This is a genomic window from Microcoleus sp. CAWBG27 (assembly GCF_020883145.1).
Lineage (GTDB): Bacteria > Cyanobacteriota > Cyanobacteriia > Cyanobacteriales > Microcoleaceae > Microcoleus.
On record NZ_JAHREU010000014.1, the window covers coordinates 1 to 57671 of the forward strand.

The 57671-nt window shown below is 45.2% G+C and carries 48 protein-coding genes (1 of these 48 running past the window's edge); 33 read left to right on the forward strand and 15 right to left on the reverse strand.

Annotated features, from left to right (window positions below; genetic code table 11):
* Positions 1–330: 330 nt before the first annotated feature.
* Entirely contained in the window at positions 331–1017 is a 687-nt protein-coding gene (gene bchM, locus QZ938_RS10545; protein ID WP_293351384.1) for a magnesium protoporphyrin IX methyltransferase, read from the reverse strand.
* 72 nt (positions 1018–1089) lie between these two features.
* On the opposite strand from bchM, the gene QZ938_RS10550 reads away from it, so the two are divergent.
* Entirely contained in the window at positions 1090–1830 is a 741-nt protein-coding gene (locus QZ938_RS10550; protein WP_293351382.1) for a DUF4058 family protein, read from the forward strand.
* Positions 1831–1970: 140 nt separating this feature from the next.
* On the opposite strand, the gene nagA is transcribed toward QZ938_RS10550, so the two are convergent.
* Positions 1971–3200, reverse strand: coding sequence for an N-acetylglucosamine-6-phosphate deacetylase (gene nagA, locus QZ938_RS10555; RefSeq protein WP_293351380.1), 1230 nt, complete (start codon positions 3198–3200; stop codon positions 1971–1973).
* 357 nt (positions 3201–3557) lie between these two features.
* On the opposite strand from nagA, the gene purE reads away from it, so the two are divergent.
* The 4 genes from purE to QZ938_RS10575 all read left to right on the forward strand — a co-directional run bounded on the left by purE (position 3558) and on the right by QZ938_RS10575 (position 9289).
* Positions 3558–4079, forward strand: coding sequence for a 5-(carboxyamino)imidazole ribonucleotide mutase (gene purE / locus QZ938_RS10560; protein ID WP_293351378.1), 522 nt, complete (start codon positions 3558–3560; stop codon positions 4077–4079).
* Positions 4080–4153: 74 nt separating this feature from the next.
* A complete protein-coding gene (locus QZ938_RS10565; protein WP_293351376.1) occupies positions 4154–5767 on the forward strand; it encodes an ammonium transporter in 1614 nt (537 codons plus the stop codon).
* A 535-nt stretch (positions 5768–6302) separates the two neighbouring features.
* Positions 6303–7220, forward strand: a complete 918-nt coding sequence (locus tag QZ938_RS10570; RefSeq protein ID WP_293351374.1) for an SGNH/GDSL hydrolase family protein — start codon at positions 6303–6305, stop codon at positions 7218–7220.
* Between the two features lie 623 nt (positions 7221–7843).
* Positions 7844–9289 carry an ammonium transporter gene (locus QZ938_RS10575; RefSeq protein ID WP_293144875.1) on the forward strand — a complete coding sequence of 482 codons (1446 nt, stop codon included), beginning with the start codon at positions 7844–7846 and terminating at the stop codon, positions 9287–9289.
* 325 nt (positions 9290–9614) lie between these two features.
* Here the strand turns inward: QZ938_RS10575 and QZ938_RS10580 are convergent, their stop codons facing one another.
* Positions 9615–10124 (reverse strand): GxxExxY protein, encoded by a 510-nt coding sequence (locus QZ938_RS10580; protein ID WP_293144878.1) that lies wholly within the window; start codon positions 10122–10124, stop codon positions 9615–9617.
* A 52-nt stretch (positions 10125–10176) separates the two neighbouring features.
* On the opposite strand from QZ938_RS10580, the gene QZ938_RS10585 reads away from it, so the two are divergent.
* Positions 10177–11382 (forward strand): 4-hydroxy-3-methylbut-2-enyl diphosphate reductase, encoded by a 1206-nt coding sequence (locus QZ938_RS10585; protein ID WP_293351372.1) that lies wholly within the window; start codon positions 10177–10179, stop codon positions 11380–11382.
* 343 nt (positions 11383–11725) lie between these two features.
* On the opposite strand, the gene QZ938_RS10590 is transcribed toward QZ938_RS10585, so the two are convergent.
* Positions 11726–11896 carry a hypothetical protein gene (locus QZ938_RS10590; protein WP_293363264.1) on the reverse strand — a complete coding sequence of 57 codons (171 nt, stop codon included), beginning with the start codon at positions 11894–11896 and terminating at the stop codon, positions 11726–11728.
* Between the two features lie 539 nt (positions 11897–12435).
* Between QZ938_RS10590 and QZ938_RS10595 the strand changes: the two genes are divergently transcribed.
* From QZ938_RS10595 to QZ938_RS10610, 4 genes are all read left to right on the forward strand, one after another.
* The gene (locus QZ938_RS10595) at positions 12436–14379 is read left to right on the forward strand and encodes a CHASE3 domain-containing protein (RefSeq protein WP_293351370.1); all 1944 of its coding nucleotides are present in this window, start codon (positions 12436–12438) and stop codon (positions 14377–14379) included.
* The gene (locus tag QZ938_RS10600) at positions 14376–14840 is read left to right on the forward strand and encodes a response regulator (RefSeq protein ID WP_293351368.1); all 465 of its coding nucleotides are present in this window, start codon (positions 14376–14378) and stop codon (positions 14838–14840) included. Before QZ938_RS10595 ends, QZ938_RS10600 begins: the two co-directional genes overlap by 4 nt.
* A 746-nt stretch (positions 14841–15586) precedes the next feature.
* Complete coding sequence (locus tag QZ938_RS10605; protein WP_293351364.1) at positions 15587–18514, forward strand: PAS domain-containing protein; 2928 nt, start codon at positions 15587–15589, stop codon at positions 18512–18514.
* A gap of 363 nt (positions 18515–18877) precedes the next feature.
* Positions 18878–19375 (forward strand): hypothetical protein, encoded by a 498-nt coding sequence (locus QZ938_RS10610; protein WP_293206948.1) that lies wholly within the window; start codon positions 18878–18880, stop codon positions 19373–19375.
* A gap of 64 nt (positions 19376–19439) precedes the next feature.
* On the opposite strand, the gene QZ938_RS10615 is transcribed toward QZ938_RS10610, so the two are convergent.
* The 3 genes from QZ938_RS10615 to QZ938_RS10625 all read right to left on the reverse strand — a co-directional run bounded on the left by QZ938_RS10615 (position 19440) and on the right by QZ938_RS10625 (position 24444).
* Positions 19440–19805, reverse strand: a complete 366-nt coding sequence (locus QZ938_RS10615) for a response regulator (RefSeq protein WP_039886668.1) — start codon at positions 19803–19805, stop codon at positions 19440–19442.
* A gap of 678 nt (positions 19806–20483) precedes the next feature.
* The gene (locus QZ938_RS10620; protein ID WP_293351362.1) at positions 20484–22829 is read right to left on the reverse strand and encodes a tyrosine-protein kinase family protein; all 2346 of its coding nucleotides are present in this window, start codon (positions 22827–22829) and stop codon (positions 20484–20486) included.
* 136 nt (positions 22830–22965) lie between these two features.
* Positions 22966–24444, reverse strand: coding sequence for a polysaccharide biosynthesis/export family protein (locus tag QZ938_RS10625; RefSeq protein ID WP_293144908.1), 1479 nt, complete (start codon positions 24442–24444; stop codon positions 22966–22968).
* Positions 24445–24756: 312 nt separating this feature from the next.
* Between QZ938_RS10625 and QZ938_RS10630 the strand changes: the two genes are divergently transcribed.
* From QZ938_RS10630 to QZ938_RS10680, 11 genes are all read left to right on the forward strand, one after another.
* Entirely contained in the window at positions 24757–26175 is a 1419-nt protein-coding gene (locus QZ938_RS10630) for an O-antigen ligase (RefSeq protein ID WP_293351360.1), read from the forward strand.
* A 119-nt stretch (positions 26176–26294) separates the two neighbouring features.
* Complete coding sequence (locus tag QZ938_RS10635; protein WP_293351358.1) at positions 26295–27629, forward strand: flippase; 1335 nt, start codon at positions 26295–26297, stop codon at positions 27627–27629.
* Positions 27626–28843, forward strand: a complete 1218-nt coding sequence (locus QZ938_RS10640; RefSeq protein WP_293351356.1) for a hypothetical protein — start codon at positions 27626–27628, stop codon at positions 28841–28843. The genes QZ938_RS10635 and QZ938_RS10640 overlap by 4 nt, the downstream gene beginning before the upstream one ends.
* A gap of 38 nt (positions 28844–28881) precedes the next feature.
* Positions 28882–29943 carry a hypothetical protein gene (locus QZ938_RS10645; RefSeq protein WP_293351354.1) on the forward strand — a complete coding sequence of 354 codons (1062 nt, stop codon included), beginning with the start codon at positions 28882–28884 and terminating at the stop codon, positions 29941–29943.
* A gap of 18 nt (positions 29944–29961) precedes the next feature.
* Entirely contained in the window at positions 29962–30888 is a 927-nt protein-coding gene (locus QZ938_RS10650) for a glycosyltransferase family 2 protein (RefSeq protein ID WP_293351352.1), read from the forward strand.
* Between the two features lie 150 nt (positions 30889–31038).
* Entirely contained in the window at positions 31039–32289 is a 1251-nt protein-coding gene (locus QZ938_RS10655) for a glycosyltransferase family 4 protein (RefSeq protein ID WP_293351350.1), read from the forward strand.
* 315 nt (positions 32290–32604) lie between these two features.
* Entirely contained in the window at positions 32605–33486 is an 882-nt protein-coding gene (locus QZ938_RS10660; RefSeq protein WP_363318819.1) for a glycosyltransferase family 2 protein, read from the forward strand.
* A gap of 1 nt (position 33487) precedes the next feature.
* Positions 33488–34654: a glycosyltransferase family 4 protein gene (locus tag QZ938_RS10665; RefSeq protein ID WP_293351346.1), complete on the forward strand. Its 1167-nt coding sequence runs from the start codon at positions 33488–33490 to the stop codon at positions 34652–34654.
* A 185-nt stretch (positions 34655–34839) separates the two neighbouring features.
* Complete coding sequence (locus QZ938_RS10670) at positions 34840–36093, forward strand: glycosyltransferase (RefSeq protein ID WP_293351344.1); 1254 nt, start codon at positions 34840–34842, stop codon at positions 36091–36093.
* Between the two features lie 58 nt (positions 36094–36151).
* Complete coding sequence (locus tag QZ938_RS10675; RefSeq protein WP_293144939.1) at positions 36152–37225, forward strand: NAD-dependent epimerase/dehydratase family protein; 1074 nt, start codon at positions 36152–36154, stop codon at positions 37223–37225.
* A 120-nt stretch (positions 37226–37345) separates the two neighbouring features.
* Positions 37346–38152: a WecB/TagA/CpsF family glycosyltransferase gene (locus QZ938_RS10680; RefSeq protein ID WP_293144942.1), complete on the forward strand. Its 807-nt coding sequence runs from the start codon at positions 37346–37348 to the stop codon at positions 38150–38152.
* A 200-nt stretch (positions 38153–38352) separates the two neighbouring features.
* Here QZ938_RS10680 and QZ938_RS10685 read toward each other — a convergent pair whose 3' ends face one another.
* Entirely contained in the window at positions 38353–38628 is a 276-nt protein-coding gene (locus QZ938_RS10685) for a hypothetical protein (RefSeq protein WP_293144945.1), read from the reverse strand.
* Between the two features lie 141 nt (positions 38629–38769).
* On the opposite strand from QZ938_RS10685, the gene QZ938_RS10690 reads away from it, so the two are divergent.
* Both QZ938_RS10690 and QZ938_RS10695 read left to right on the forward strand, forming a co-directional pair.
* Entirely contained in the window at positions 38770–40233 is a 1464-nt protein-coding gene (locus QZ938_RS10690; RefSeq protein WP_293144948.1) for an Ig-like domain-containing protein, read from the forward strand.
* A 444-nt stretch (positions 40234–40677) separates the two neighbouring features.
* Positions 40678–41817: an RNA-guided endonuclease TnpB family protein gene (locus tag QZ938_RS10695; protein ID WP_293351342.1), complete on the forward strand. Its 1140-nt coding sequence runs from the start codon at positions 40678–40680 to the stop codon at positions 41815–41817.
* Positions 41818–42053: 236 nt separating this feature from the next.
* On the opposite strand, the gene QZ938_RS10700 is transcribed toward QZ938_RS10695, so the two are convergent.
* Together QZ938_RS10700 and QZ938_RS10705 are read right to left on the reverse strand one after the other, a co-directional pair.
* Positions 42054–42992 (reverse strand): class I SAM-dependent methyltransferase, encoded by a 939-nt coding sequence (locus tag QZ938_RS10700; protein ID WP_293144954.1) that lies wholly within the window; start codon positions 42990–42992, stop codon positions 42054–42056.
* Positions 42993–43386: 394 nt separating this feature from the next.
* Positions 43387–44355, reverse strand: coding sequence for a DUF362 domain-containing protein (locus QZ938_RS10705; RefSeq protein ID WP_293351340.1), 969 nt, complete (start codon positions 44353–44355; stop codon positions 43387–43389).
* 81 nt (positions 44356–44436) lie between these two features.
* Here QZ938_RS10705 and QZ938_RS10710 point away from each other — a divergent pair, with 81 nt between their 5' ends.
* Positions 44437–44640: a hypothetical protein gene (locus tag QZ938_RS10710; RefSeq protein WP_293144960.1), complete on the forward strand. Its 204-nt coding sequence runs from the start codon at positions 44437–44439 to the stop codon at positions 44638–44640.
* On the opposite strand, the gene QZ938_RS10715 is transcribed toward QZ938_RS10710, so the two are convergent.
* Positions 44637–44963: a hypothetical protein gene (locus QZ938_RS10715; protein ID WP_293144963.1), complete on the reverse strand. Its 327-nt coding sequence runs from the start codon at positions 44961–44963 to the stop codon at positions 44637–44639. The two genes, QZ938_RS10710 and QZ938_RS10715, sit on opposite strands and share 4 nt — an antisense overlap.
* 38 nt (positions 44964–45001) lie before the next feature.
* Here QZ938_RS10715 and QZ938_RS10720 point away from each other — a divergent pair, with 38 nt between their 5' ends.
* Positions 45002–45217: a hypothetical protein gene (locus tag QZ938_RS10720; RefSeq protein ID WP_293144966.1), complete on the forward strand. Its 216-nt coding sequence runs from the start codon at positions 45002–45004 to the stop codon at positions 45215–45217.
* 67 nt (positions 45218–45284) lie between these two features.
* Here QZ938_RS10720 and QZ938_RS10725 read toward each other — a convergent pair whose 3' ends face one another.
* A complete protein-coding gene (locus QZ938_RS10725; RefSeq protein ID WP_293351336.1) occupies positions 45285–46709 on the reverse strand; it encodes an aspartate ammonia-lyase in 1425 nt (474 codons plus the stop codon).
* A 526-nt stretch (positions 46710–47235) separates the two neighbouring features.
* Here QZ938_RS10725 and QZ938_RS10730 point away from each other — a divergent pair.
* The 7 genes from QZ938_RS10730 (at position 47236) to QZ938_RS10760 (ending at position 54266) form a co-directional block, all read left to right on the forward strand.
* Complete coding sequence (locus QZ938_RS10730; protein WP_293365488.1) at positions 47236–47619, forward strand: hypothetical protein; 384 nt, start codon at positions 47236–47238, stop codon at positions 47617–47619.
* A gap of 364 nt (positions 47620–47983) precedes the next feature.
* The gene (locus QZ938_RS10735; RefSeq protein ID WP_293365490.1) at positions 47984–48331 is read left to right on the forward strand and encodes a hypothetical protein; all 348 of its coding nucleotides are present in this window, start codon (positions 47984–47986) and stop codon (positions 48329–48331) included.
* 307 nt (positions 48332–48638) lie between these two features.
* Positions 48639–48923 carry a peptidase gene (locus QZ938_RS10740; RefSeq protein WP_293365492.1) on the forward strand — a complete coding sequence of 95 codons (285 nt, stop codon included), beginning with the start codon at positions 48639–48641 and terminating at the stop codon, positions 48921–48923.
* A gap of 243 nt (positions 48924–49166) precedes the next feature.
* Positions 49167–51047, forward strand: coding sequence for a hypothetical protein (locus QZ938_RS10745; RefSeq protein WP_293365494.1), 1881 nt, complete (start codon positions 49167–49169; stop codon positions 51045–51047).
* A gap of 456 nt (positions 51048–51503) precedes the next feature.
* Positions 51504–53192, forward strand: coding sequence for a DNA repair helicase XPB (locus tag QZ938_RS10750; protein ID WP_293365497.1), 1689 nt, complete (start codon positions 51504–51506; stop codon positions 53190–53192).
* Between the two features lie 350 nt (positions 53193–53542).
* The gene (locus QZ938_RS10755) at positions 53543–53950 is read left to right on the forward strand and encodes a DUF2281 domain-containing protein (protein WP_293365499.1); all 408 of its coding nucleotides are present in this window, start codon (positions 53543–53545) and stop codon (positions 53948–53950) included.
* Positions 53937–54266: a type II toxin-antitoxin system PemK/MazF family toxin gene (locus tag QZ938_RS10760; protein WP_293144994.1), complete on the forward strand. Its 330-nt coding sequence runs from the start codon at positions 53937–53939 to the stop codon at positions 54264–54266. The genes QZ938_RS10755 and QZ938_RS10760 overlap by 14 nt, the downstream gene beginning before the upstream one ends.
* Before the next feature lie 280 nt (positions 54267–54546).
* Here QZ938_RS10760 and QZ938_RS10765 read toward each other — a convergent pair whose 3' ends face one another.
* The 3 genes from QZ938_RS10765 to QZ938_RS10775 form a co-directional block, all read right to left on the reverse strand.
* Positions 54547–55287, reverse strand: a complete 741-nt coding sequence (locus QZ938_RS10765; RefSeq protein ID WP_293365501.1) for a hypothetical protein — start codon at positions 55285–55287, stop codon at positions 54547–54549.
* An 88-nt stretch (positions 55288–55375) separates the two neighbouring features.
* Positions 55376–56137: an SGNH/GDSL hydrolase family protein gene (locus QZ938_RS10770; RefSeq protein WP_293365503.1), complete on the reverse strand. Its 762-nt coding sequence runs from the start codon at positions 56135–56137 to the stop codon at positions 55376–55378.
* A 440-nt stretch (positions 56138–56577) separates the two neighbouring features.
* Positions 56578–56913 carry a DUF4437 domain-containing protein gene (locus tag QZ938_RS10775; RefSeq protein ID WP_293145002.1) on the reverse strand — a complete coding sequence of 112 codons (336 nt, stop codon included), beginning with the start codon at positions 56911–56913 and terminating at the stop codon, positions 56578–56580.
* A 193-nt stretch (positions 56914–57106) separates the two neighbouring features.
* On the opposite strand from QZ938_RS10775, the gene QZ938_RS10780 reads away from it, so the two are divergent.
* Positions 57107–57671, forward strand: partial view of an iron-containing alcohol dehydrogenase family protein gene (locus QZ938_RS10780; protein WP_293145005.1) — the 5' end (the start) only. Its footprint extends 581 nt past the window's final position; 565 of the gene's 1146 nt are visible here — the first part of the coding sequence; its start codon is at positions 57107–57109; the stop codon falls past the right edge of the window.

Sequence of the window (57671 nt, forward strand, 5' to 3'; positions counted from 1 at the left end):
TAACACCCGTTTTGAATTTGTGTCCTTAACAAAGGATGAAGATATCAAGGAGCCGGATGAGGCGAAAGTTTCACGTCCGGTTTTGAAGGAGAGGTAGGGGTAGTAATGCCCCTATCGACTCTAACATTCACAAACTATATTGAAATCATCTGCGTTATCTGCGGTTTCCCTATCAAGGAAAAATTAGCAAATCAATCCCAGAAAATGGATCGCTCCTGTAGGTAAGTTGTTGCGCTTGGGCGCTCTTTCATTAAAAAGCGCCCAAGCGCAACAACCTACTGCAAACCCTACGTTTATGCTAAATTAGCTTTTTAGCCGATTTTTTTTAACCTATTTCCGAACAGCTTCCAGCAAACGAGAATAGTAAAAGCTGGTGCTATTCATGGCTGTTCTGTTAATCGCAAAACCGTTGCTTTCGAGGATTTTGATAATATCAGCTTCTCGGTGCTGGTAGGCGCGGGTAGTTTTGCTCGGCCCGGGGAAAAGTTCGCCAAATTTTTTGAGCGCGGTAAGTGCTAAAGTTTTGGGGGCAAAACTGAGAATTAGTCGCGATTGGGCGATCGAACTTAGGTGAGCGATCATTTCCGCAGCCTTACTTTGAGGATAGTGGATCAGCACGTCCAGACAAATTACAGTGTGAAATTTGCCCGTCAAAGCTTCCAAATCTTGGGCTGCGAAGGAGATGTTGTACTGCTTGCCGGGAACGGCTGTCGATCGATCGTAGGCTTCTGCTACCATCTTGTCAGAGATATCGCTAGCGCAAACAATCGCCCCAGCCTCAGCTAGGGGAATGCTCAGAGATCCCACACCGCAGCCGGCATCGCAGACTGAGAGCCCGCGCAAATTACCGTCAGCTTGCAGCCAGCCGAGCACTGTATCTACAGTTTTCTGGTGCCCGGTGCGGATGTCTAGCTGAACTTTATTGACTTTACCGTCGCCGTAAATTCGTTGCCAGCGATCGAAGCCCGTGGAGTTAAAATACTGTTTGACAATATCCTTGTCATTTACCAAATTCATCTTTCTGCCTGCTGCTGAGTTATTGCCAACGATTAGACATTATAATTTTAATTAGCGCTAACTTTAAAAAATATGGTGCTACAAGATCATTTCCGCCCGCCGCTGTCAGCGCGCCGTCACTGGCACGCCTTTTACAATGCTTGGGCGACTTATATTGCATCTGACTTGAATGCCAAATTACCCGAAGGTTACTTTGCCGAACCCAACGTGCAGTTTGAAATTGAAATTGATGTAGCAGCTTTTGAGGAACATCTACCGGACTTTGATTGTCCAGAGACGGTAATTAATTTGCCAATAGATTTACCAAACAATTGGATGTCGCCCCCAGCACAAAGCATACCTTTTATACCTGTGGCGGAATCTGTACAAGTCAATATTTTTAACACAGAAGGTGGCCCGGTTTTAGCAGGTGCAATTGAATTAGTAAGTCCTGCTAACAAAGATCGTTCTAGTCATCGCTGTGCTTTTGTGTCTAAGTGCGAGACGTATTTGCGACAGGGAATTGGGTTGGTAATAGTTGATGTCGTGACTGTTAGGAAGGCAAATCTTCACAATGAATTGTTAGCCCGTCTGGTGGGAGGAATTGCTTCGCCCTTCGACGCCGAGCTCTATGCTACAGCTTATCGCCCGATCGAGCGAGACGGCAACCAATGTCTAGATATTTGGCAGGAAAACTTAGCTGTGGGTTCCACGCTTCCAGTTGTACCGCTATGGCTGCGGGGTGAGATTTGCTTGGCTGTGGAATTAAATAATATTTACGATCGAACTTGCCGAGAACACCGAATTATATCAAGTCCAGTTAATTGCTTATAAATCCTTTACTGTCATAGGGCATAGGGCATAGGGCATAGGGCATAGGGCATAGGGCATAGGGCATAGGGCATAGGGCATAGGTAACTTAAAAAAGTTGCATTATTTTTCCTCCTTCTTCCTTCTTCCTTCTTCCTTCTTCCTTAAAAAAACCGATGCCAAATCAATTCTTTTGTCGCTGCATTGAAATTCCAGCGCAACAATTGAGTTGCCGGTTTGCCGATAATTCCCGAAAGCCCGATCGCCTTTCTGGGAGAATCAGTAGCAAGGGCGATCGCACTTTCTGCGTCGCAAATCCCCCACCTTACCAAATTCTGCACTCCCGCCAACAGCGGCAGAGTTGTACCTGCCAAAGTAGCAGATTCCAGCGGCGAATGGTAATCCAATCTTACCCATGCTGTACCTTTTCTGACTTCCATTTGTCGGGAATCCCAAGGATAAACACCGTCAGGCAAACCCAAAGGAGCCAAAGCATCGCTTACCAAAAAAACGCCTGTGTCGTATCTGCCAGCACGCAGCAAAAAATCAATCATTGTCGGAGAAACGTGCTTGCCGTCAGCAATTAAACCGCATTTTACGCCCGGATAAACGATCGCCGCCCCTAACAAACCCGGTTCTCGATGATGCAAACTCGGCATCGCATTAAAAGCGTGAGTTACCATTGAAGCTCCTTGGGCAAATGCTTGCTCTGCTTGCTCTGCCGTCGCTTGGGAGTGTCCCAGACTGACGGCAATTCCCAAACTTTGCAAATAGGGAATGACTTCACCAGTGCTGTCTAACTCCGGCGCTAAAGTAATTATTTTGACAATATCGGCACAATCTCCTAAAACTAACTTGACATTTTCTATCGTTAGTGGTAGTAAAAACTCAACTGGGTGAGCTCCTCGCTTCTGGGGGTTGAGAAAAGGGCCTTCGAGGTGAACGCCGATTATTTCGGCACTTTGGGATTTATTGGTGGCGGGAGCAGCGGTTTTTGCAGTCCGCATATAATCAGCTATCGTGGAGAGCGATCGCCTAAACTTATCGAGGGAAGTTGTCACCAAAGTCGGCAAAAAAGCATCAACTCCCTGATACCATAAAAATTGACAAATTTTAGATAAAACTTCAACATCCTTGCTTTCTAAATCTGGGAAAGCTAAACCGAGTGCTCCGTTAATCTGCAAGTCAACACCGCCCAGAGAAACCCAATCACCCGCAGCGTCGATCACTTGCAAATTGGGAGGAGCAATTCGTTTAAATACTTTGTCCATCGAACAAACTTCTTGAATGATGCCCGTGTTGTCAACAGCAAGCATCTGCAAATCCTTGCAACCGGGCAGGCGAGCATTGAGAATATCTGTAGGGGCGGCAGTTGGGGTTGTGGCTTCAGTCATCCGATTTTAGATTTTAGATTTTAGATTTTAGATTTTAGATTTGCTCGCCTCGATAAATCTGCGGGCTCGTGATGAGGATGTGGAGATTTTTGCTTTCTGCACTCTTGGCTTGTCACCAAATTGCTTTCGAGCATGAGTTGGGCTACAAAATATCTAAATTTTAGAACTCTTGCTCTCGTCAAATTTACCCCCCGCAAGTCCCCCCTTATTAAGGGGGGAAACAAGAATAATCTTACCCCCTCCCCTTACTCGCTCTGAGGGTTGGGGTGGGGTGCGTTGTATTTCTGCAAGAGATCTTTTAGTTAACGCCATAACTTAAAATTACCATTAATCTGAAATCTCACATCTGAAAATTGCATGAGTCAACCGACAGTTGGAATTATCATGGGCAGCGATTCTGATTTGCCTACCATGTCTGAAGCGATCGCAGTTTGCGAAGAATTCCACGTACCTTGCTCCGTAGCAATTGTCTCCGCCCACCGTACCCCCGAACGGATGGTGGAATATGCTCAAACCGCGCACCAACGAGGTTTGAAAGTAATTATCGCAGGTGCTGGGGGAGCGGCGCACCTTCCGGGTATGGTAGCATCTTTAACACCATTGCCGGTAATTGGTGTACCAGTAGCGAGCCGCCACCTCCAAGGCCTAGATTCGCTGTACTCGATCGTCCAAATGCCAGCCGGCATACCCGTAGCAACAGTGGCGATCGGCAATGCTAAAAATGCTGGCTTGCTGGCAGTTCAAATATTAGCAGTTTCCCAGCCTCAATTGCTCGAGCGAATCCTGGATTACCGCAAAACTTTGTCCGAATCTGTAATGAAAAAACAAACTCAGCTAGAAGAGCTAGGCTATCAGAAATACCTCACTATGAACAAATAATCTCTAAACTGTTGTAGTACAATTGGAAAATTTTCGGAATCTTGCTGAGCTGATTAATTGTAAAGAGGGTGAAAATGATTAAAATCACTGTCGGAAAGAAAAAATCGAAACAATTCAGGCGGGAGTCTTTGAATTTGCCATCTGCTAACTTTTTGACAAAAGTCAGCAGGTTCAAGAAATTACAAAGGACGATCGCCCGCCTCAATCCGAGTTGGCAAGCCTGTATACCTTTAGCAGCCATCATTGTCTGCATCTGGGGATATGCAGCCGTAGCCCAAACCCCTGCGCCCGCACCAACCACCGAGGAACAATTAGCCAGCCTCAAAGTGGGCATGGATACCATGTGGGTTATGGTGGCTGGGATGCTAGTGTTCTTTATGAACGCAGGTTTCGGGATGTTGGAAACCGGTTTTTGCCGCCAAAAAAATGCCGTTAACGTGCTGGCAAAAAACTTGATCGTGTTTGCGTTGTCTACAATTGCTTATTGGGCGATCGGCTTTGCCTTAATGTTCAGCGACGGCAACGGTTTTGTCGGTACAAGCGGCGGATTTTTCCTGTGGAATGTAGCCGACAATAGCCCTGCGACAGGAGAGGCCTATCAAGGCATTTTCGACTCGCTTAACTGGGCGGGAGTACCTCTCAACGCCAAATTCTTTTTCCAATTAGTTTTTGCTGGAACTGCGGCCACGATCGTTTCTGGAGCCGTTGCAGAGCGAATTAAATTCCTGGACTTCTTAATTTTCAGCTTGCTGTTAGTAGGCATTGCTTACCCAATTACCGGACACTGGATTTGGGGCGGTGGCTGGCTACAAAAAGCAGGTTTCTGGGATTTTTCAGGTTCGACAGCGATTCACTCTGTAGGGGGTTGGGCTGCTTTGATGGGAGCGGCATTTTTGGGGCCGCGGATTGGCAAGTACCGCGACGGCGATACTGTGGCGATGCCCGGACACAATATGAGTATTGCCACTCTGGGCTGCTTGATTCTCTGGTTGGGTTGGTTCGGATTCAATCCTGGTTCGACAATGGCTGTAGATCCAAATGCGATCGCCCATATTGCGCTCACTACCAACACCGCAGCAGCCTTCGGGGGAGTTGCCGCCACCATCACCGCTTGGTTGTATCTGGGCAAACCAGACTTGTCGATGATTATCAACGGCATCTTGGCTGGCTTGGTCGGAATTACGGCTGGCTGCGCTTTCATCAACATACCCAACTCTGCCATTATCGGCACGATCGCCGGCATCGTGGTAGTTTTTGCCGTCACTTTCTTTGACAACTTGAAAATTGACGACCCTGTAGGCGCAACTTCAGTTCACTTAGTCTGCGGCATCTGGGGAACTCTAGCCGTTGGCTTGTTTTCTGACGGCCCTGGAACTGGAATTTATACCGCAGGCCCGAAAGCGGGATTGTTTGTGGGCGGAGGTTTCGATCAGCTAATACCGCAGTTAATTGGCATTATCTCTGTAGGGGGCATGACTGTCCTGCTGAGTACAATTTTTTGGGCCGCACTCAAAGCTTTGTTAGGTATCCGGGTTTCTGCTGTTGAGGAAGCTGAAGGTTTGGATATCGGCGAACACGGGATGGAAGCTTATACCGGGTTTGTCAAGGAAACTAGCTCTGGGAACAGAACAGAGAGCAGCTACGGCAGTTATTCTGGGGGGGGTGCGGACAGGACTACCAAACTTTAGAGCCAAACTCTCAAGCGTGGGACGATCGACTTTCTTCAGCTTTCTGGCCCTAGATGGGCGATTTGTACGTCCATCTAGGGCTTGATTGTGAAAAACCACAATCTGAAATCCCCCGCCCGCAGATACAGTGCCGATCGCACTCTTGAACCTTTTAAAACCGGTTTATCGTTCTGGGTTGCTTGCTAAAATCGCCCAATTTACGTTAACAAACCGAGTTGGTGCATACAGGCTAGGAAAGAAAAAATGTAACTGTATAAAAGCTCTAAATCGTGATGCAGTAAATCATTCCCCAATTTAAAATCTAAAATCGAAAAATGGAAAATCTCAAATCGCCTGATTTCTGCGCCAGAAAGTTTGGCAGGCAGATTTTTTATGGTAGAGTAGTGCCAAAAAGCAAAGTTCTGCATCGCCGTCACGCCCAACACATCACAGTGCTTGATTCTTACAAGAATTGAGGCGAAAATTGAACGGTAAAAATTGATGCAGCAATCAGTGCCAATTATTTCAGTATGGTGCCTGCAAATCGCTTGAGTTTATGGAGAAGTTTGGAGTAGTTAGCAGAAGTAGAACTCATAAATCCCTCTTGGGGATGGAAGTTAGCCGATCGAAAACTGTTCCGGTTTGGGCTTTGCTATCTCTGCTCACCAACGCGGTACTAATTGTCACAGTCGCTCAACTAATCGGTAGGGGAAACAACTTGACTGAAAGCTTCCCTGCTAGCGCTGCACTAACGCCAGAAAGCACGGAAGAACTAATTCGCTCTCCGACGGCGACAAACTCTGCAAAGGCAGTGGCAGACTTGCCCCCCGCAGGCCCCCGACACAAATGGTCTTACCAGCAGTGGGTGACGCAGTTGGGGCGGGAAGCTGAGGCTGCCGCGACAAATCGTCCCCCAAAACTGAGTGTTTTGGCTGGGGATTCTTTGAGTATGTGGTTTCCCACGAAGCTCTTACCGCCCGATCGCATTTGGCTGAATCAAGGGATTTCGGGGGAGACTTCCGTAGGTTTGCTGAAGCGATTGCAGTTGTTCGATCGAACTCTGCCCGATACGGTGTTTGTGATGATCGGGATTAACGATTTATTGCGGGGGGCCAGCGACGAAGGGATTTTGAACAACCAGCGACAGATAATCCGCGATTTGCGGTGGGCGCACCCGAAAGCACAAGTGGTGGTGCAGTCAATTTTGCCCCACAGCGGGGAAGAGTCTACCTGGGAAAATCGCGATCGACTATTAGCGATTCCCAACAGTCGGATTCGCGCAATCAATCGGCGACTGAAAGAAATTGCTAGTTCCGAAAATGCTTCCTATCTGGATTTGCAACCACTGTTTGCGGATGCTGACGGCAATTTACCAACCCAACTCAGTACAGACGGCTTACACCTTAACGAGCGAGGTTATCTGGTTTGGCGATCGGCCTTGCAAATGTTCAGTCAAATGCAGTTGAAAAATTAGTCAGTTGTCATTAGTCAGTTGTCATTAGTCAGTTGTCATTAGTCATTAGTCATTAGTCAGATATTGAAGCAAGGAGGAAGATTTTCCCCATCTCCCCCTCCTGGCAGGTACAGGTTTTTGCGTAGCAAAAACCCGCAAATCCAGACAGTGCAAGAGTCGTAGGCTTTTGCCTTGCGAAAATCTCAAACTCTTATGCGATCGGGCTTTTACCAAAAAACCTACATCTCCCCCTCTCCCCCATCTCCCCCTCTCCCCCATCTCCCCCTCTCCCCTCCCCAACTCTCCTCGCAATACTCTGCTCCCACGGGTGATGTCAAGTACCTTTGGATAGATTAAGGAAATATGATGTTTGGTATTTAGTATAATACGATACAGAATAACAGTTGTTACAAATGGTGGAATCCAAAAGGCGGAAAGTATTGGATTGATACTTGACGAATTTAGATGAGTCCGGCTATATCAAGTCCGAGGCTTGAGGATTGGGGAATTATCTATTAAAGATTTGTTCCGCTACAACAGGGACTTAAAACGAAATTAACTATTGCATCTAAAATCCTCGCATCTAAAATCGGCTTGGTCTTCCAGAAAATTGCTAATTATATTTGAGAGAAGGTGAAAGTAACGTGATCAAAAAAAGTTTCACGATCGGAATCCTAGCACTTTGGCTGTTAAGCTGGCCGCTGATGAACAATGCTTTAGCTCAAAATGCTACTGATGCTGCTCCTGCGGCTGCTGCGGTGGCGGCAAATCCGATCGACAGTGGCGATACAGCCTGGATGTTGATCTCATCAGCACTGGTGTTGCTAATGACACCCGGGCTAGCGTTTTTCTACGGAGGGCTGGTGCGATCGCGCAACGTCCTCAACACCATGATGATGAGCTTAGTCATGATGGGACTCATCGGCGTCACATGGACGCTGTGGGGTTACAGTTTGGCCTTTGACGTTTCCACTCCAGTTTCCGAAGGCTTTGGGAAAGGATTTGAAACCTTCATCGGCGGCTTCGACTGGATGTTCTTGAACAACGTCGCAGCCGACAAACCAGATCCGATCGGCTACGCACCGACAATACCGCACCAAGTATTCATGGTTTACCAGATGATGTTCGCCATCATCACTCCCGCCTTGATTTCCGGGGCGATCGTCGAACGGGTAACATTTAAAACCTATTTCTGGTTCGTGCTGCTGTGGTCAACATTCATCTACTCTCCTCTAGCCCACTGGGTTTGGGGTAGAGGCTGGCTGGGAGCGATGGGAGCATTAGACTTTGCAGGCGGCACAGTCGTACACATCAGTTCCGGCGTATCAGCGGTTGTCGCAGCTTGGGTAATCGGCCCCCGCAAAGACCACTTGAACAAGCCCCACACCCCCCACAACGTACCCTACGTCTTGCTGGGAATTGGGCTGCTGTGGTTCGGCTGGTTTGGCTTCAACGGCGGTAGCGCTTTGGGTTCAGGTTCCTTAGCAACAGTGGCTTTTGTCACCACAATGATTTCAACCGCAGCCGGCGGTTTAACTTGGACAATCATCGAATGGGTACTCAGAGGCAAACCTACAGCAGTCGGAATTGCCAGTGGCTTCCTAGCAGGATTGGTAGGAATCACACCTGCTGCGGGATACGTACTGCCAGTGGGAGCGCTGTTAATCGGCTCGATAACTTCCGTTTGCTGCTTCTTTGGCGTTAGCTTGCGAGCTAAGCTAGGATTTGACGACTCCTTGGATACCTTCCCGGTTCACGGCCTCGGCGGAACCGTAGGTGCTCTTCTGACAGGTGTGTTTGCGACTAAAGCGGTTAACGCTGCCGGAAATGACGGGCTGTTTGCCGGAAATCCGGGGCTACTTGTGACACAGTTTATAGGCGTTGTAGCCACTTACGTGTTTGCGGCTGTCGGTACTTTTGTGATTTTGAAACTTTTGGGACAGTTTATGGAACTGCGAGTGCCATCATCTGCTGAAGATCAAGGTTTGGATATCGGCCAGCACGGGGAAGAAGCTTACGGTGAGGATTTTGCCGGCGGTTTCAGTTCCTTTGAATCGGATTCTCCTTTTGCGCCGAAAAAGGTGGGCTAATTTTATCGATATCTATCGCGTAGAGATGCACTTATCTGCGTCTCTACGCTTTTTTTTAACGAACCGCGAAGGCGCGAAGAGCGCGAAGCAAGAGGAGGAAGAAGAGTTAAGATGAGAGAAGGATGCGTTTGATATCAATCGTGACCCCAATCAATCTATAACCCAACTTTCTCATTCTTCTTTCTCTTCCTTCGTGTCCTTCGCGTCTTCGCGGTTAATTCCTTCTTGGTTCGGACTGCGATCGGGATTTTGCTGGCGCTTTTTTTAATTTTTTTTAACGAACCGCGAAGGCGCAAAGAGCGCGAAGGAAGAAGAGGAAGAAGGGTTAAGATGAGAGAATTATTCGTTTGATGCCTTCTTTGAGGATGGGAACGTTGAAGTTGATGAGCAGGCCTAGGGTTTTTTTTGTCATTTTTAGATAGGAGATAACTTGCGCGTCGTGGATAGGGGCTAGCTTTTCGACAGCTTTTAGTTCGACAATTAGGATATCGCCTACTAGAAAGTCTAATTGACCTTCGCCGACGCGATGACCTTTGTAGTTGATTGCTACTGGCTTTCTAGGCTCACAAGGTATCCCCCGCAGGCCAAATTCCACTTCTAAGGATTCCTGATACACTGATTCTAAAAATCCTGGGCCCAATAACCGATGTACCTCGATCGCAGCCCCAATCACTCTATAGGCTAACTGTTCTACCTGCTCGCCCAATAGTCTCATTCTTCTTTCTTCTTCCTTGGCGTCCTTTGCGTCTTCGCGGTTCATTTCTTCTTCCCTTTCATCGATCGTACAAACAGCATATCCGCTGTTCCCTACTGAAGCAAATAATCCCGATCGCACCCAGGCCTTCTAAAATCAAAGGTAATTAACCTAGATTTGAACTCGGTACCGCATGGATACTAAAGCTTTTAAACGATCGCTCCAACAGTCTGAAAACTACCACCGCAAGGGTTTCGGACACGAAGCTGAGGTAGCTGATGTAATGGAGACAGCTTATCAAAGCAGCCTGATCCAGCAAATTCGCGACAACAATTACAGGCTGCAACGCGGCGCTGTCACCATCCGGCTGGCTGAGGCTTTTGGCTTTTGCTGGGGAGTTGAACGCGCTGTGGCTATTGCTTACGAGACTCGCCAGCACTTCCCCTCGGAACGGATTTGGATTACTAATGAGATTATTCACAATCCCTCTGTGAACCAGCATTTGCGCGATATGGAAGTTGGTTTTATTGCTGTGGAAAAGGGGCAGAAAGATTTTTCTGTGGTGGATAGCGGCGATGTGGTAATCTTACCTGCTTTTGGAGCGAGCGTGCAAGAAATGCAGTTGCTGAACGATAGGGGTTGCAAGATTGTTGATACTACTTGTCCTTGGGTTTCTAAGGTTTGGAATACTGTTGAAAAACACAAGAAAAGGGATTATACTTCGATTATTCACGGTCAGTACAAGCACGAAGAAACTGTGGCAACGAGTTCTTTTGCTGATAAGTATTTGATTGTGCTGAATTTGCAGGAAGCTGAATATGTCAGCAATTATATCTTGCACGGAGGCGATCGTGCTGAGTTTCTTGCTAAGTTTAGCAAGGCTTGTTCTGCTGGTTTTGACCCGGATGTGGATTTGGTAAGTGTCGGGATTGCTAACCAAACTACTATGCTCAAAACTGAGACTGAGAATATTGGCAAGTTGTTTGAAAAGACGATGATGCGGAAGTTTGGGCCGTCCAATCTTAACGAACATTTTCTGAGTTTTAATACTATCTGCGATGCGACTCAGGAACGGCAAGATGCTATGTTGGGTTTGGTTGAGGAAAAGTTGGATTTGATGTTGGTGATTGGGGGTTTTAATTCTTCTAATACTACTCACTTGCAGGAAATTGCGATCGACAAAACTCTTCCTTCTTATCACATTGATTCTGCGGAGCGGATTTTACCGGGAAATCGCATCGAACACAAGCCTTTGGGCGGAGATTTGGTTGTAACTGAAAATTGGCTGCCTGAAGGTAATATTGTTGTCGGCGTGACTTCGGGTGCTTCGACTCCTGATAAGGTTGTTGAGGATGCGATCGATCGCATTTTGGCGATGAAAGCCGCTGTTATTGCCTAATTCTCTGCTTCGCCACTGCACTCGGAATCCTATTTTTCGGCGTGCAGTGCGATCGTCTCCCTCGCAAACAGACTGTAGACTCCAATTGCTCTTCATTCCATCTCGATGCTGAAAATTATCTGTGTTAATCTGCGTTTATCTGCGGTTGGTTTCCCTAGCAATTTCTCCCATGCCTCCCCAAATTATTTTTTTCACAAATAATGAAAAAATCGCCTTTTTTTTGGGTAAAAAGCTTGACGCCTGGTGCTTGACAAGGTATCATTTAATAATGGGAATAGTGGCAATTTTTAAATTAAAGTTACCACTTCCATTATCTAAAATATACCCCATAAATCAGCCAAAATCAATAGGTAAAAACTCCTTTTTTTGTGCCGCGATTTGAAATATTTTGGCGATGAAAGCCGCTGTTATTGCCTAATTCTCTGCTTCGCCACTGCACTCGGAATCCTATTTTTCGGCGTGCAGTGCGATCGTCTCCCTCGCAAACAGACTGTAGACTCCAATTGCTCTTCATTCCATCTCGATGCTGAAAATTATCTGTGTTAATCTGCGTTTATCTGCGGTTGGTTTCCCTAGCAATTTCTCCCATGCCTCCCCAAATTATTTTTTTCACAAATAATGAAAAAATCGCCTTTTTTTTTGGGTAAAAAGCTTGACGCCTGGTGCTTGATAAGGTATCATTTAATAATGGGAATACTGGCAATTTTCAAATTAAAGTTACCACTTCCATTATCTAAAATATACCCTATAAATCAACCGAAATCAATAGGTAAAAACTCCTTTTTTTGTGCCGCGATTTGAAATAGTCAAAGCAGCAAAAGTGATGCCACAGAAAATGACGAATTAAGCTTAGCGAGAGAGCGAGAGATTGTATGTTCGCGGTTTCTTACTTAAGGAGGATGCCAGGAGCACCAAGACTAAAGTAGAAACAAGATGATCGCAGATTTCAGGCTTAAATTTATCTGCTTTGGGCGCCGTGTCTGCCCGAGCAGAAAATTCATCGCCCGCAGCGAGCTAAACCAAAAAAAGCGGGACTCGCGCGCCGACTATTTCATGAACAAATCGCTGACTCGCCAAATCACCGCAGGCATCGGCATCGCCTTGGGAATGCTAATTTTTAATGCGGCAACTTCCTACCGCAATACTCTGAAGTTAGTCGAAAATGAAGCCTGGGTGAGTCACACTCACCGAGTGTTAACTGAACTCGAAGTCACACTTTCGACGGTAAAAGATGCTGAAATTGGACAGCGCGGCTATTTGCTCACGGGAGAAGAACGGTATTTGGAACCATATTACAGCGCGATCGCTGGTGTCAACGTACAAGTAGTCGGATTGCAGGAGCTAATAGTTGACAAGCAGCAGCAACAGCGAACTCGTCAATTAAAAATTGCGATCGACTCTAAATTAGCCGAACTTGAGGAAACCATCAATCTGCGGCGCAAAAAAAACTTAGCAGCAGCCATGCAGCAAGTAAAAACCGATCGGGGAAAGCAAATCATGGATGGGATTCGACAGCAGGTAGCTGTGATGATTGTGGCAGAAAATCAGCTATTGCAACAGCGCGCCCGAGAATCCCAAGCCAGCGCTAATCTGACAATCCTGACTTTTACCGTTGCTGCTGTAGTAGATTGGCTGTTGCTGGTGTTGGTTTACTATTTGGTGCAGCGCGATCGCATTTTGCGCGACAATGCCCAAATCAAGCAAAATCAACTTTTAGAACAACTAGAACACGATCGCAATTCCCTGCAATTAACCGAAGAACGTTTCCGCCTCGCCATTGTTAACGCTCCACTGCCAATTATGCTGCACGCTGAAAACGGAGAAGTTTTGCAAATTAACTCCGCTTGGACAGAATTTTCAGGCTACAAATCCTCAGAAATTCCTACAATTGAAGATTGGACAGAAAAAGCTTACGGCAGCCGCAAATCCCTAGTGCAAGCAAATATTAATTGGCTGCACAAATTAAACTCGCGCCTTTCTGAAGGTGAATATATAATTACCACAGCCAGGGGTGACAAACGAATTTGGGACTTTTATTCTGCACCTTTAGGCAAGCTTTCCGACGGCAGAAGTTTAGTAATTAGTACCGCCATTGATATCACTGCACGCAAACAAGCAGAAGCGGAAATTCGGATGCTTAACGCTACGTTAGAACAGCGAGTCGAACTCCGCACCAATCAACTGCAAGGAGCTAACGAAGAATTAGAAGCTTTCACCTATACCGTCGCCCACGATTTGCGCGCGCCCTTGCGGGGAATGCAGGGATTGGCTGAAGCTTTGTTAGAAGATTACGGCGAAATCCTTGACGAACTCGGTCAAGAATATGCCCAGCAAATTGTAAATTCTGGGCAACAATTAGAAGATTTGATCCAAGATTTGCTAGCATACAGCCACCTGAGCCGCACTGATTTATCGCTGCAAGTTGTAGAGTTAGAATCTGCTGTCGCTGAGGCAATTGCTATGGTACAAGCCGATGCTAAGTCCAACGGTGCTCGCATCAGCGTGCGATCGCCCTTATTGCGGGTAATTGCCCATCGCGTTACTTTAGTTCAAGTCATCGCAAATTTGCTCGCCAATGCTATAAAATTTGTGGCAGGCGCATCGCCGCAAGTGCAGATATGGGCTGAGGAAATTCAACTGCCTCCAGAAGGAGAGACAGACAGACAGACTGCGGGAGAATGGAAAAGGGGGACAGTGGAAAAGTGGGAGCATTCGCAGTTATTGATTAGCACTGGCCAATTGCCTGTTATCAAAGCCAACGAAGACGATCGCATCATTCGTCTGTGGGTAGAAGACAATGGCATCGGTATTGCTCCTGAACATCAAAAACGGATTTTTCGCGTCTTTGAACGGCTTCACGGTATCGAGTCCTATCCCGGAACTGGTATAGGATTAGCTATTGTACAAAAAGCAGTCGATCGCATGGGGGGTCAAGTTGGTGTGGAATCTCAATTAGGACAAGGCAGTCGATTTTGGATACAACTGAGGAAAGGATGAGCCAAAGGCAGACGATTTTGCTGGTGGAAGATAGCCCCGTTGATATTCTGTTGATGCAGCGGGCGTTTCGCGATCGGATTTTTACTAATACTTCGCTGCAAATTGTCCGAGATGGAGATGCAGCGGTTTTTTATTTAAATGGTGATGGAGAATACAGCGATCGCGAGCGCTATCCTTTACCTGCGATAATTTTACTAGATTTGAAGTTGCCCAGGCGATCGGGTCACGAGGTTCTGAGTTGGCTCAAACAGCAGCCACAACTAAAACGTTTACCTGTGGTTGTTCTTACATCTTCGAGGCAAACATTAGATGTCAATCAAGCTTACGATCTAGGAGTTAATTCTTATTTGGTTAAACCTGTCGGGTTTGCTTCTTTATCGGACATGATGCAGAGTTTTGGCGAGTATTGGCTCAACCAGACCGAACTGCCGGAACCTATAGAATTTTCTGGTTTATCGTAGCGCTATCCCAATTTTTAGGGTTTATTTCCTCGTTGTCAGGCTTTTCCTCGTAACGAGAGATTTGAGATACTTCGACTTGGCTGTACAAGTTTGAGATTTACTTGTAGCGCCGTGAATCTGGGAGTTTGAACTTTGGTCTAAGATTTTGTAATCTCCACTTCTGCTGTCGTGGGCTTGTATCCATTTTTGGGTGGTCATCAGTCATTCCCAATTCTTTAATCTCAAATATAATCAAATCAAAACTGGTAGAAGTTGGTTTTGAGGTGGCGAGTCCTGTATCATCTGTTCCTGTGCGATGAATCCAAGATTGACGGGAGGCTAATCAACCTCGAAAATCGTAAGGCTGGGATTTTTACCAGAAAGAATTGGTTGAAAGCCCGCCCGCGTTTGACGGAGAAATTAAAATTAGACTATTCATTACTCCAATCCTCGGACTTAAGGGTAGAGGTTGCCCTCAAAAGTCAAAAGTCAAAAGTCAACTGTCAACTGTCAACTGTTGAAGCAAGGCATTGACTAATATAATACCCACAAGGTTCGAGAGAAGACATTAGGTTATGTATCTGTTAGCAAATACTGGGAAAAAACTACCGACAGCATAATCTGTGAGATATAATAAAATACAAGCAAATACAATGAAAAAAATCCGAGGATAGTTAATTAGCACTAAATATTGAAATAACGGGATTCCTCAATAACATATTCTTAGATTCAAGAATGTTTGTGCCAATACAAAAAGCCCAAAAACCATGCTGTCTATTCTGTTGATCGACGACAACCCGAACGATCGCCTGATGATCGAGCGAGAACTGAGAAAAACTTTGCCCGATTTAGAAGTTAAGTCGGCGATAGATGCCCCAAGTCTCGAACAAATCCTGGTCGTCGGGGGTTTTGACATGGTAATTACCGATTACCAAGTGCGCTGGAGCGACGGATTAACTATTCTGAAAAAAGTTCAAAGCCAGTACCCAAATTGTCCGGTAATTATGTGTACCGACAGCGGCAGCGAACAAGTGGCAGTCGAAGCGATGAAAGCGGGTTTGAGCGATTACGTGTTCAAAGGGCGGCACTTCAATCGGCTGGCGTCCGCCGTGCGCGAAAGTTTGGAAAAACAGCAGTTGCGGGAGAATTACGCGAGAACTTCGGCGCAGTTGGCAATTTCTGAGGAAAGGCTGAGGGTGGCTATCTGCGCCTCGCAAATGGGAACTTGGGATTGGAATATATTAACTGGCGAGGTGGTTTGGTCGGAGGGACACGAACTGTTATTCGGGTTGGAAAAAGGCAGTTTTTCGGGAAGTTATGAAGCATTTTTTGCCTGCGTTCACCCAGACGATCGCGATTCTATTGCTCGCGCGATCGCCTTTTCTTTAGATAACAAGATAGAATACCAGCACGAATTTAGAGTGATTTGGCCCGACGGCAGCTTGCACTGGATCGCGGCTAGGGGCAAGTATTTTTATGATGGTACTGGTAAATCGGTGCGATCGATCGGCGTGGTTTGGGATATTACCGATCGCAAGTTATCCGAAGCCAGAATACAGGAAAGCGAGGAAAATTTGCGCTTTGCCCTGGAAGCAGCTAACACGGTTGCTTTTTCTTGGGATTTTGTTTCCGCTGAAATCCGCGGTTTTTCCAATGCCCAAACACAGATAGGTTCGCACCCGGAGAGCGCCGTTGGTACTTTTGAAGAAAAAAAGAATGCGGTGCATCCAGACGACTGCGACAGCTTTTTGGCAGATTTGGATGCCGCACTCAGCGGCGCGGGAGTCTACGACTCGGAACACCGCCACGTGCGCCCCGACGGTTCGGTGATTTGGCTTCACGACAAAGGGCGGATGGTTTTTGACGCATCCGGTAAACCTGTTCGGCTGTTCGGCGTAGCGATCGACATTACCGCTCGCAAACAGTTAGAATACGATCGCTCCCAAGCTTTGGCGCGCGAGCGATCGTATTTGCACCGCCTGCAAAAGTTAACCTCCGCCTCAGTTGCGCTCCACTCCATGCTTTCGGTGGCAGACATCGTTCAGTTAGCAGCAGATAGCGCCCGCTCCATTATGGAAGTCCACCAAGCAGCCGTCAACCTCAGCCCTTCCGCCCAGTGGGATGTTGGAATTAGCAAGTTTTCCCTATCCGAAAAATACGCCCAGTGGCAAGATTACTGCGAAGAGCCAGACGGTACGGGCATTTATCAGGAAGTTTGCCGGCACCAACAGGCGATGCGGATGACTCAAAGCGAGTTAGAGGCTCACCAGGCGTGGCGGAAGTTCGGCAAGGCTGCCGACAAGCACCCGCCGATGCGGGGCTGGCTGGCGGTACCGCTGACGGCTCGCGATGGCAAAAATATGGGATTGATTCAGTTGTCGGACAAGTATGAGGGGGAGTTTGGGGAAGATGACGAAAATATTTTAATGCAGTTGGCTCAGGCAGTTTCGGCAAGCATCGAAAACGCGCGGCTTTATGAGGAATCTCAGCAAGCAAATCGCATGAAAGACGAGTTTTTAGCAACTCTTTCTCACGAGTTGCGATCGCCCTTAAACGCGATTTTGGGCTGGGCGCAACTGCTGCGACACCGCAGTTTTAGTCCGGCTGCTACTGCTCGGGCTTTGGAAACAATCGAGCGCAATGCTAAATTGCAAACTCAATTGATTGAGGATTTGCTGGATATTTCGAGAATTATTCGCGGCAAATTGACTTTAAATCCTTGTCCCGTAAATTTGATTTCGATGGTGGAAGGAGCGGTAAATACGGTGCGGTTGGCGGCCGATGCTAAGTCGATCGACGTGGAGTTGGCAATTCTAGATTTGGGCTGGGATACTGCTGAATTTTGCCCGCTCAAAGAGGTTTCTGGCGATCGCGAATCTCCGTTAAATCCGAGATTTTTGGTATCGGGAGACCCCGGCCGCTTGCAGCAGATAATTTGGAATTTGTTGACGAATGCGATTAAGTTTACGCCGCGCGGCGGGCGAGTGGAAATCCGCTTGGAGCGATTTGATTCGGAGGTTGAGCTAACTGTTACCGACACCGGAATTGGGATTGCTGCGAATTTTTTGCCTTACGTGTTTGAGTCTTTCCGGCAAGCGGATGCTACGATTACTCGCAATTATAGCGGTTTGGGGCTGGGTCTGGCGATCGTCCGGCAGTTGGTGGAACTCCACGGCGGCAGGGTTTGGGCCCAGAGTCCGGGACTGGATATGGGTTCGACTTTTACTTTCCGCCTCCCTTCGATTCCGGTAAATTCGATCGCCCGTGAGGAAGCGTCGCTGTTGGCTGGCGGTGGTAATTTACAGGGAGTCAAGGTTTTGGTGGTTGATGACGAGGTGGATTCGCGGGAATTTATGATGTTTGTCTTGAGCGATTCCGGGGCGGCTGTCAGGGCTGCATCCTGTGCTGCTGAGGCGTTTGAGGTGGCTTCGGAGTTTGTGCCGGATGTTTTGGTCAGCGATATCGGAATGCCTGAGGAAGACGGCTATTCGCTGCTGTTAAGGCTGCGTTCTCTGGCAACCCAAAGCGGCAGGAAGTTTCGGGCGATCGCCCTGACGGCCTATGCTAGAGATGAAGATCGCGATCGGGCTTTGAAAGCTAGTTACGATCGGCATCTGACTAAACCCGTACAGCCCGATGTCTTGGTGGAGGCTGTAGTCAGTTTGAGGCGTGCCGGCGCTAACAATTTAAAATAATTCAATTAATCATTAGTAATTATGTTAGTAGTGAGGACTTTAGCCCGCATCAAAATCCTAGGAATAAAGTCCGAACGATCAAACCTCAATCAAATTGGTTCGATCGTTCGGACTTTAGTCCGCATCAAAATCCAAGGACTAAAGTCCGAACGATCAAACCTCAATCAAATTGGTTCGATCGTTCGGACTTTAGTCCGCATCAAATACCATAACAAAAACCGTTCGTAGTGTGGACTTTAGTCCGCAGTATGTTGCGGACTAAAGTCCACACGTGCGTTCCTTACTTATGACGGTCAATCGACCGGACACGATATGATTAGCTTGTGTTAATATGCTAAGATATCCCAAAACCACGGTAATTTGGTGGACAAACTTCAGATAGACATAGAGGCAATTTGCTCTCAGATTGAGGCCTTGCGCCGCGAACGCCAACAGCTTAGCACTGGCGCGATCGCCCCAGCGGGGGATTCGCCCCAAGCCATCGCTGATGCTTACCGCCGTCACGCGAGGGAAACAGCACAAGTGTCGGCAGAAGTCAAGGGAATAGATGATGCGATCGCAGCTCTGTCTGCTCAACTGAATCAGAAACAGCAGCTATCGGTAAACTTGCAAAGAATCAGTCCGATGGAGCAGCAAGTTGAAGAGGGAAGAGAGCTCGCTCGCGGACACGCGGAACGGATTAACGAACTGGCGGCCCAATTGTCGGGAGAAGTGAAGGAACTTAAAGCCATTGCCGACCAAATTAGTCCCAGCTACTGGCAGGTTTATTACAAGCCTTTTATCACTGGTTTTAAGAGTATTTCTGTACCCTACGTGCGATCGGACGGGGATGTTTGGACTATTGTCAATCGAGTAGTTTAGAGAGGCTGCGGGATCAGAAATTGGAACCACTCAAGACATTTTTTTCTGTCCCTCTTCCTCTACTTCAACCGCGCAGCAGTTGCTTAATCGTACCCACCAATTCCTGAGGGTGAAAGGGCTTGGCGATGTAAGCGTCAGCTCCTTGTTTCATTCCCCAGTAGCGATCGAACTCTTCGCTTTTGCTCGAACACATTACCACGGGCAAATTCTGAGTTTTGGGGTCGCTCTTGAGCCGGCGACAGACTTCGTAGCCGTTCATCCGGGGCATCACGATATCCAGAACGACTAAATCCGGGCGGTTGGCTTTGATTTGCTCCAGAGCTTCTACGCCATCACTAGCTACCGTGACGTTGAGTCCCCTACCTTTGAGCAAGTCGGCGATCATCTCCCGCAGAGTGACGCTATCATCAACAACCATAACTGTACTCATAGAATAATCCCTACCAAGTTTCTGGGTTGAAACGTTCACATTAACGTTTGCATTAACGTTCACCTTCAAAGGTGTCTTTTCCTGATTGAGATTGCGCTCTGCTAGATGTAGTTTACCCACTTTTGCTGATTTCCCAATCATTTTTTAAAGAATTACCGCGAATCAAATATCCGCGCAATCTCGGTTGACACACGAGGCTATGTCCGTTAGTCTATCATTTTCTTTCTCAAATGGTACGTTTTTGAACCTCCCCACGTCTGAAGCCGGGGGATTCTTGCCCACCAATCAAGGCTCTAAGGGGACAATAAGAGTATCCCCCTACTCACTCAAACAGCTCTAAGCTGAGATTGCGTATACTTTCTGAGTCCTTCGTGTGTCTAAGTTTGAACGCTCCATACCCTGCCATTATTTGCCCTTTAACTATTCCAACTCTAGTTGGATCTGTCCGTTGCTGGGATTGCGACCTACTAGGGTACTTCAATCCGCTCTTATGTTATTCCTACTCACTTTTCGCTTCTGTTGATTATACACGGCGGTTGAAACCGCTACCGACTTATCCCCATGTCGCGCCGCCCGGGGCACGGGAGGCTCGTCTTTCGGTCAAAAAATGATGGTGCAGGTTGGTTGTGCATTTCGGGTAGAGGAGGGCGGCACGGCGCCGCTGGGATCGAAATTTGTCTAATTTTGATTTTTTGTACCTAAAGCCGATAGTTTTTGGTCGTAGAGCGTGTCTAAACCGACCGAGCGCTGCCGGTAACTGTTAGGATCGTTTTTGCAGCCGTTAGCCACGATTCCCAAAACCGAAGCTCCAGAAATTTTTAATTCTTCTAAAACTTTGCGAACTTGCGCTCGGTCTGTTTTGGCAATTTGCACGACCATAATCGTAGCGTCGGTGTGAGCTGCGATCAAGTGGGCGTCTGCCAAGCCGGCTAGCGGTGGGGTGTCATAAATCACTAAGTCAAAAAATGCTTGAAACTGCTCCATCAGATACTGCATCTTTTTGGAAGAAAGCAGCTTGATCGGATCGGGCGGAATTTGTCCTGCGGTGAGTACGAACAAATTGTCTTGATTCAAAGCTCGCTGAATCGCGTCGTTGAGGCTGAGATCCGTGGAAATGGCATCGGCTAGCCCGCGCACGTTCGGCAGTCCTAGCTTAGTATGCAGTTGCGGGCAGCGCAAATCTGCATCTACTAACAATACTCGTTGTCCGACTGCTGCTGCTATGGCGGCCAAGTGTAAAGCTACTGTAGATTTACCGTCTCCAGCCACGGCCGAGCTCACTAAGAGCGATCGAATTGCCGTACCTGCACTGAGCAAGTGAATATTGGTGTAGAGCGATCGAAATGCTTCTAAAAATTGATAGTCCAACTCCCTAAAAATACTTTGCCCCCCGATGAGCGTCGGAGGAGTAGGTTCAGTGTCGAGGGATTCGAGAACTTGCACTTGCGACTTCGACGACGAGCGAGCCGAAGTTAGTTTCCTCGGCCTCGCTGGCGGTCTGCGCCTGACTTTTTTGCTAAACGGAATCACCCCGATCACCGGCAATTTTGTGGCGATTCTCAGTGCTTCTGGAGTGTGGAAAACAGTATTTAGCACCTCTACGAGCAAGCCGACTGCTATGCCCAGCAGACTGCTTAAAATTACTGCCAACGCTAACTGTCTTTTGGTTTGTTTGACTGTAGATGGGATCGGCCTGTTGAATTTGTCTAGTGGAATTTCCGGAGGATTGATCAGCACCCAGGGTATTTGCTGCTGAGCTGCATCAATCCGCAAGGCTTCCCGTTTTGCCAAAAAGTCCGACAAACTCTTAGTAACAACTTGTTGTTCCCGCACTAAATTGTCGTATTGTCTCGTTGTTACTGAGAAATTTCTAATTTTTTGGTAGAGAGCCTTTTGCAAAGCAGTCATTTCGCGATCGCGCGCCTCAACTTCTTTGATTTGGCTTGACAAATTTCCCATCACCACTTCTTTTGCTTGTTGAGTCGCTGTTAAAACCAGTTCTTCCCGGCTTTTTCGCAGTGCTAAAACAGGCAAACTGTCATCTCTATACTGAGCTAATTTCAGGGACAAGTCTGAGTCTATTTTCTGGATTTGAGATAACAGTCCGCCGTAAGCTTGTCCTTGGGTCATCAATACGCCAATGGGGTTATTTTTATCCAGTAAATTTTGATAGCTTTGGTAGAGATTACGCATCCCTTTTAACTGTACCTGGAGTCCTACTTGCTGTCCCCGAATGCTTTGAACTTGTTCTGACAGAGATTTTCCCTCTAGCTGCGGCTCAAACAAGTTGCTATTCTGGCGCAGTCTTTGGACTTGCAGTTGCAAAACTTCGACTCTTTCTCGGAGCTTGGGCATCTCCATGTCTATAAATTTAATACCTTGATTGATGCCCGTCAGCCGCTGCTGCAAGCTATATTCTAGATAAGCTTTAGAAACCTTATCCAATACACCGTAAATTTTATTTGGGTCTGGATCTTTGTAGCGAACTTCTAAAATTTTTGTGCCTTGCTGTTTGCCATCTCTTCCGTAGCTGACGCGGCTGATCGACAGTTTTGTCATCAGTTCGCTGTAGGTTAGGTTGGGATTCCAAGCTCGCAAATCTTGAAGCACTGGCTGCATCATTTTGGGGCTGCGTAAAATCCTAATTTGGGTTTCGTAATCTACTAAACTAATTCCTTCTATATTAATTTTTGCTAAGTCGGCAGCGACGGTATTGTCTAATTGTTTGGATAGCAAACCTTCAGCGGTTGCTGGTTCTACTAACAGAGAAAATGAGCCTTCATACTCCAGCGTTATCCGTTTAGAAGCGGTGACGATCCCTGTTCCTGCGAGGGCGCTCAAAGCAATTGTGGCTGCTGCCATCACCAGGATACGGCGGCGCAGGACTCCTAACAGCCACGACAAGTCTAGCTTTTCTTCCTCTGTCTCCTCGACGAACCTATCTCTGTAGTTCTGAGCCGAGAAGTCGGGCAGTTTGCCATTAGATTTGGGTGTGAAGGGTTGGTAATCTTGTCTGCTATCCATATTCAGCCTGGGTATTCTTGAGGTTTATATTTTTGATGTTGATATTTTTGAAGCTGCCACGCCGCGACGCCAGAAATTCTATTGTTTAATTTATTCTAGCCTTTCGCAGGAATTATCCACCTCACCAGCAACATTCTTACCTAAATAAACTTCGGAGAACGTTTATAAAATTTAACACTCCGGTAGCTGGTGCGACAGGCCCGACGATCGCATTCATGCGGTCTATGAAGTTGACGATACCGCTGCGGGATACGATAATCATGTCGTTGTTCCGAAGTTGAGGATTGACTTCTTCGTTAATGCCTTGAGTTAAATCGACTTCGATCGTCCGTTTAGTAGCAGTACCGTCCTGATTGAGGCGGACTAGCTCAATTTTATTCCTTCTAGCTCTCGTATTCTCGTAGCCAAAAAATCCTCTGGAAACTAAAGCTTGATTGAGGGTGGCATTAGGTGGCAGCCTCAACGGATCGAGAGATGTTCTGACTTCTCCTACTACATAAACGTTAATGCCGGAAGGAGCAAAGTTAGTGCTAGCCAGCACGCCAGCTTCTGCGGGGTTGACGATAGTTGCTTTGGGAACGATGATGGTGTCTCCCTGCTGGAGGATGGTATCTTGGGCGCCGTCGCCAGACTCTAGGAATTGCCACAGGTTGACTGGAATGATTTGTTCGCCTTTTCTGGTGACGCGGCGCACTTGAATTTGGCGGATGTCGGCTTCGGAGGTAATTCCGCCCGCAAGCTGGATGGCGCGAATGACGGTGGGAAATCCTTCTCGGCTGAGGTCGCTATTGGTGTTGCCGCCGATGACTACGTAAGCCCCCGGGCGGGTTACTTGGCCGACGATGGAGATCGATCGAGGTTTTTCCGGCGGCGGCGAGAAGTTGGCGATCGCAAATTGGCGCGCCTCTGCTTGGTTGAAGTTCGCGACGGTAGGGATCACAATCGTGTCTCTGTCTTGCAAAATGATATCTTGAGAAATGTCTCCTTCTTGCAAGAATTTCCACAGGTTAACGCTAAGCACTTGGTCGGGGCCGTCGGGTTGGGGACGGCGGACGCGGATGTTGCGGATGTCGGCGACGCCAGTGACACCTTCTGCGAGTCTGAGGGCTTGGGTGACGGTTGGGTACTGGACGCTGGGCGCGACCCCCGGGCCTGGAGTGAGGGTAATCGTGAAGTTTCCGGGTCTGGTGACTTCTCCGATGACGCCGACGTTGAGGGGGCGGGCGGCGATGAGGCTGACTGTAACTATCGGATCTTTGAGGATGCGGCGGTAGGCGTTGCGGATGATGGTGGTGGCTTCGACTAAGGTACGGCCGCGGATCGAGATCAGACCGATCAGCGGGAGGTTAACAGAACCGTCTGAGAGGACTTCGTAGCCACGGGTGAGCTCTGGTACTTCGAGTATTTCTACTTGGATGCGATCGCCACCACCGAGTTTGTAGCTTTGGGGCGATCTTCTAACGCCGACAGGTGTTGTGACTGCGCCAGGACGCAATGGTAGTTGCGCTGTTGCACCAATCGGGAACCCGAGGGAAATACTCGCGCAGGCGATCGTCCACAACGTCAAACCCAAGACTGGCGGGTTTACTTGTTTGGAAAAATCAGTGTTAACCACAGACTACTTATTTTATTTGAGGATCATTCACCAGTTTAATCGCCGATCGTTGAAAAGCAATGTCGATCGCAGATACAAAGAAAAAAATCATCAAATTTTCTTCCCCTCCCCCTCCCGGCAATTATCTAGAAGGCAGAATAAAAAAACCTCGGCATTCCCCAACCCCTCTCCTCATACCCAACCAACCAACACTTTAGAGCAGCAGCAGCTTATATAGAAAGATCGCCAGCGACAAATGCCTCGGTTTATTGTTATTTTGGTGGAATTAGCCCGCTGCTAAATTGATATTTTTCTCAGAGAGGGTAGATATTTATGGCGAGAATGATTAAGGAACTCATGCTCAGCAATAATTTGTTGCTGATGATATTGGCTGTCAGTGGCTTGGCGATCACTCTGTTGATATTTCAGATTGCCAGCAAAAAACAAATTGGTATTACTTTAGAAAAGTGGTTTGCCGTTCTGTACATTTTCATGTCTACTCATGTTAATGTACCTCCTTTTAATTATATGCACTTTATCAATATCACTGACCCTGAGGGTGGAGTAATTAAGCAGCTTCCTTATATATTTTATCCCTGGATGGTTTTTATTTTATGTGGAAGATTTATTAACTTTTGTAAACACCAACTTGTCGAAGGATTGTTATTTGTAGTGCTGAGAAATCCGGGTTTTTCGCTATATTGTTGGCTACCAATAACATCGACACTGTGGTCGCTAGTTCCTGATATTACGCTGAAAGCGGGGATAGCATTTACAGGTTTTACGGTTGTGAGTTTTTATATAGGTGCGCGATATGAGTGGCACGAACTATCAGCCCTAGTGCGATGGGGTTATACCTCGGTGGGTATAGTTAGTTTTTTGCGCTACCCGAATGTGACACGGGAATTGTCAGGAATTACCAGTCACAAAAATTCTCTGGGCAGCATGATGGTAGTAAGTACAGCACTTTGGTACCTGCACTATTCCCAAGGTGCGAAAACTCAGAAAGAACGCTGGATAGCTCTGGCATTCATGTTTTTTTCCTTTTATTTGGTTAGAACTACTAGCTCTGGGGGTTCTCTAGTTAATAGTTTGATGCTCATAGTTGTAGTATCATCCTTAAGCTTTTTGAGCAAGTTAAAGTTTCAATGGGCCTTTACTTGTATTGTCGGCTTTACGATCTTCGGTATCATAGGTAGCATTTATATAATGGACAATTTGGAATCCATTGTTGTCGGAGGTTTAGGAAAAGATTTGACTTTGACAGGACGCACGGAGTTCTGGCCGCAATTAATCGCGGCAGCCAACCAGCGTCCTTGGTTTGGTTATGGATTTGAGGGATTTTTTCAACAAGCATTAATAGGCAAGGAGACCCCAGCTTATTATATATATACTACGAGTGGATTTCAACCTAAAACTGCTCATAATGGCTCCATAGCAGTCTTACTCTCTTTCGGCTATCCAGGACTGGCCCTAATCATAATTTCTGTGTTTACAAATCTGATTTTTGCCGTCCGCCAACTGAGCCGCAGCCCGCTATCTCAAGCGGGAATACCGATTATTTACTTAGTTTTTATTGTTTTGAACAACCTAACTGAAGGTTCTCTATGTGATATTGGGGATGTCTGGCTTGCCTACGTGTTAATAACAGTTAGACTCAGTATCGATAGTGGCAAATCTCCATCCAGCAACCGGCGTATTTCCGGAGGCGATTTGGTGGCGCCATCTTCATCCAGATTGAATCATGATTAACTTGCAGAAGTTAAAAATTGCTCGAACTATGATATACTATATTAATGAGCCTGGTTTTTGATTAATCCCCCAACGCTCGAAAAGTATATTTATTTCTGACAAGGACTGAAAACTTTCTGATGTTAGATAAGCTAAATGCGGTCAGTCAAAAGCTCGGCCCCGGCCTCCGCCAGGTACTCGGCAACCTGGCTTGGCTGTTGACTGACCAAATTTTGCAGATGAGTCTGGGTCTGCTGGTGGGAGTGTGGGTAGCACGATATCTGGGCCCGGAACAATTTGGCTTAATCAATTATGCGATCGCCTTTGTTTCCCTGTTTTCCTCGGTGGCAACAATGGGATTGGGTACTCTGGTAGTGCGAGACATTGCTCGCAATCCAGACTGCAAAGAAGAGACTCTAGGGACTGCTTTTGCCATACAATTAGCAGGCGGAATCATCACTTTACTGCTCACTGTCACAGTGATTTCAATACAGAATCCCAATGACAGCTTAACTCGTTGGCTGGTAGGGATTATCGCCGCCGGCACGATTTTTCAGTCCTTTGAAACAATAAATTTTTGGTTTCAATCTCAAGTTCAATCTAAGTATACAGTTCTCGCTAAAAATTGCGTATCATTACTGGTTGCAGGACTCAGAATCGGATTAATTCAACTCAAAGCACCACTGATTGCTTTTGCTTGGATCAGGTTGGGAGAGGTAGCATTAGCCGGATTGGCGATCGCAATTGTCTATCAAAACAAGGGAAATGATTTAAAGCTGTGGCGAGTCAGTTGGCAGCGAGGTAAAGAACTGCTTCACGAAAGTTGGCCGCTGGTGCTTTCAGGCTTGGCGGTTTTTATTTATTCCAAAATCGATCAAATCATGCTCGGTTCTATAAATAAAACTGAGTTAGGATATTATGCAGTTGCAGTCAAACTATCAGAAATATGTGATTTTTTGCCTGTGATCATCGCTTCTTCTATTTTCCCGAAACTCGCACAGTTAAGAGAAAAAAATTATGGCGAATACTTAAAAAACTTTCAGATTTACTCAGATGCCATGTTATTTTTGTGGTTGGGAGTGGCATTACCAATCTCTCTGCTAGCTCCTTTCATAGTCCAAACTCTCTACGGCCCTCAATATACAGACTCAGCCAGGGTATTGTCAATCTACGTTTGGGCTCAATTTGGCAGTAACTTCGGCATCGCTAGAAATACCTATTTTGCCTTAGAAGGTCAACTGCGATACGGTCTTTACTTGACATTTATTGGCTCATTTTTTAATATAGTATTGAACTCTCTACTAATTCCTAAATATGGAGCTTTTGGAGCAACTGCGGCAACTTTAATTACTTATTTCTATGTAATTATTTTAGTCAACTTTTTGATTAAAGAACTGAGACCTTTTGGTAATTTAATTCTGAATTCGCTGAATTTATACAAGGCTGCATCCAGGCTGATAGGATTGATCAAATGATTGAAATTAAACCCAAGCTCCAACACCGATCGCACTGTCCCTCTTCTGGGCAAATACTCAAACCTGTCAAAGTATTGTGGCAAGGTTCCCGCATCTGTGTTGTGTCTGAGTCTCCAGGAGGTGGCGAAATCATTGACGAGTTGAGAATTGGTCACGCGGCTAAAACTGCTTACAGCATTAACTTAGCTGAAGGAACAACTTTTAGCGATGACAAATATGCGGAAGAATTTTTAGCAAAACCCTTGCTGAAATCTCTCCAAAATCCTCAAAACGAACACCTAGAAATTACTCAAGAAATCTTCAAATCTTGCGATCGGGTGATCGTATTAAACTGCATTGATTATCTGTACGGACACAGCCTTTTAAAGTTGCTCAACGCACAGAGGCATTTAGAATCTCACCCAGAATTTGGTTTGATTGTCATTGTCCAAAAATTTATGAGGTGGATGGTTCCCGAAGGAGTTGCTGAAGTCTGGACAGTACCTATATCGCTGAAAAATGGTCAGTCTCACTATCCCAGTTTTGACGCTTTTGTCAGCAAACAGTTAGAACGTTTCCAGGAAGTTTACATCAGTGAAGCCTATTCTCACCCCAGTCAATTTGATATTAGTAAATTTACGGGGGTTGCCAAACACGATTTTGATAAGGAAGAATACAAAATTACTTTTGTTTGGCGGGAAGATAGGCTGTGGTGCCGGCATTTGCTTGTCAAAATTTTCCGAAAAATTAACTTGCTACAAATTCCTTTAAGTATTCAAAATTGGAAAGTGCAGAGGTTGTTTGCGAAAATGCGAAAGTTGCTACCGGAAGCTAAGTTTGCAGTTGTAGGTTTAGGCAAAAACACTAGCTTTCCAGAGTGGGTAGAAGATTTCAGAGTGGATAAGTTCGATGAAAAAACTGAGAGGGAAATGTGTCAGGTTTATTCAGAGAGTCGCTTGGTGATTGGGATTCACGGTTCCAATATGTTGCTGCCTTCGGGACACGCTGGTATGACGATCGATATGATCGATGAAAGGTGGGGCAACTTTGCTCAAGATATTTTATATCAAGAAACAGACCCCAGACTGTCTTCGTTTCGCTATCGATATCTGCCGCTGGCGACTAGCTTAAAAAACTTAGCGCATATTGGTTCTGAAATGATTATCAAGCGCTTGGATTTCTATTTTCACATGACGGGCGATTCCCTTAGGGATAGCTTCGCTTCACGGCTTTAATTTACTCCAAACTTTAAAGATAACAGGAGATAGACACGATGAATGACAGCGGTTCTGTTTATATAGTTACTGGAATGTGCTGCGATGAAGAAGGCCAGGAAAGTAAATATCCCCAAGGATCGGATGCTAAATCTTCTTCGGAAAAATTTCAATCAGTTTACTGGCGGTGTGCGGTGGTATATTTTGCTTCCAGCGTTAGAAATAACCCGGAAGCTCAGCATATCTTATTTACGAATGCCGATCGCATTCCAAATATTGAAAGCTTTAACACCGTTGAGTTTTTCGACAAAATTGGAGTTAAAGTTGTCCAGATTCCATTTACCTATCAGCCACCAATGGAATACTACCCTGCCTTCAGAAGTACCTTTTTTAAGTTTGACATTATTCAATATTTGAAAAATCATTCAGAGTTAAACGATCGCTGTATAGCTTTAGACTCTGACTGCGTGTGGGTAAACTCCGCCGATCGCATAATTGCCGATATTGAAAAACAAGGTTTGGCTACCTACGATTTGTACGAGCCTGAAGACAAAAAAATCAGCGGTTTAACCAGGCGAGAAATGCAGAAAATTTATGAGGAATTAGGCTATAAAGTAGATGAGCCTCCCAAGTATTTTGGTGCAGAATTTATCGTAGGAAGTGGCAAACACATTAAAATATTGTCCGACGAAGTAGACTCGATCTGGGAGACTTGCTTGCAAAGATTTGCCGAAGGAAAGACAAAATTAAATACAGAAGAGCAGATGCTCACCTACATTTACAACAAGCTGGGATATGCTCGCAGCAGCGGCAATGCTTATTTTAATCGAGTGTGGACATCGCCGATCATTCATACGGCAACTGAGGCTGATTTAAAAATGGATATATGGCATTTGCCAGCCGAAAAAGGATACGGAATTAAGCGAATTTTTGCACAAGTTTCTAATCCCCAATCAGATTTTTGGAATTTGCCTTTAGGAGAGCAGTTTACTAAATATGTTGCGGGTTATGTTGGCATACCACAACGCAATATTTCTAAGACTGTCTTGGATGTTTTTGACAATAGAATTTCTGGTATCAAAAGGAGATTGTCGAAAGTCAAAAGTGTTGTCAGCAATTAGCATATTGGAGTTGGGTAAATGTTCGATCGACCGTTAAAAACCCCCGTCGCATTTATTATTTTTAAACGCCCCGAAGAAACTCAGAGAGTATTCGCAGAAATTCGCAAAGTCAAACCGTCAAAATTGTTAGTAGTTGCTGACGGGCCGCGGCCGGACAAGCCGGGAGAAGACGCGCAATGCGCTGCTGCTCGCGCAATTATTGAGCAGGTAGATTGGGAATGCGAAGTTTTGCGGAACTATGCTGAGACTAATTTGGGCTGTCGCCAGCGAGTTTCTAGCGGGTTAGATTGGGTGTTTGATACGGTGGAAGAGGCGATTATTATTGAGGATGATTGTTTGCCTGATAGTAGCTTTTTCTACTTTGCCGAAGAGTTGTTGGAACGCTACCGATACGACGAAAGAATTATGTCGATATCTGGTCAAAATGTGCAGTTTGGCAAGCAGCGAACTGATTTTAGCTACTACTTTTCTCGCTACACTCATTGCTGGAGTTGGGCGAGTTGGAGGCGAGCTTGGCGACACTACGATCTAGATATGAAGCTGTGGCCGTCGGTTCGAGATGGCAATTTTTTGATGGATGTATTGGGAGATGCTCATGCTGCCAAAATCTGGACTAAAACTTGTCAGTTGTGTTACGACAAAGCTATTGATACATGGGATTTTCAGTGGACATTTGCGAGTTTTATTCAAAATGGTTTGAATATTTTGTCTAATGTCAATTTGGCTGCAAATATCGGACACGGAACGGGGGGGACTCACACGGATGATGTCAACAGTCCCTACAACAATATGTCTGTGGAACCGATCGCCTTTCCTCTAAAACATCCTCCGTTTGTGATTCGCGATGCCCAAGCGGATCGCTTTACTCAAGAGAGTTTATATGATTACGATCCGAAATTGGTTAAGAAAGTCCAGCGCAAAATTAAAGGATTATTGAAAATGTAAGTAAAAATGCTGTTTTTGAGAGATATTACTTTTTGAATGAGTCGGAGATTTGGGTCTTTGGTTTGGGATTTTTAAGGATTTAACCACAGAGGGCGCAGAGGGCGCAGAGAAAGAGAAGAGGAGAAGGGATTTGATAATGAGGATGTTTGGATGAAAGTTTTGCTGGTGAGTAATTACGATACTAAAGGTGGTGCTGCGAGGGCGACTTATCGGCTGCACAAGGGCTTGCAAAGTATCGGGGTGAATTCCGAAATTTTGGCTGGTTATAAGTTTAGTGATGATGAAACTGTGCGGTTGATGCCGACAAGGTTAGGAGAAAAGTTTAAGAGTCTCCGAGGAAAATTAAATAGATTGCCGTTAAAAGTTTATCCCAAACTAGGTCAGGTAATTTTTTCGCCGCAATGGGTTCCTGATTCTCTGGCATCGGAAGTTGCCAAAATTAACCCTGATGCGATCAATTTGCACTGGGTTTGTGAAGGTTATATGCAGATTGAAACTCTGGCTAAGTTTAATAAACCGGTGGTTTGGACGCTGCACGATATGTGGGCGTTTACGGGTGGATGTCACTACAGTGAAAATTGCGATCGCTATCTTAATGCTTGCGGTGCTTGTCCGCAACTGCACAGCACTAAGGATGCTGATATTTCTCGTTGGATTTGGCAGCGGAAAGCTGAGGCTTGGCAAAATTTGAATCTGACTTTGGTAACTCCGAGTCATTGGTTGGCTGAATGCGCGAAATCTAGTTCTTTGTTGAAAAATTATCCAGTTAAAGTCATTGCGAATGGCCTTGATGCTGAACTCTACAAGCCGCTGAACCGCCCGCAGGTGAGGGATAGTTTAAATTTGCCTCAAGATAAACAGTTGGTGTTGTTTGGGGCGATGCAGGGTACGGGCGATCGCTGGAAGGGGTTTCCGTTGCTGGTTCCGGCTTTGCAAAGCCTCAGTCAGTCGGGTTGGCAAGATAAGATTGAACTGTTGGTTTTTGGGTGTTCTGAGCCTGAAAGCCCGATCGATGTTGGTTTCAAAACTCATTATTTAGGCAGGTTGGATGATACTACTTTGTCAAAGGTTTATGCCGCGGCGGATGTGATGGTTGTACCTTCGCGCTATGAAGCTTTTGGACAGACGGCATCGGAAGCACTGGCTTGCGGTACGCCTGTGGTGGCTTTTGATGTGACGGGATTAAAGGATATTGTCGATCGCCACTACAATGGCTATTTAGCCCAACCCTATGATAGCGAGGATTTAGCGCGAGGGATTGCTTGGGTGCTAGAAGATTCTGAGCGGCACCAAAAGCTTTGTCGCCTAGCACGAGAGAAAGTTGAAGCCAAGTTTACTTTAGAAGTGCAAGCTCGCGAGTATCAAAATCTTTATCAAGAAGTTCTTCTTGCTCCCAAGTAAGTAAAACCAATTAAATTGACAACTTGTAGGGTATTTATAATGCCGATTTTTCGGTGTTTATTAGTATATTTTCGGACAGCAGACGTGTTGATTGTTACCATTACCCCGTCAGGCAATTAGAGTCTGGGCAAAGCTAGCCAATCAAAAAATAAACGATCGACTAAATATCTTGATACTTGTGACAGATTAAGTTATTAATTGAATAGGACTCGCCTGCGATCGGCATTGTCGATCGCCCGAGGACAGTTTTATACCAATTTTGCACAAACAGCCCAATATTTGATATAGATGGAGCAGATAAGTATAGCAGTCCTGATGACTTGCCATAACCGCAAGTTAAAGACTTTGGCCACTCTAGAGTCGCTGTTTAAGCAAAAATTAACAAAGGAAATTGCACTCAATGCTTATCTGGTAGATGATGGTAGCACTGATGGCACAGCAGAAGTAATACAGCAAACATACCCTCACGTCAAGATTTTTTCGGGAGATGGTAACTTATTTTGGAATGGAGGAATGCGGGTTGCTTTCAGCGAAGCTATGAAAGACGATCCAGACTACTATGTCTGGCTCAACGACGACACCGTGCTAGAACCAGAAGCTTTCAACGACTTGCTCGCCACCAGTAGCGAGCTAATTAAAAAAGGAGAAAAAAAGGCGATCGTTGCCGGCTCTACTCGCGATCCAGAAACCGGTGATTTTACATACGGCGGTATAGTCAAGATTACCCCATTACTTCCCTTTAAATTTCGCTTCCTTCAGCCAACAAAATTACCTCAACCTTGTGACAGCATGAATGGTAATTGTGTATTAATTCCCCGCAGCGTAGTTCAACTGGTTGGCAATCTCGATCCAGCTTTTATTCATTATCTATCAGATTGGGAATACGGCCTGCGCGCCCGACAAAAAGGCTGTACAGTTTGGATAGCTCCAGGCTATCAAGGAACCTGTTCTCTCAATCCGCAGTCAACCACAACAGCCGCTGCCAATATGAGTGAAGGCTTGGAAAAAATGAACCAACCCAAGGGTTTAGCTTTTAAAGATGCTACCCTTCAACCCTGGGAAGAATGGAAAGTTTTTGCTCGCCGTCACGGTGGTTTATTCTGGCCAGTGTATTGGTTGCTACCTTACAGAAGGTTAATTTGGTTTTCAGTTTTAAGCAAGCTGGGATTAACTAAAAACAAAACTGAAGGTGAATAGCATGGTTGATGGAGATGATTTGCGCGTCGCTTGGCTGGTTCCAGAAGTAGAATTGGGTGCATATTGGCAGCCTGTATTAAGAGAATTTACAAAAGTATATAAAAATACTGTGTTTTATACTGGTCGCGTTTGGTCGGGGTTCGATCCGACGCTACCGGGAGCATCAGCAATTAAGTTGGTAGGGGAGACTAAATTTGTCGAGACAGAAAAGATCGAAACAGGATACGATCGCGGTTTCATCGCAGTGTCGCCTAGCATCATCGGTCATTTGCTCAAATTTAGGCCGCAAGTAGTTTTTCCTCAAGCTTTTTCTTTGTGGACTGTCTTGGTAATTCTCCTCAAACCGTTTTGTCAATGGCGAGTTGCAATTATTTATGACGGGAGTTCCCCAAACACAGATTTTCGAGATTCGAGTTTTCGGACATTCGCCAGACGCATTTTAGCTAAGTTTGCCGATGCTTTTGTTTCTAACAGCCAAGCTGGAAAAAGATATTTGGTGGAAGTTCTCGATGCACCCGAAGAGCAAGTTTTTACGAGAACTTATTTAGTTCCCGATGCAGAAACGCTGCTGAAACCTTTGGCCACAACCAAGCCGCTAAATTTAGATGTCAAACACCCAGTTTTTTTATATGTGGGACGGATCACAGCTAGAAAAGGAATTAAGACGCTGTTAGAAGCTTGTGCCATTCTCAAAAAGCAAGGATATTCTGATTATACTTTACTAATTGTTGGCAAGGGCGACCAGCGAGAGGAGTTGGAAGCTTTTATTAAAGAGCAAGATTTCCCCGAGCAAGTAAACTGGGTGGGATGGGTTGACTACGGAAGTTTGGGAGCTTATTTTCAGCTTGCTGATATTTTTGTTTTTCCTACTTTTGAGGATGTCTGGGGTATGGTTGTACCGGAAGCAATGGTGTTTGGGAAACCGGTATTGTGTTCTAACGGTGCAGCTTCCTGTGAGTTAATTGCGTCTGGGAAAAATGGTTATATTTTTGACCCTAACAATGCCAAGGAGTTGGCAGAAAAAATGCAGATTTTTATAGATAGTCCCGATCTGATTGAATCGATGGGAGAGTGTTCGCGACAGCTAATTTCTCAAAAATCTCCTCAAACAGCAGCTAAAGCTTATGTCGAAGTTACATCTTTTTTGATGAAGTCAGTTGACGGTTGACAGTTGTTATTAGTTATTGGTTAGTGGTTATTTGTTATTTGTTATTTGTTACCAATAACTTCCCGATTCTATCTACAATGCCCGATGCCCGATGCCCTGTTTGCCCAATTCCCAATGCCCAATGCCCAATGCCCAATGCCCAATGCCCAATGCCCAATGCCCGATGCCCAATTACCCAATAACTAATGAAAGTTCTATTATCTGCCTTTGCTTGCGAACCAAATCTAGGCTCTGAAGAGGGAGTAGGATGGAATACGGTTATCCAATCTGCCAAACATCACGAAAGTTGGGTATTTACTCGGACGTTTTGTCGATCGTACATTGAAGCAGAACTAGAACGCAATCCAGTGCCTAACCTGCACTTTGTTTATTTCGATCCGTTTGGGTGGAGCGAAGACTGGAAGGGGAAACAGGGGTTGCTGCAACTTCACTACTATCTGTGGCAACTCTGGGCTTATTTTATCGCTCGAAAGCTCGATCGCGAAATCGGTTTTGACATAGTACACCACGTAACTTATGTTAAACATTGGTCGCCAAGTTTCCTCGCACTGTTACCACATCCTTTTATTTGGGGGCCTGTCGGGGGTGCAGAAGCAGCACCAAAGCCTTTTTGGCAAGATTTTAGCCGCCGGGGCAAAATTTATGAAACACTGCGAGCATTAGCTCAAAGCGTAGGAGAACGCGATCCGTTTGTGGGGCTGACAGCGCGCCGCAGTGCCGTCGCGCTCGCAACTACCGAAGAAACAGCAGCTCGACTGCGATTTCTCAAAGCAAAAAATGTGAAAATTTTCTCCCAAGTCGGTTTGTCCCAGCAGGAAATTGAGGAACTAGAAAAATTTCCAACCCCGCCCGATCGACCAATTAGATTTATTAGTGTCGGTCGTCTATTACACTGGAAAGGAGTACACTTGGGACTCCGTGCATTTGCGGAGGCGAAGGTGGAAGAATCGGAATACTGGATTGTGGGAGACGGCCCGGAAAGGCAGCGTTTAGAAGCTTTGGCAACAGAATTAGGATTGGCAAATAAAGTATTATTTTGGGGAGCTTTACCGCGTACTGAAACTCTTGCAAAAATGGGCGAGTCTCATGTTCTCCTCCATCCGAGTTTGCACGACTCGGGAGGTTTTGTTTGTACTGAAATGATGGGGGTTGGGCGTCCTACGATTTGTTTGGATTTAGGTGGGCCCGCGACTCAAGTGACTGCTGAAACTGGCATTAAAGTCAAGGCTACCGACCCAGAAAATGTGACGAAAGGTCTAGCAGAAGCTATAGTGTGTTTAGCGCACGATCGTGAATTGCGATATCGCTTGGGTCGAGCCGGTCAAAAGCGCGTCAGGGAAATATATGATTGGAATATAAAAGGTAAATTTTTTGCCGAATTGTGCGAAGAATTGTGCGCCGAATTGTGCGAAGATGTATTCCAAGGCAAATCAGGATAACTTCTGATTTGTGCGATCGCACAAAACACAGAAAACTATATTTTTTAGGCGGTGAAACGTGAGCGTTGCAATTATTACTGGAGCGGCGGGTTTAATTGGATCCGAGGCTTGTAAATTCTTTGCCAAACAAGGTTTCGACATCGTTGGCATCGACAACAATATGCGTCAGTTCTTTTTTGGTGCTGATGGTTCTACTAATTGGAACCGCCAACAACTCGAAAAATCACTGGGAACAAAGTATTACCATTTAGATGTGGACATTCGCGACTATGAAGCGATTACCAATATCTTTCAGCGGTATGGCGAGTCGATCGAGTTAGTAATTCACACAGCAGCCCAACCCAGCCATGATTGGGCTGCCCGCGCTCCTAAAATAGATTTTACCGTCAACGCTAACGGTACTCTCAATCTTTTAGAAGTAACTCGCTTGTACTGTCCCAAAGCCGTTTTCATTTTTACTTCTACCAACAAAGTATACGGCGATACGCCCAACAAATTACCTTTAATTGAATTAGAACACAGGTGGGAAATTGAACCAGGTCACACTTACGAAGGTGGGATTCGGGAAGATATGTCAATCGATCAGTGCCTGCACAGTTTGTTTGGTGCGTCTAAGGTATCCGCTGATATTTTAGTTCAAGAATACGGTCGTTATTTTAATATGAATACGGCTTGTTTTAGGGGTGGCTGTCTGACTGGGCCCAATCATTCGGGAGCTCAATTACACGGATTTCTCGCCTACTTGATGAAGTGCGCCGTGACAGGAACTCCCTACACCGTCTTTGGGTACAAAGGCAAGCAAGTCCGCGACAACATTCACAGTGCTGATTTAATTTCTGCTTTTTATGAATTTTATAAAGCTCCCAGAAGCGCCCAAGTTTATAATACAGGAGGAGGCAGATATAGCAATTGTTCCATGTTAGAAGCCATCCAGATGTGCGAGGCAATTGCGGAACGCAAATTTAATTGGACATATGCAGAAGGGAATCGGATTGGCGATCACATTTGGTGGATTAGCGACAACTCAAAATTTTCCAGTCACTATCCTGACTGGAAAATGAAATATAACGTCAAACAAATCCTACAGGAGATTTATGAATGTAACCGCGAGCGTTGGCTGAAACAGGGTTAGAAGGATTGAGCAGTAACAACAAGAATTTGCTGGCATTTTTGGTAAAGATTGAATACAACGTTAAACAAATCCTACAGGAGATTTATGACTGTAACGGCTGTTGGCTTACAGAGGTGTTCTATGATCGATCTCGGGAAAAAGAATGTACTAGGCATATTAGTAAATGCCCTGAATTATGAAGCGGCTGTCAGCAAAATTATTGCGGCAGCCAACGCCGGAAAACCACTTTCAGTTTCGGCTCTAGCGGTGCACGGGGTAATGACAGGGGTTCTTGACAGCACTCACCGCTATCGGCTCAATCACATTGACTTAGTATTGCCGGATGGACAACCGGTAAGGTGGGCGTTAAATTTGCTCTACAATACGGGATTGCCCGATCGAGTTTGCGGGCCGAATGCGATGTTAGAAATCTGCGAACGTGCGGCCGAAGAAGGATTATCTATCTATTTGTACGGTTCTCATGCTTCTGTACTGGAGGCTTTGTCTCGCAATCTCTGCCAACTTTATCCCAAGTTAATTATTGCTGGAACTCAGCCTTCTAAATTTAGGCACGTTTCGCCGGAAGAGAAAAAGGAAATTGCGCTGCAAATTCGCAACAGCGGTGCAGCCATTACTTTTGTAGGTTTGGGCTGTCCGCGACAAGAAGTCTGGGCTTACGAATACCGGGATGACATATCAATGCCGCTGATTGCTGTAGGTGCAGCCTACGATTTTCATGCGGGTAATTTGGCTAAATCTCCCGATTTTTTATCTAAAATAGGTTTGGAATGGCTGTTTAGGCTGATGAAGGAACCCCGACGCCTCTGGCAGCGGTATGTTTTGTTGAATCCGCTTTATATCTGGCTGTTTTTGCTGCAAGCTTTCAAATTAAAAGAGTTCGACCCCAAAGACGCTACGCCGCCTGTGGAAGAAGTATTGTATGGTTGAATTTTCTCTATTGTGTTGTAAATAGTCAGTTTTGACAAATAAAAAGCCACAAGCTGAAAGTAGAAATAATAAATAATTATTTTAACTGGCAACTTTAAACTTGTGACGATTTAAATCGAGAATTAATGGGTTGTTTTCTGGGATTTTTGTTTTGCTTGCTTCGTAACTTGCTATTTAGATTGCTGAGGAACTAGCAGCCATCATTGTTCGACCGTTTGGGGGACTTGAACTCGACAGCCAGCACAGTTGCAGCCTGAAGTTATGAGGGCGAGGTCTCCTATTTTGTCAGAGTTGATTTCTGGCAGCGAGGATTGGGTTTCGTCTTGATTTATGTCTGGACTGGCCGATATTTCGCCATTGCGCTCGATGCTGAAATTTGGGGCAATTGGGGCGCTAGCATTGGCGGGATTTACCGCGAAGAGCATTAAGCTTAAAGAACCGGAGCATCCCAGTACAGTCAGTAGGTTTTTGTTCACGATCGCTTTCGAGTAGAGGGGAAAAATATTAGTTTAACAGACTGATTTGAGGCATCGCATAAAATTTAACTTTTATTTGAGATTGCTTGTTTGTATTGAAACAAGTTTGGGAATAAGTCTAGTCTAAATTCAGGCTTTTGTATGTTTGTGGGAAAATTAAAAAGGTTCGAGCCGATCGACCGCACGGCTGTATCATTGATTGTATTGCTGAGTTTCGCGATCGGGTTTTTGCTGGCTGTGGGCGATCGATCTTTACCGAAAGTGCGCGCTTTTAGCTGGGAAAACAAACAAGTAGGGGCGAGAGATACGGCTTTTGTCCTGACTTTCAGTCGCCCGATGGATCGTGCAAGCGTTGAAGCAAACCTGCACGTCGAGCCTCCTTTGCCGGGAAAATTTAGTTGGTCGGGGCGGCGGTTGGTATATACTTTGATCGCGCCTCCTGAGTACGATCGCACTTATACAATTTCTTTGCAACAAGCGCGGGAAAAACTAGGTTCTGACAAACAAGGAAAGGCGATCGCACCGTTTGTCAGTCAATTTAGCACGCCCGATCGAGCTTTTGTTTACACTGGCACAGAAGCCTCAGAAAAAGGGCGGTTAATTCTTTACAATCTCACCCGCAAACAAAAAATCATCCTCACTCCTGAAAATTTAGTAGTTAAAGATTATAGAATTTACCCGGCGGGCGATCGCATTTTATTTTCTGCTAGCGAATGGTCAAAATATCAGCCTGGTTTGTACGAACAATCCTTGTATGCCGTCACTACAGGCAGAAGTTCCGATCCGGCTCAAAAACCTGGCAGCATTCAGCAGATTTTAGGCAATCAAGACTATGAAAATCTCAAATTCGATCTGTCTCCTGATGGCAAGGCGATCGCGATTCAGCGAGCAAAGAGGGGCAATGCAGAGGACATTGGTTTGTGGGTAGTGCGATCGCAAACTTCGGTAGTGCCGCAGCGGTTGTTAAGTCATCCCGCAGGAGAATTTGCGATCGCCCCAGACAGCGCAACCCTAGCAAACCCGCAAGCCGACGGCATCGCCATTTTATCCCTAACACCAAACGTCAAACCTTTAGAATTCATACCATCTTTTCGGAGAGTATTCAGCTTCACTCCCGACGGCAGAGAATCGGCAATGCTCAAGTACAATAGCGATTTTACGCAGTCAATCTTTTTAGTAACCAACCAGGGATTGCAAAAAGAATTAATCCGCACCGCCGGAGAATTCATCAACTGTCAGTTTGACCCCAGAAATCCTCAGCTTTACTGCTTGTTAACCAGGCGCAAGCCAGGGAAAGAGTTTTCCGAACAACTCACCCTCGAAGCCATTGATTTGAAGACATTTAAAGTAAAACCATTGTTAGTTTTGCCGGATCGGATCGAGACAAAAATGAGTTTGTCGCCCGATGGGTTAGAATTGCTGTTAGATCGGGTAGTTGTCAAGAAATCAGAACCAGTCGCAGGAGATTTGAGAACAGATGGCGGAAGTGCGATCGACTCTTCAACTCTCATACTTTTAAACTTAAAAAACGCATCGGCATCTAATAATTCTCCATCGCCCGAAGACTTGCCTTTAAAAGGATTCCGCCCTCGCTGGCTGCCCTAAACAAATCTAAACTCCTGATTTTTTCATTGCTTCGTTTCTCTTTTCAGTTAAGGGTTATCATTGCTTCGTTCCTCTTTTCGGACAAAGTTTCGACAATAAGGATTGCAAATTAAATAATTTACACAAGTTTGTGGGATGGGCGTCCCGCCCGTCCCACAAGAACCATCAAATTGTAAGTTATTTATTCTCATTCCTAAGTTAACCGTATTGCAGTATGTAGAGCTGGTGAGTCAGGGGAGCATCTCAGTTTTGGTTGAATAGTGCGACATCGCTGGCGATCGCTTTAGAGAAGCTTTGCTATAGGGGGGTAAGAACAGTTCACAAAAATGTACCTAAATCTTACTAAATTTGCCCATTAAGTGTGCACTTGATGCTTAAATGAGCAAGTAAACCCCTTCGGAAGCAGCCGAACTTAAAGAAATCGTTCACAAATTTTAATCAGCTATGTACGCCATCAAACGAGAACTAAAACTTAATCATAAAGAACGTACCTTGATGGCAAGACATTCTGGTTATGCTAGATTTTGCTATAACTACGCCCTATCTCTTTACCAAGGAGTTAAAGAACTCCAAGGCGCTAGTAGTAAAAAAGTGGCGGCAATTGAACGAGTTTTTACCAACCATGTCAAGAAATTACCCGAATATCAGTGGACTACCACTTTGTCTTCCAGAGTTTATAAAACCACATTCCGGCATTTCGGTGAAGCACTATCCCGAAGTTTTCAAGGATTAGGAAAATTCCCCAGGTTCAAAAGGAAAAAAGATGGCGACTCTTTTACGGTGGATACTGCTGACTGGAATCATGCAATTTTGCTCAAACCGCAAAAGTCAATTAAAATTCCCACCTTAGGAACTTTTAGACTGAAAGAAGCTATCCCGTTTCCTTGTATGGCGCAGACATTTACCGTCTCCAGAACCGCCGATAAATGGTATGTTTCCTTCGCTATCAAAGCCCAAAAGATTCCACCTTTGTTTCACCCCGTTGTTGAAACGGTAGGTATTGACTTGGGTGTGTCAACTTTTGCTACTCTTTCCGATGGCAATTATTACGAATCTCCCCGTCCGCTCACCAAAGCGAAAACCAAGCTGAGTAAAACACAGTGGAGAAATCGCAACAAGCAATTGGGCCAGAGAAAGTTGGGTCTAAAAGCATCCAATAACGCCCAGAAACATTATCGTAGAATCGCCAAAATTCATGGGAAGACTGCTAATCAACGTCGAGACTTCTTGCAGAAAACCACGACAGAAATTAGCAAAAAATATGCCCACATTCGCATCGAAGATTTGAACGTAAGTGGGATGATAGCCAACCATAAATTAGCGGCTGCTATCTCAGATTGCGGTTTCTTTGAATTTCGGCGCGAGCTGGAATATAAGTCGGCTATGTACGGTACGACAGTTGAATTGGTTGACCGTTGGTATCCGTCATCAAAAACTTGTTCAAATTGTGGCACTATTCAGTCAATGCCGCTGAAAGAACGAGTTTTTTATTGTCAAAATTGTAATGCAATTATTAATCGTGACTTAAATGCCGCGATTAACTTGGCTCATTATTCATTCTCTGGTAAGGCCAGTTCGGTCTGAAGTTAAGCCTGTGGATAAGAAGGAGCCGACTCCCTTGGTGGAAGCAGGAAGTGAACATCAAATCCGCTATGAGTAGATTTGAGTAGGTTTCATAGAACGGAAAGTAGCACTAAGGCAAAAAAGACGTAATTGCCCAAGTGAAATGCACCCGTCCGTCATGCGTAAGTCCTGTCTTAGGTAATCGGAAGCCTCGCTTTTGAAATTCTCAAAGCTTTATTTCCCTTCCTTCGCTCTTACTATGGCTTTTGTACAACAATTCTGACTGAATCGTATTTTTTGTTGTCGGGAGCCAGAAATGTTTTCAGTAGTAACTTCCAAGCTTGGAGTTTACTGTTTGCTTTGGGCTTTACCATCCCAGGAGATTGCCTTGAATCGAGCGCATTCAAAATTTTTCTTTCATCCTCGATCCAACCGTTAGTAAATAGGCGATAGTAGCCATTAAACTCGGTAGAAATTACCTCAAATCCCACCTGTTCGCAGATAGCGCGCAAACTTTCCGGTGTGAAGAAATAAAAATGCCTTGGCACATCTAGATGGAGCCATGCAATCCCTGATTCTTTTAGCGCCCTACACGAGTTATTTGGTACTTCCATCACCAATTTGCCGCCCTCCGGGAGCAACTCCATGGTATTGCGGAGTGCCAGTAAAGGATTTATGGTATGTTCCAGTACGTGGTTCATAATAATCATGTCGTATTTTCTCGACGTGATTTCCGGGGGCAAAGATTCAGCAGTGCCATAATATACATCAAGATTTCGTTCCTCGGCGAAACGCAAAGCTTGTCTATCTGGTTCTACTCCCCAGACTTTGTGACCATCCAATTTGAATTCTTCCAGCAGTTTGCCATTGGCGCAACCGATTTCTAATATCGAGTAAGAAGAAGTCCCGAACTGCTGTTTCCACCATTGAGTGGTGACATCTACTCCCTTATCGAAACGCCAAGCTAGATGCGTCCGCAATTTATCGAAGAAGGAAATAGAAGATGGTGCTTCTGAGTCGGTAAATTCTGCATGGTGAGTATAGTAATCGTCGATGTCGTAGAAGCTCTCAATTTGATCGAGTTCTGGTAGAGGATGGAGGCATCCAAGTTGTGATTTTTGACACCAGTACAATTGAAATGACTCTTTATTTGCAGGTCTTCGCCAATCACCCGGGATGAATAACCAGGGTTTCATACTCTGTCCCGATATAAGGGAAACTACAGTAGGACTTAAGGGCTTCTGAGTTTGCATTGGAGTTCTCCTTATTTTACAGACTTGATGTACTGATAACCACCGGAGTTGCAGTTTACATCATGAAATCAGTGATCGCAGTTGAAAATTGTGTGTTCTGATACACAGTAGATGATTACCCTAAAATTATGAGGATTCAGAAACAGATTTCTCCGGCATGGTTGTTAGCTTAGCATCTTATTGAAGATAACTCATTGAATTTCACTACTCAGGACAGGTTTTAGTCAGGAATCAGGCTGGGATAGGGTTTGGGCTTTCTGGACAGCTCAAATTTAAACGGTAGAATGAGGGTTTGGGCCACTGCCCAAAAATGTCGAAATTATCTTAACTTGCTTTGTCACTTGTTCGATAAAAACACACTTGTTCCCTTATTTTCTTTGATAAAGCGGATATAAAGGTGCTTGAACACTGACTTAATCACCCGAGGCATCCCAAAGTCGATCGGCATCATATTTTCTGGTAACTTCCAATCGACAACCTTGAGAGTTTCCGGGCGCAACAGTGGAAAATCGAGTTCCTCCAAATTCGAGCACAGTCCCAATCTCATCGCCGCAGCTACAGTCGGAACCATGGCTGGATCGACATTAATAATTTCTACTAAAGTTCGATCCAAAGCAAACACATCACTGGACGCGCCCAAAATTCCTAAAAACTTAGGTTCGCCGCCGCTGGGCCCGTTACCTTCGTGACCGATAATCCCATCCAAAATCGTCAAATTTGGGTTAATTGTCCGGGCCGTTTCTACCAGCATTTGACCGAATCTGGCGCTATCTTTGCCAGCTTCCATGTGCCACCAAGCCTTCATTTTCCCGGGGACGCAGCCGAACAAGTTTTTGACGCCCATGGTGACGGTTAATTGAACGTGAGATTTGAGTTTGGGCAGATTAATCACCACATCAGCTTCCATTGCTTCTTTGCAAAGTCGGAGATGGTTGAAATCTTGGCTGACTGTTTCGTAGCGTTTTCCTTTAAACTCTACTACTGGCAAATTTAGTTCTGCCAACAGTGGCAAATAACCGTTGGCTTTAGCGACACCCATGGCGCTACCAAAAGCGGGACTGTCTCCTAAAAACGGTTTGCCGCCCGCTTCGATGACCATTTTCGCCACGCAGTAAACCAATTCCGGACGGGTGACGCATTCTTTGGTAGGGCGAGCACCTGTGAGGAGGTTGGGTTTTAGTAAAACTCGATCGCCCGATTTGACAAAAGCCGAGATTCCGCCCAAGGGTGCGAGCAGGTTTTCTAAGGATTTTTGGAGTTTTTGGCGATCGTATGAATTGGCTCGAATTAAACTAACAGCAGACATAATAATTCAGTTGACAGTTGACAGTTGACAGTTGACAGTTGACAGTTGACAGTTGACAAAAGAAGGAAGAGGATTGGAGTAATGAATCGTGTTCTTTTAATTTCTCCCGATCGGGGTTCCGGCTTTAAACTAATTTTTTTTCGGAATCGGGAATTGGTAATGGGTAATTGGCGATCGAGAATTGGCAGGAGAAATGGATTATTAGTATTTTTTTACTTCGTGATTACCAATTACCAAGTACCAATTACCAATTATCCATTACCAATTACCAATTACCAAGTTTAAGTAGACATCGGCAATCTGCCAGAAGCAGCCCGCTGCATGGTACTAACTCGCAGGGAGTTAGAGAAAATTCCTTGACCTTGAAGTTCCGGGATAGCAGGTTTAACTTCCACTTTCACCAACCGGGCCGTGCAGATAAAAACCGTTTGATCGACTAGATGAAAAGTCAACCAAGGTTGATTTAACAAATTTAGCACTTCCTCTTGAAATTCTTGTGCAGGCATCGGAACAGTAAAGGTTTCCGTGTGACCTTCCACATAATGAAATGTCACTTGAGTGGTGTTCTCTTTATCTTGAGTTACTTTGCCAAAGGAACCTGCGCGCATAAATATTGCTCCCAAACTTTAGAGTTGAAAAGATTAAGATGGCGGTTGAAACCGCGTCTAAACAAACGAAGATGGCGGTTGAAACCGCGTTTAAACAAACGAAGACGGCGGTTGAAACCGCGTCTAAACAAACGAAGACGGCGGTTGAAACCGCGTCTAAACAAACGAAGACGGCGGTTGAAACCGCGTCTAAACAAACGAAGACGGCGGTTGAAACCGCGTCTAAACAAACGAAGTCCACCTCCGTGGACTGAAGAAAATAATATAATTTTAACCGCCGGTTTTCTTCTCCCAAGGGCATTGGCTTATACCTGCGATCGCCTAAACATTAGCAGAAGATACTGGCATCGCGCTCATTTTCTCCAAATCCAGAACTGTTGCCAAGTCTTCTGCACTCATTAAACCGCGTTCCAGCACAATTTGCCGCAAAGATTTGCCGGTTTCGAGAGATTCTTTGGCGACGGCGGCGGCGTTGAGATAGCCGATGTGAGTATTGAGGGCGGTAACGAGGGCGAGACTGCCTTCTGCGTAGGCGAGACATCGATCGCCCTTGGCTTCAATTTTGTCGAGGCATTTGGTTGTCAGGGCGCTGATGGTGTTGCCCAAAATTTCGATGCTGTGAATCAGATTGTAGGCGATCAGGGGCATCATCACGTTCAATTCTAATTGTCCTGCTTGGGCTGCTAGGGCGATCGCGCTATCGTAACCCATAACTTGAAAACAAACCATCGATGTCATTTCTGCCATCACCGGATTGTATTTCCCAGGCATAATGGACGAACCAGGTTGGACGGGAGGCAGTTGAATTTCCTTGAAACCCGTTTTTGGCCCCGAGTCCATCAAACGCAAGTCGTGGGACATTTTAACGCAATCCTGAGCTAGATTTCGGATGGCGCCGGAGACATTGACAAACGGCGCCATACTCTGCATTGCTGCCATTAAATGTGGTGCTGGTTTCAGAGGTTTTTGGATTAACTCCGAAAGAATTTGAGCGACTTTTTCGCAGTATTCTGGGTGAGTGTTTAAGCCAGTTCCCGCGGCACTTCCGCCCAATCCCAAGGATGTTAAATCTCCGGAAGCAGTGGCAATTCTGGCACTGTGCTCTCTAAGAATCTGTGCCCAAGCGCGGAAGGTTTCGCCGAGTCGCACCGGGACGGCATCTTGCAGGTGAGTGCGGCCGGATTTGACGATATTGTGGAATTCTAAGGCTTTTTTGTCCAGGGATGCGATCGCCCCAGACAAAGCTGGAAACAAAGTTTTTTCCAAAGCCAACAATCCGCCAATCCGAATTGCAGTTGGAATCACATCATTGGTTGATTGACCGTAGTTTACGTGATCGTTGGGACTAACGCGCTTGTAGTTACCTTTTTCATCGCCCATAATTTCCAAAGCGCGATTGGAAAGAACTTCATTGACGTTCATGTGGTGAGAAGTTCCGGCGCCTGCTTGGTAGACATCAACGACAAATTGATCGCGTAAATTTCCCGCTAAAACTTCATCAGCCGCTTTAATCAGTGCTGCGCTGATATCTTCAGGAATGCAGCCGAGTTTACCGTTAGCTATGGCGGCAGCTTTTTTAATTAAAACGCAAGCATCGACGTAAGTTGATAAAGGCTTAATACCGCTAATTGGAAAATTTTCAACGGCGCGCAGAGTTTGGATGCCGTAGTAAACAGTAGATGGGATTTGTTTGTCTCCCATCGAGTCGCTTTCGGTGCGGTAGGTGATGGTTGGCTGTTGAGTCATGTCGTCTGGTTTGCGATAATTAGGAAGTGTACAATTTTTTGGGTAACACCGCGCTGCGGGTGTTTTTACTGTACCGCACCCGCTGGCGACTGTGCAGTAATCTGTAATTTGCGATCGCCTAGAATTATCTCACATCAAGCGTGTTTCATCTAAAATCTCAAATCGGAAAATGGAAAATCGACAGTCTCGATCGCCTAAAATTATCTCACATCTCGGGGTTCCCTCTGCAATCAAGTTGGCGTTCAACAGTTGACAGTTGACAGTTGACAGTTGACAGTTTGAGAACGACCTCTACCCAGAAGTCCGAGGATTGGAGTAATGAATAGTCTGATTTTAATTTCTCCCGCTCGGGGTTGGGGCTTTCAACCAATTCTTTCTGGTAAGGGCGATCGCGCGCAGACAGCCCCAGTTAGCTATAATCTTACAAGCAAACAAATTTCCATCTTACTGTTAAACTCCCATGAACAAACCAGCAAAAAAAATCAAACACCCGATAAATTATTTGATAATCGGCTTAAGTGTCTCGATGATTTTTCCGGCTTCAGTAAAAGCTATATCCAGCATTGTTTCCTCGCCAGTAACTTCCGAAAAACCTGCCGTTTTAATGGCTAAGGTTCAGCAGCGAATCCAGTTCAAAAAAGGTACTCATTTAGCCGAAATCAAAGGAGGAGTAGCCCGCGGCACTGTCAATACTTATTTGATCAAAGCTAAAAAAGGACAAAAGATGAAGATCGAGATCCAATCCCTTGAGAAAAATGCTGTTTTTAACATCATAGACCCAAAGACAAAGACGATAGTTAAAGAATCAAAAAGCTGGTCTGGAGAATTGAGCCACACAGGAGACTATGAAATAGCTGTCGGCACAGAAAGAGGAGGTGCAAGTTACACTATGTCAGTGTCGGTCAAGTAACATTTTGATGTTACGTTTAGGTTGTTAAATTCTGCGAGTTAGAACATTACCGAAATTCCCGAAACTCTGTTTTTTTAACTCGCGCAACCGTCTATAGCGATTCTCGCATCATTTGTGTAATTATTGTAGGGACTCGATGGCCCGCGATCGCGCTATAGATAAGGGGTAGGCACGGGGGCACTACCCCTACAAATCGATCTGAATCATTTAGGATTGCCACAGACAATGACGGTGTTAGCAGTACGGCTATCTTACCTCTGCTGCTAACTGCGATCGATCGCAAAAATTGCAGATTATTTCACCAAGCTATCTGCTGTTTTTGTGGCAAAATAGAGAGTACTATTAATTTTTTTGAGGATTGTTCATGGCTCGTTTAAATCAAATTCTTGTGGTTGGTGCGTTCACCCTTCTGGCTTTGGCTGGTTGCGACGGCGCCCAGGAAGCTTCCACTCCGAAGACTTCACCTTCACAAATTCCTGCTGCTACTGCTGTAAGCACATCTGACAAAGCAGCATCTCCCGCTAGCTATGCAGAGTTGCTCAGTGTAGTTACTAATACCAAAGCAGCAGTTCAGACTGGAAACTTTGCCAAAGCCAAAACTGAATTTGACAAGTTTGAGACTGCTTGGAAGAAAGTAGAAGACGGCATCAAGAAAAAATCGCCTAAAAGCTACGATGCAGTTGAAGAAACTGCCGAAAAAGTAATGGCATAACTGAAAAAAACAAAGCCTAGTAAAGACCAAGTGCTGGCACAATTGCAATCTCTTGAAAAAACTATTAGTAGCATTCCTAAGTCCTAATATCGACTACTAACTGCTTGATTCTAGTGTCTTATACGCAGAAGCCGAGTTTTTCAACTCCGTAATTGGTTCTCAACTTGAATACAAGTTAAAAACTCTGGTTTTTCTGGGTCAGAGTGCATAATTTATGTAATAATTATATGCTCGGACTTACGCATAAACAAGCACTCAATGCTCCCTTCTACTATAACCTCAGTATTCTCAAAACTTGAACATTATTATGAATAGAGGATTTCGCAAGTACCACCGCATTATAGGCATTATTGTTGCTTTGCCGATCGTGCTGACCGTTTTGACTGGAATGGCTATCACAATCATCCGAGAGTGGCCCCTTGGTATAGAAATTTCATCGAGATTCTTGTTGAAAATTCATACAGGCGAAATCTTTCACTTGCAAGCAATTTACCCAATTTTAAACGGATTGGGAATGCTCGGCTTGCTTGTGACAGGTTTAAGTATGTCGGGTTTGTTTGGTAGAAGAAAACAGCCAACCTCCAAGGATTAAAAGCAAAAATGTGAGACACTCACGAAGAACTTGATGATGACTGTTGAACGGGGTAATTTTAGGGTGGGAAATATTCCATTAAAAATTAAAACAAATAACCTATGCACCGTTCCGGTTCATCGTACCGTAACTGTTTAACCAAATTTCTGGAGTTTTGTAACAAAAGTTCAAGTTTTGCATCCGGTAAAGTTGTTATATTTGGGTTGCAAAAACAATTTTGAAGCGGGCGCATTGTCAAATATTATGTCGCGTAACACAGCCATAAATAACCTGTTTAGCCTCCAACAGGCACTAGAAGGAATAATTGTTGACGATTTAAAAAAGCTCAAAGCATTATTACCCGATCCTCGTAAATTAACCCGTAAAGCGGATCTGGTTGATGGAATTAAATCGCAATTGCGGGGAGAGAACCTTCGGAAGGTGTGGGCGAAATTAGACGACCTTCAAAAAGCGGCTGTAGCTGAAGTTATACATGGGGAAGATGGTATTTATTTTCCGGAGATATTTAGCGCAAAATACGGAGAACCAGCAAATCTTGGAACAAGCGATCGCTATGGAAGTAACAGAGAACCATCACTGCTATGCTTGTTTATTTATGGCAGGCAGATACCCTACGATTTAGAAGAAGAATTGCTAAAATTTGTTCCACCACCCGAAGAAGCCACGTTAGATAATGTTGGTGAAACAGTCCAAAATCAGGTTAAACTCCGCGTTCAAAGATATAACTACAGTACAAAACAAAAGGAGATAGAAGAATACGATATTCCCTTGACTTCTTGTGAAACACAGTTGGCAGCTACAAAGGATTTTGCAGCGGTTTTGCGTCTGATTCAGTCGGGTAAAGTTGCTGTTAGCGATAAAACTGGTTTGCCTACTGCTGGAAGTGTAAAGGCGATCGCCTCTATATTGCAAGGTGGTGATTTTTATAATGAGGAACAGCGTCAAATTACCTTAGCCAAGGATAGCGACTACGATGATGAAGTATTCGCTGAAATCGGTAGCATCAAGCCCTTTGCTTGGATAATGATAGCCCAAGGAAGCAAGTTCGCGGAACGATCGGGCAAAAAGCTAGTTTTGACGAAAGCGGGACAAAAAGCTTTACTAGAATCACCCGCCAAAGGTTTACAGACAGCATGGAAACGCTGGTTAAAGACAAAAATCTTTGATGAATTTCGCCGCATTGATGCGATTAAAGGACAAACTGGGAGGGGCGCAAATGGCATGACGGATGTGACGTGGCGGAGAGATGCGATCGTCACTGTGCTCGCAGAATGTCCTGTAGGTAAGTGGGTTATGTTTCATGACTTTAGTAAATATCTAGTCGCAACGGGCCATAGGTTTGAGGTGACTGAGGAACCCTACTGTCTGTATATTGGTGAAGCTGGATATGGGAACTTATCAGAATTGGGTGGTTACAGTTGGCCGATTCTGGAAGAACGATATATGCGCTGTTTTTTGTTTGAGTATGCTGCAACTTTGGGAATCATTGATGTTGCATATGTCGATCCGTTACTCATACCATCCGATTATGACTATCTTTGGGGAACGGACGATCTGGAATTCCTCAGTCGTTATGATGGCTTAGTATATTTTCGTTTGACGGCTTTGGGGGCTTATTGTTTGGAGTTGACGGATAAGTATACTCCGCCAGTAATTGAGGTTCGTCAAACGCTGCGGGTATTGCCGAATCTAGAAATTATTGCGGCGGGAGATGGTGTCGAGACATCTGATGCGATCGTCCTTGATGTCTATACTAAGAAAGTTTCGGATGTGGTGTGGCGACTCGATCGCCCAAAAATCTTTGCAGCCATTGAAAACGGATATCCATTAGCCGAGTTTACAGAGTTTTTGGACGCCCGGAGTATTGAACCGCTGCCGCAAACTGTGCAACAATTTCTGACGGATGTTACAGAGCGATCGAATAGCGTGCAAGATATAGGTACTGTCAGGTTGATCGAATGTACTACCGCCCATTTAGCATTGCTGATTGCAAATGATTCCCGTACTAAAAAATTCTGTCAGTTGGCGGGCGATCGCACTTTAGCGGTTCCATTGGGCCAGGAAACGAAATTTCGCACCGCCCTGCGGCAAATGGGTTATGTCTTACCCCAGAGCGATAAATAATACGCCTGATAGTATTAGTCTCAACAATGGCGACTTTTGTATCTTTCGTTTATAGCCGAGGCCAGATCCCCCTAAATCCCCCTTAAAAAGGGGGACTTTGAGAAGCATCCTGTCCCCCCCCCAAATCGTTGCGGGGGCTAGGGGGGAAAAACCCTAATCGCCAGTATTTGTAGGGTGCGTCGCTGGCGATAAATCCCTAAAAAGATATACAATCTCGATCGCGACGCACCTTTGACATAGACTCGAAGAAATAAACCAAACATTTCTTCCTTCTTCCCTCTTTCTTCTTTTTACCCGATCGTGAAGTCGAAGGGCTTTCTTCCTTCTATCAACTATCAACTGTCCCAGGTCAACTGTCAACTGCCAACTAAGAGAGGGCGGGCACGGGGGCACCGCCCCTACAAACTATCAACTGCCAACTGTCAACTGTCAACTGTCAACTGTCAACTGTTAATTATGAGTTATGTTGCTGAAAATGCTTTGATCGTGCAAAGCGATCGCTCAATCTTACTAGAAGTTCACGCCCCTACAGCGAAATTAGCACGAGAAGCGATCGCACCTTTTGCCGAATTAATCAAAAGTCCCGAACACATCCACACCTATCGGATCACGCCCTTAAGTGTGTGGAATGCCAGGGCGGCGGGAATGTTAGTTGAATTGATGATCGCAGCGCTGCGAAAGTATGCTAAATATGATATTCCCGAATCGGTAGCGCAGGAAATTGAACTACTCGGTACGCGCTACGGATTGACGGTAATTGAAAGGATTGATGCAGAAAATCCCGATTTACAACTGCGGATTGTCGATCGCCCGCTGACGGAGTTGTTAGTGCGGGACGATCGCGTAAAACCGCTGTTAGGTAAGCGGATCTCGGATCTTTGCTTTCAAGTTGATGCGGGGAATCGCGGTGTACTCAAACAAGCTTTGCTAGCAGTAGGTTATCCGGCGGAAGATTTGGCTGGATATATCGAGGGTGCCGAGTTGGCGATTGCGTTGCGCGATCGCACTTTAGGAGGCGACTTACCCTTTAATTTGCGCGCCTATCAAAAGGAAGCCGTAGAGGCATTCTATCAAGGAGGAGAGGTTAGAGGTGGCAGTGGGACGATCGTCCTACCGTGCGGTGCTGGTAAGACGATTGTGGGGATGATTGCGATGAGTTTGGTGCAGCAAAAGACACTGATTCTCACCAGCAGTTTGACTTCGGTGCACCAGTGGCGCAGGGAAATATTGGACAAGACGAGTTTAACTGAAGATGCGATCGCCGAGTACAGCAGCAACAGCAAAAAAACGGCTTCTGTAACTCTCTCGACTTACCAAATGCTCAGTTATCGATCGACTAAAGATGATGAATTCCCGCACTTCGAGTTATTTAACGCGCAATCCTGGGGACTGATTATTTATGATGAAGTTCATCTATTACCCGCACCGATATTTCGGATTACCGCCGACTTACAAGCGCGACGGCGGTTAGGTTTGACTGCGACATTGATTCGCGAAGACGGGAAAGAAGGCGATGTTTTCACATTGATTGGGCCCAAGCGCTATGACGTACCTTGGCGCGAATTGGAAGGACAGGGATTTATTGCCACAGCCAATTGTACCGAAATCCGCGTCGCCCAAAATGAGGCCGAAAAAATGGAATATGCCCTCGCGCCCCGCCGCAGCCAGTTTCGGATTGCTGCTGAAAATCCGGGTAAGTTGGATGTGGTGCAAAGCTTGTTGCAAAAAGAGGCGGGACACCGTATTTTAATTATTGGTGAGTATCTCGAACAGTTAGATGCGATCGCCCGAGTTACCGATTTGCCGTTGATTACGGGGAAGACAAAACAGGTTGAGCGCGATCGGTTATACGAAGCATTCCGCCACAAAGAGATTCCCGGATTAATTCTGTCTCGCGTGGGCAACTTTGCCGTCGATTTACCCGATGCCGACGTGTTAATTCAAGTATCAGGTAAATATGGTTCTCGCCAAGAAGAAGCGCAGCGCCTGGGACGAATTCTCCGGCCTAAATCTGACGGACATACTGCGAGTTTTTATACATTAGTTTCGCTACAAACTTGCGAGGAGGATTTTGCGCGGCATCGGCAACTGTTTCTGACTGAACAGGGCTACAGTTATACTATTGAGGTTCAAGGCGATGGTTAGTTGGCTTTGCAGGATAGACTTGTTACAATATTAACGCGCTAGTAATTGCCGACTTGATGGTGGAGTTAGATGAGTAAAAGCTTTAATTTGGAGTTCAGATTTTACTGGTACATTATAGCATTTACTTCGCCCAAACCCGCAATTATGCTCTTTAGTTGAGCAAACTAAACTTAGCTGCGTGACAAATAAACTAATAGGTGCATCTCAATGAATGCAAATATCCTCGTAGGGGCGAAGCATTTCGGCAGTAAATCTCTGATTCTGGTTCATAAATTATGTGCCGAAATGCTTCGCCCTTGCCCAAAAGAGATGCACCCTAAACTGATCGACGCTTAAGGAAGGTAATTCATATGCCAGAAACAATTAATTTTGAGCAAGCTGTGTTAGAGAATCTGCGACAATTGCCAGCAGAGAAACAACAGGAAGTGCTTGATTTTGCACAATTCCTCGTGCAAAAAGTGGAACACAAAAAGCAGTTACCCAGCGAAAGTTCTGAATCTAACAATTCGCCAACAACCGCACCTCCCCTCAAGCTATCACTTACAGAAATTGCTAGATTGCCGATCGCAGAACGCCATAAAATACTAGCACCATATATAACAGCTACAGCCGAAGATTTTTTGAATTATCCTGAATTAACCGAGTTTTCGGTACTTGATGGCGAAGAATCTTTAATTGACTCAGCTATTACTCGCAGCCACGAGGCTTTTTTGAACAGCTACGCACCCGAAGACGAAGGACTTTATGATGACTATTGAACCGGGTGATTTTTGGGTAGCAAATATTCCCTTTACAAATGGCGCAGACTTTAAAAAACGTCCCGTACTTTTACTGTGGCTGGATGGCGAAGATGTGGTAGCAGCAGCCGTCACCTCTGCAAAACCCCGCAGCCAAACTGATGTATTTCTTAATGATTGGGCAGCTAGCGGTTTGCGCGTTGCTTCAACAGTACGCTTGTCTAGATTGGATAGTCTGGAAAAGTCTTTGTTACTGGCGAAAATCGGACAAATTTCTCAATCAGATGCAGAAGTAGTGAAACGAATTTGGGATTTGTACGTTAAGCCTCAATTCTAATATTTAAGCGATCGCCATTACAACTCTCGCAACCCCTGCCCAACCACAATACTTAATAAAAACTTTACAAAAGTTACCATGTTGCCCAACACGAGTTAGAGTTATCGTATAAATCCAGCAATCCTGCAAAGCGTCAACCTTCCCGTCACTTACGATGTCACATTAGCCAGATATCCCGATTTATTGATACTCGACTACGGCTTAATTAAAACAGCGCCGCAAAAGACATCAAATAAATATTAAGCAGCGCAACATATCTAAATCTAGTAAAATTTGATATCTACCGATATTTGAGTGAAAATCGTCTTATTTCATTAGCAGTTTCTTGTCGTAGATTTATTGATTCAAGCCTACCTAGCTCTTGCCACACCACATTAATAGGCATAAGTACGCCATTATTTACTTGAATAACAGGGTATTCAGAACCTGGATAATCTTCTCTAATAACCCAATTACCTTTTACTCTGCGTCGTATAACCTCTCCTACATACGCAATTAAATTATCGTATAAATCAGCTTGAAGTTTTTCATATCCATAACTTTCAGCCTTGCTAGATACAATGTCTAAACTTTTGTATGAATAATCCAACTCCTCATCCAAAATATCCAAATAAATTGTTAACTCATTAATTAATTCATCAACCTTGTTAACAAGCTGTAATTTATTTTTTGAAAAATACATCCAATGACTTACAGAATTACCGCGATTATTAGCATAGTCATCCCTCACCTTCTGTGTCCATCGAATCATGTGCAGAAAATATTCTTTAGAGTAAATATCTCCTTTACCAGGACTTAAAAATCCTTTCGGATCGGAAACAAATAGAAATCTATCATTTGATAACTCATAAATTTGAGGCTGATTCTTGTATCCCGTGCTATATGTCTCCTCAAAGAATTTTGTAAATTCCTCATGCAGTCTTCCCTCAGATTCTATTAATTCCTGAACCTGATTTCTTTTGAGCCGTTTCGCATTAAGACATTTCTTCTTTCCCATTTTGATAATAAATTTAAATCCCACTAATACCCTATCCAGTCAATTACCCGAAATACAAAAGTTTCGTAGTGAGGAATGCGAGTCCCCATCCATCCCAGGACTAAAGTCCTGACTATATTTTATTCTGCCCTCTTGTATTTAGCATTCGCGACAAATTCTGATTTAGAATTTCATACCCCTGTGCGTTCAAGTGTAGTTCATCGCGTTTATATTGCGGCAAGATTTTGCCCTGACTATCGCCAAGAATCGGGAATGTATCAAACACTATAACTTTATCTCCCGCTAAGGTAGCGATGTAGGTATTGACTTCTTTAATTGCCCGACTGATGTCATCAGACCAAAAAGGTTTGCGTTCTAGTGGCACTTCTCCGACCGGGAAAATAGTAGTCACGATTACTACTGCACCTAGATTCTTAGATTCTTCGACAATTCGCTTAATATTTGCTTGACAATTAGCAACGATCGCATTTCTGCTTTCTGGAAACAAGGGAATGGTTTTCAGATCGTTGACACCAACTTGGATAATTACAATTTTTGGTTTTAAGGAACTCACATGATAGGCAAATCTCTCGATCGCCTGAACAGAGGTTTGAGAACCAATTCCCCGGTTAATAAACTCATATTCACCGAGATTGGGTGATGTCCAACTGGCGGCCCTGGAGTCACCAAAGAAAACCACTCGGGTTTGCTTGGTATTAGTAGCTGGCTGGGCATTGATGGGATGGTTGGTCAATCCCAGAGGATCTAAACGAGTTTGATTGAGTTCGCGATAATACTGTTTGGCTCGACCCAAAAGCAGAATATTTAGGAAAATTGAACTTCCTAGGACTAATAAAAGTGCGATCGACAGAATAGTAGGTTTGCTCACTGCCATGTTTTTAGGATTTGAGTGCAATTTGCTCTCACATTTTATGAAAAATTAAGATGGATATACTACAATACGGTTTACTTAACGCTTTTGATAAATTTCATCTGACGATTTTTGGATTATAAAGAGGTGAAATAGATCTTAAGAAGATTTTACCGCAGAGAACGCAGAGAACACAGAGAGGGGAGGGACAAAAGGTTTTTTTACGACATCCAAAACCCTCGCAATACTCTTCCCTCTGCGCCCTCTGCGCCCTCTGTGGTTCAAAACTCTTCTCTTGATGGAGTGGATTATAATTTAATACGGTTTACTTAACGCTTTTGATGAATTTCATCTGACGATTTTCTGGCAATACAGCCATTTTGGGCAAGTCAGATTTTTCTTAAGTAAACTGTATTGGGATATACTAGCGATATTTAGCTGCACAGGTATCCATTCATCCTCAGTTATGTTCCTTCAAATTCTCCCATTGCTCCCAGCCGAATAGTGATTAACTCTACATCGGTTAACGCTTCATGCGCTCCTTGTCTTGTTCCTTTTGGGGTTGTCCAAAAGCATCCCGCTTCACACACTCGATCGCCCGTTTTAAGACTACCCGAAACGACGAACACATACTCATCAGCCGGATGAGTATGAACTGGAATAATTGTACCTTGCTTCATCTTCAAGCGATGAATCGATCCTTGTGGCACAGGCTCAGCTAATACCACCCAACTTGTCCCAGGAAACACCGATAAATCAGCGAATTGCTGTGTGGATAAGTCTTGAAAATTTTGAGTCATCGGTTTTATCCTCACCGTGCTGTACATCTATTATACCGATCGCCCTTACCACTCCCGCAATCCATGCCCAACCACAATACTTAATAAAAACTTTACAAAAGTTACCATGTTGGCCAACACGAGTTAGAGTTATCCTATAAAATCCAGCAATCCTGCAAAGCGTCAACCTTCCCGTCACTTATCTAGTGGTTCGATGACTCACATCCAAAGCACCAAAACCGCCACCCCTACTGCAATTTATTCCTTGACAATTGCTCCCGCCTGTGTTTTGCGCGGTCAAAACGCCCTCGCACAAGCCGGAGATGCGATCGCCCGTTTCGGAAAGCGGCCCCTAATAGTCGGCGGTAGCAACTCCCTCGCCACGGCGCAACCCTACCTGCAACCAATTCTCGAACAGCAGCAATTAGAATCCGCGCAAACAGCCTACGGCAACGATTGCAGCGAAAGAAGCCTCGAAACCCTCCGCGCAGCCGTCCAAACCCACAAAGCCGACTTCATCATCGGCGTCGGTGGCGGCAAAGCCTTGGATGCAGCCAAACTTCTCGCCCATCAGTGCCAAATTGCGATCGTCACCATCCCCACATCAGCAGCCACCTGCGCCGCTTGGACAGCACTTTCTAATATTTATTCCGAACAAGGTGCCTTTCAATACGATGTCACATTAGCCAGATGTCCCGATTTATTGATACTCGACTACGGCTTAATTCAAACAGCACCGCAGCGGACATTAGTAGCAGGAATTGGAGATGCGATCGCCA

Bases quoted from the DNA above. Each gene is read 5' to 3' on its own strand.
- bchM (WP_293351384.1), bottom strand. From the start codon at position 1,017: ATGAATTTGGTAAATGACAAGGATATTGTCAAACAGTATTTTAACTCC.
- QZ938_RS10550 (WP_293351382.1), top strand. From the start codon at position 1,090: ATGGTGCTACAAGATCATTTCCGCCCGCCGCTGTCAGCGCGCCGTCAC.
- nagA (WP_293351380.1), bottom strand. From the start codon at position 3,200: ATGACTGAAGCCACAACCCCAACTGCCGCCCCTACAGATATTCTCAAT.
- purE (WP_293351378.1), top strand. From the start codon at position 3,558: ATGAGTCAACCGACAGTTGGAATTATCATGGGCAGCGATTCTGATTTG.
- QZ938_RS10565 (WP_293351376.1), top strand. From the start codon at position 4,154: ATGATTAAAATCACTGTCGGAAAGAAAAAATCGAAACAATTCAGGCGG.
- QZ938_RS10570 (WP_293351374.1), top strand. From the start codon at position 6,303: ATGGAGAAGTTTGGAGTAGTTAGCAGAAGTAGAACTCATAAATCCCTC.
- QZ938_RS10585 (WP_293351372.1), top strand. From the start codon at position 10,177: ATGGATACTAAAGCTTTTAAACGATCGCTCCAACAGTCTGAAAACTAC.
- QZ938_RS10590 (WP_293363264.1), bottom strand. From the start codon at position 11,896: ATGAAGAGCAATTGGAGTCTACAGTCTGTTTGCGAGGGAGACGATCGC.
- QZ938_RS10595 (WP_293351370.1), top strand. From the start codon at position 12,436: ATGAACAAATCGCTGACTCGCCAAATCACCGCAGGCATCGGCATCGCC.
- QZ938_RS10600 (WP_293351368.1), top strand. From the start codon at position 14,376: ATGAGCCAAAGGCAGACGATTTTGCTGGTGGAAGATAGCCCCGTTGAT.
- QZ938_RS10605 (WP_293351364.1), top strand. From the start codon at position 15,587: ATGCTGTCTATTCTGTTGATCGACGACAACCCGAACGATCGCCTGATG.
- QZ938_RS10615 (WP_039886668.1), bottom strand. From the start codon at position 19,805: ATGAGTACAGTTATGGTTGTTGATGATAGCGTCACTCTGCGGGAGATG.
- QZ938_RS10620 (WP_293351362.1), bottom strand. From the start codon at position 22,829: ATGGATAGCAGACAAGATTACCAACCCTTCACACCCAAATCTAATGGC.
- QZ938_RS10630 (WP_293351360.1), top strand. From the start codon at position 24,757: ATGGCGAGAATGATTAAGGAACTCATGCTCAGCAATAATTTGTTGCTG.
- QZ938_RS10635 (WP_293351358.1), top strand. From the start codon at position 26,295: ATGTTAGATAAGCTAAATGCGGTCAGTCAAAAGCTCGGCCCCGGCCTC.
- QZ938_RS10640 (WP_293351356.1), top strand. From the start codon at position 27,626: ATGATTGAAATTAAACCCAAGCTCCAACACCGATCGCACTGTCCCTCT.
- QZ938_RS10645 (WP_293351354.1), top strand. From the start codon at position 28,882: ATGAATGACAGCGGTTCTGTTTATATAGTTACTGGAATGTGCTGCGAT.
- QZ938_RS10650 (WP_293351352.1), top strand. From the start codon at position 29,962: ATGTTCGATCGACCGTTAAAAACCCCCGTCGCATTTATTATTTTTAAA.
- QZ938_RS10655 (WP_293351350.1), top strand. From the start codon at position 31,039: ATGAAAGTTTTGCTGGTGAGTAATTACGATACTAAAGGTGGTGCTGCG.
- QZ938_RS10660 (WP_363318819.1), top strand. From the start codon at position 32,605: ATGACTTGCCATAACCGCAAGTTAAAGACTTTGGCCACTCTAGAGTCG.
- QZ938_RS10665 (WP_293351346.1), top strand. From the start codon at position 33,488: ATGGTTGATGGAGATGATTTGCGCGTCGCTTGGCTGGTTCCAGAAGTA.
- QZ938_RS10670 (WP_293351344.1), top strand. From the start codon at position 34,840: ATGAAAGTTCTATTATCTGCCTTTGCTTGCGAACCAAATCTAGGCTCT.
- QZ938_RS10680 (WP_293144942.1), top strand. From the start codon at position 37,346: ATGATCGATCTCGGGAAAAAGAATGTACTAGGCATATTAGTAAATGCC.
- QZ938_RS10690 (WP_293144948.1), top strand. From the start codon at position 38,770: ATGTTTGTGGGAAAATTAAAAAGGTTCGAGCCGATCGACCGCACGGCT.
- QZ938_RS10695 (WP_293351342.1), top strand. From the start codon at position 40,678: ATGTACGCCATCAAACGAGAACTAAAACTTAATCATAAAGAACGTACC.
- QZ938_RS10700 (WP_293144954.1), bottom strand. From the start codon at position 42,992: ATGAAACCCTGGTTATTCATCCCGGGTGATTGGCGAAGACCTGCAAAT.
- QZ938_RS10705 (WP_293351340.1), bottom strand. From the start codon at position 44,355: ATGTCTGCTGTTAGTTTAATTCGAGCCAATTCATACGATCGCCAAAAA.
- QZ938_RS10710 (WP_293144960.1), top strand. From the start codon at position 44,437: ATGAATCGTGTTCTTTTAATTTCTCCCGATCGGGGTTCCGGCTTTAAA.
- QZ938_RS10715 (WP_293144963.1), bottom strand. From the start codon at position 44,963: ATGCGCGCAGGTTCCTTTGGCAAAGTAACTCAAGATAAAGAGAACACC.
- QZ938_RS10720 (WP_293144966.1), top strand. From the start codon at position 45,002: ATGGCGGTTGAAACCGCGTCTAAACAAACGAAGATGGCGGTTGAAACC.
- QZ938_RS10725 (WP_293351336.1), bottom strand. From the start codon at position 46,709: ATGACTCAACAGCCAACCATCACCTACCGCACCGAAAGCGACTCGATG.
- QZ938_RS10730 (WP_293365488.1), top strand. From the start codon at position 47,236: ATGATTTTTCCGGCTTCAGTAAAAGCTATATCCAGCATTGTTTCCTCG.
- QZ938_RS10735 (WP_293365490.1), top strand. From the start codon at position 47,984: ATGGCTCGTTTAAATCAAATTCTTGTGGTTGGTGCGTTCACCCTTCTG.
- QZ938_RS10740 (WP_293365492.1), top strand. From the start codon at position 48,639: ATGAATAGAGGATTTCGCAAGTACCACCGCATTATAGGCATTATTGTT.
- QZ938_RS10745 (WP_293365494.1), top strand. From the start codon at position 49,167: ATGTCGCGTAACACAGCCATAAATAACCTGTTTAGCCTCCAACAGGCA.
- QZ938_RS10750 (WP_293365497.1), top strand. From the start codon at position 51,504: ATGAGTTATGTTGCTGAAAATGCTTTGATCGTGCAAAGCGATCGCTCA.
- QZ938_RS10755 (WP_293365499.1), top strand. From the start codon at position 53,543: ATGCCAGAAACAATTAATTTTGAGCAAGCTGTGTTAGAGAATCTGCGA.
- QZ938_RS10760 (WP_293144994.1), top strand. From the start codon at position 53,937: ATGATGACTATTGAACCGGGTGATTTTTGGGTAGCAAATATTCCCTTT.
- QZ938_RS10770 (WP_293365503.1), bottom strand. From the start codon at position 56,137: ATGGCAGTGAGCAAACCTACTATTCTGTCGATCGCACTTTTATTAGTC.
- QZ938_RS10775 (WP_293145002.1), bottom strand. From the start codon at position 56,913: ATGACTCAAAATTTTCAAGACTTATCCACACAGCAATTCGCTGATTTA.